Source organism: Staphylococcus sp. HMSC034C12, from assembly GCF_001835895.1.
Taxonomy (GTDB): Bacteria; Bacillota; Bacilli; order Staphylococcales; family Staphylococcaceae; genus Staphylococcus; species Staphylococcus hominis.
Genome location: NZ_KV826315.1, coordinates 1 through 56,866, shown reverse-complemented (window position 1 = coordinate 56,866; position 56,866 = coordinate 1). Strand labels below are relative to the sequence as shown.

Sequence of the window (56,866 nt, the reverse complement as noted above, 5' to 3'; positions counted from 1 at the left end):
TCAACAACTTAATCAGTCAAATAAAAGAGAACGTATTACTGGTCAATTGATTGGATATAGTTCGCTTGTATTTTGTATATTATTAATTATCCATAATTTTATTGCTTTAGATGCTCGCACTGCTAAAACACTGTTAACACTAGCACATCAAAAAGCGTCAAGCAGTGCAGTAGATAATATTTTAAATAGTTTTAGATATACAGGTATTATGTATATTCTTGCATATTTAGCTGGAGTGATTGCTTTATGGAATCGACATAAATATCTTTGGTGGTTTATGTTTGCCGTATATGTATCAAATGTATTATTTACACTTGTCAACTTAACAATGGTGTTAAATGCTATTATTGAAACAAAATCGGTTTTATTTATTTTACCTATTTTAATCGTCGTGATTGGTTCAGCAATATTAGCCATATATATGTTAATTATTTCAATTGTACGTAAAAGTACATTTAATCGATAGTATTTGATAACTATATTAAGAATATGTTATAATTCGGAACGTATATAATGAACGGAGGACAATTTTCATGCATACATTATTTATGGTCTTATTAATTATTGATTGTATTGCATTAATTACTGTTGTATTACTCCAAGAAAGTAAAAGTAATGGACTTTCGGGTGCGATTAGCGGGGGCGCTGAACAGTTATTTGGTAAGCAAAAACAACGTGGCGTCGATTTATTCTTGCATAGATTAACAATTGTGTTAGCCATCATTTTCTTTTTAATAATGATTGGAATAAGTTATTTTGGTTTATAAGGTCCGACGATATCAATGTCGGGCTTTTTTATTTATAATAGAGTTAACACATTTTATAAAGAAATCATTATTTTAATATAATCATCAATGCATATTTTTAAGCTATTCAGGGAATAAAATAGATTGATTATATAATGAATGCAGTCTATTAGTACAAAATAAAAAAAGTAATCATATTATAATTTTTGTTAGAGAGGGATAAAAAATGCAAATTAAGTTACCTCAACCTTTCTTTTTCCAAGAAGGTAAAAGAGCAGTCTTACTCCTACATGGATTCACAGGTAATTCCTCAGATGTAAGACAACTTGGTAGATTTTTACAAAAAAAAGGTTATACTTCTTATGCGCCACAGTATGAAGGTCATGCTGCACCGCCAGAAGAAATATTAAAGTCTAGTCCATATGTGTGGTTTAAAGATGTACTTGATGGCTATGATTATCTTGTAGAACAAGGTTATGAAGACATAGCGGTAGCTGGATTGTCATTAGGCGGCGTATTTGCATTGAAGTTAAGTTTAAACCGTCCTGTAAAAGGTATCATAACAATGTGTGCACCTGCCGAAGTAAAAACAGAAGGTACAATCTATGAAGGTTTTTTAGAATATGCACGTAATTTTAAAAAATACGAAGGTAAAGATCAAGCAACGATTGATAAAGAAATGGAAGATTTTCATCCTACTGAAACACTCAAAGAACTTAGTGATACTTTAAGTCGTGTGCGTAATGATGTAGATGAAGTCTTAGATCCCATTTTAGTAGTTCAAGCTGAAAAAGATGAAATGATTGATCCTCAGTCAGCAAATTATATATACGAAAATGTAGATTCAGATGAAAAACAAATTAAATGGTATGCAAATTCAGGACATGTCATTACAATTGATAAAGAAAAAGAGCAAGTGTTTGAAGATGTATATGCGTTTTTAGAAGGATTAGACTGGTCTGAATAAATCATAAAAATAATTGATTAAAGAAAGGAGGGGCATGATGAATTTAAAGCAATCCATTGAAGAAATTGTAAAACAACCTGATTATGAACCGATGTCTGTATCAGACTTTCAAGATGCTTTAGGTCTTAGTAGTGCCGACTCATTTAGAGAATTAATAAAGGTGCTCGTTGAACTTGAACAAGCAGGATTGGTAGAGCGAACAAAGACAGATCGCTATCAACGTAAAGTATCAAATAAGAATTTAAGTTCAAAATTAATAAGAGGTACTTTAAGTCAAAATAAAAAAGGCTTTGCTTTTTTACGCCCAGAAAACGAAGAACTTGAAGATATTTTTATTCCACCAACAAAGATTAATCGTGCTTTAGATGGAGATACAGTAATAGTTGAATTACAAAAATCCAGAGGAGAACATCGTGGAAAAGTTGAAGGTGAAGTAAAATCTATAGAAAAACACTCTGTCACACAAGTGGTAGGTACGTATAGTGAAGCAAAACATTTTGGTTTTGTCATTCCTGACGATAAACGTATTATGCAAGATATATTTATACCTAAAGGACAGAGTCTTGGAGCCGTAGATGGTCATAAAGTACTTGTCCAAATCACAAAATATGCTGATGGCACAGATAATCCAGAAGGACATGTGTCTGCTATTCTAGGTCATAAAAATGACCCAGGAGTAGATATTCTTTCAATTATTTATCAGCATGGAATTGAGATTGAATTTCCTGATGAGGTATTAAAAGAAGCGGAATCAGTCCCTGAAGAAATAAAACCTGAAGAAATTAAGGGACGAAGAGATTTAAGAAACGATCTTACAATTACAATAGATGGTGCAGATGCTAAAGATTTAGACGATGCAATTAGCGTTAAACGTCTAGATAATGGCCATACGGAATTGACAGTAAGTATTGCAGACGTAAGTTATTACGTAAAAGAAGGCTCTGCGCTAGATAAAGAAGCTTATGATAGAGCAACGAGTGTATATTTAGTAGACCGTGTTATTCCAATGATTCCACACCGTTTAAGTAATGGTATCTGTTCATTAAATCCTGAAGTAGATCGTTTAACGTTAAGTTGTCGTATGGAAATAAATGAGCGTGGCGAAGTGGTGAATCATGACATATTTGATAGTGTTATTCATTCAAACTATCGTATGACATATGATGCAGTAAATCAAATTATTACCGAAAAAAATACAGAAGTGCGTCAACAATACAGTGAAATTGTCCCAATGTTAGATTTAGCACAAGATTTATCTAATCGACTTATCCGTATGCGTAAACGTCGTGGTGAAATTGATTTTGATATTAATGAAGCAAAAGTGTTGGTCAATCAAGAAGGACTACCTACAGATGTAATAATGCGAGAACGTGGTGAAGGAGAGCGTTTAATTGAATCATTTATGTTAGCAGCCAATGAAACAGTTGCTGAACATTTTAACAAATTAGAAGTGCCATTTATTTATCGTGTTCATGAACAACCAAAATCAGATCGATTACGCCAGTTCTTCGACTTTATTACTAATTTTGGTATTATGGTTAAAGGCACAGGTGAAGATATTCATCCTTCAACATTACAATCTATCCAAGAAGAAGTTGAAGGTCGTTCTGAGCAAATGGTTATTTCAACAATGATGTTACGTTCGATGCAACAAGCACATTATGATGATACAAATTTAGGTCATTTCGGCTTGTCAGCAGAATATTATACACATTTTACTTCCCCGATTCGTCGTTATCCAGATTTAACTGTCCATCGCTTAATTCGTAAGTATCTTGTCGATCACTCTATGAATCATAAAGAGATGCATAAATGGGAAGAAACATTACCAGAATTAGCAGAACATACATCTCAACGTGAACGTCGCGCAATTGAAGCAGAGAGAGATACAGATGAGTTGAAGAAAGCAGAGTATATGATTCAACATATTGGTGATGAATTTGAAGGTATTGTAAGCTCTGTTGCCAATTTTGGTATGTTCGTTGAATTACCAAATACGATAGAAGGTATGGTTCATATTTCTAATATGACAGATGATTATTATCAATTTGATGAAAGACAAATGGCGTTGATAGGTGAACGACATGCTAAAGTGTTTAGAATTGGTGATGAGGTAAAAGTTAAAGTTACTCATGTAGACGTAGATGAACGCATGATAGATTTCCAAATTGTTGGCATGCCATTACCTAAAAATGATAAATCACAGCGTCCTGCTCGTGGAAAAACGATTCAAGCTAAAACGCGTGGTAAATCTTTAGATAAATCCAAAGATAATCATCATAAAAACAAAAAGAAAAAACGTAAACAACGTAAGGGTAAAAATCAACGTCAACGTGATAAACAAAGCTCAACTAAGCATAAACCTTTTTATAAAGATAAAAATATTAAGAAAAAAGCGCGTCGTAAGAAAAAATAATCAGCAAAGAGGTGACATACAGTAATGGCCAAGAAAAAAACAAAATCACCAGGTACGTTGGCTGAAAACCGTAAAGCAAGACATGATTATAATATTGAAGATACCATTGAAGCAGGTATTGCGCTTCAAGGTACAGAAATTAAATCGATTCGACGTGGTAGTGCGAACTTAAAAGATAGTTATGCACAAGTGAAGCGTGGAGAAATGTACATTAATAATATGCATATTGCTCCATACGAAGAAGGAAATCGTTTTAATCATGATCCATTACGATCAAGAAAGCTGTTATTGCATAAAAAAGAGATTATCAAACTCGGCGAACGTACAAGAGAAATTGGATATTCGATTATTCCTTTAAAATTGTATTTAAAACATGGACAATGTAAAGTTTTATTAGGCATAGCTCGTGGTAAAAAACTGCATGATAAACGTCAAGCATTGAAAGATAAAGCAATGAAACGAGATGTTGATCGTGCAATGAAAGCCCGTTATTAAGCATAATTGTTGCTTAATCGGGCTCTATTTGTTATGATAAGTAAAGTTGTTTAAATTAAACTGTATCTTATATTTTATTATATTGCGGGGGCGTTTTTGGATTCGACAGGGGTCCCCCGAGCTTATTAAGCGTGTCGGAGGGTTGTCTCCGTCATCAACACATTCGGTTAAATATAACTGACAAATCAAACAATAATTTAGCAGTAGCTGCGTAATAGCGCTCTGCATCGCCTAACAGCATTTCCTATGTGCTGTTAACGCGATTCAACCCTAATAGGATATGCTAAACACTGCCGTTTGAAGTCTGTTTAGATGAAATTTAATCAAACTAGCATATTGTTGGTTGTCTATTGCTTACCAATATGCGAAATGAATCAATAGACTACACACGTAGAAAGATTTGTATCAGGACCTCTGGACGCGGGTTCGAATCCCGCCGCCTCCATCTCATAGCTTGTAACCTTATTGGTTGCAGGCTTTTTATTTTTATTGCTCCAATACAGCTCCAAATATGCCCCAATAAAAATGCACCCTATAATTAAGATGCAATATTTTTGTATAAAACTATTTCATTTTTATCATTGTGAATTTCAAGGATAATATCATGAATTTTCTCATCTTCACTATAAGTATCTTTCATTTCATTATATTTAAAATATGCTAACTGTCTATTTGTCCTTTGTCCCAGTTATGTTGAGTTTTTATTGATTTTTTTGTTCTAAATCCGTAGAAGCGGTTTATCTTTTTAGGTGGGTTTTTAATAATTAAATTTCCTAGTAAAATCATAAAAATACTTGAAGGAAATAAAAGCATTTGATAACTTCCTTTTTCATGTTTTTGAAGAGCTTCTTTCTTAATATTATATAGAAATAATGTAACGAAAAAAATAATGTAAGTATGATGTTAATAAATTAAAGAATGATGAATACTTTTGACTAACACTAGATATAAGTCAGTTAGTCTAAGACAAAATAGAAATAACGAACTTTTATGATTGGTAAATCAACTGTGGTGATTAAATGTAATGCAATTTATATTTACATTTATGTGATAAATCATTTTGCCTCAAATATACAATGTTTTTAAATTTCAATTATTTATTGTAATAACATTAAAACGTTGATATATTAATGTTTGTAACGTTTTTTTTAATATATATTAGGGTAGTTTTAAAGAAAATAATTTATAATTTAATTGTTTGGAGAGAAGTAATGAACAATCAATCAAAATATTTTCATCATGTAGAACATAGGAAATTTCAAAGTAGTTCAAAAGCAACGCTTTGGTCTTCTTTGATTATTACGTTGATTTTTACAATTGTAGAGTTTGTAGGTGGGTTATATGCTAATTCACTTGCTTTATTATCAGATTCATTCCATATGTTAAGTGATGTTTTGGCACTAGGGTTGTCTATGCTTGCTATTTATTTTGCAAGTAAACCTCCAACGAAACATTATACGTATGGATTTTTAAGATTAGAAATTATTGTAGCTTTCTTAAATGGTTTAGCATTAATTGTTATTTCGTTAGGTATTATGTATGAAGGCATTTTGAGAATCATACATCCTGAATCGGTAGCAAGTGGTATCATGATATTTGTAGCTGTATTAGGTCTTATTATAAATATCATTTTAACACTTATTTTATATAGATCTTTAAGAAAAGAAGATAATGTTAATATTCAAAGCGCATTATGGCATTTTTTCGGAGATTTATTAAATTCAATTGGCGTTATCGTAGCAGTAGTACTTATTCATTTTACTGGATGGGAAATTATTGACCCAATCATTAGTATCATCATTTCTCTTATCATTTTAAATGGTGGATATAAAATAATTAAAAATGCTTGGAAAGTGTTAATGGAGAGTATTCCAGATGGATATGATTCAGATGAAATTATTAATGCAATGAAAAGCGTTGAAGGCGTTATAGATGTGCATGAATTTCATTTATGGAGTATCACTACAAACCATAGTTCATTGAGTGCTCATGTTGTTTTAAGTGATGAATATACTAAATGGCCATATTCAACGGTTAATAAAGTTTCTGAATTGTTGAAAGAAAAATATAATTTAGAACATGTTACACTACAAATTGAAAATATTCATCTTAACCATTTAGATGAAGATTACTTTAAACAATACGAAGAATGATAATTAAATAAGAGTAGAAGCGATGGATAGTAAGAGCGCTTCTACTCCTTATTTTTAGTTTTTATTTATTTTTTTACTATCTACGCGTTCAGAATTGCCTTTAGATTTGTGTGCTTTTGGATTATTTTTTTTATGTGCACTTTCGTTTACATCTTTGACTGTATCATTACTATGACTACATGCACCTAATACTAGAAAGCTTGAAAGTGTTAGTAAGGCTAATTTTTTCATTGTCTCATCCCTTTGTTTTAAGTCGTATCATATTTTAGTATGGCATATTAAATGTAATATTCAATAAATATTTATAAGTTTTAAAAAGAAGTCGAAAATAAAAGGTAGAGCCTCAAAACTCTACCTTTTTTATTATTAATTGTTTATTTGGTTTATATTATTATTCGTATTACCGCTTTGTGTATTTTGAGTTGTATTTGATGTGCTATTTTGATTTACATTATTAGTGTTGTTTTTTGTTGTATTAGATTCATTTGTATGATTATATTGAGTACTATTTTGACTATTCTGGGTTTGAGTAGAATTTGTTTGTTTTAAATCATTATTTGCTGAATTCGTCTGATATTGAGATGTGTCTTGTTGGTGTGTTGAAGGTTCTTGGTGTCGTTGTGTAGAATTTTGGTTATTTGTAGTCGCATTATTTTGTTCAGTAGTTGGGTTTTCTTGTTGTGTAGTTGGTGATTCTGATGACTGAATTGAATGTTCTTCTGTGGCGGGTGTGTTTTCTTGAGTGGCAGGAGTGTCCTGAATAGACTCATTTGATGTATCCTTATGATCTTTCTTAGAATTATTATCTTTTTTATTATTATTTTCTTTATTTGTTTTATTATCTTTAGGCTTTTCTTTTTTTACAGGAGTGATGTCACTTTTAGAGGGATTATTACTCTCAATGACTTTATGAATACCCAGTGCAAGCATACTTAATAAGATAATAATAATAGCCATAGCAAGCATTTTTAAGTAATTTTTATTCTTAAAAATAGCAATAATACCAAAAATAATGACTATACATGCGATTAAAAATAAAGTAATGCCTAGATAGAATATAATGTTATCCATAACTGACCTCCATAATTACAACATATCAATCAAATATTACTATAATTATTACATAATAAATATTAATATTTATTTAACATTTTATTATTTTTTTAAAACAATTTAGTTAATAAAATTATTAATATAATAGTGTTATTCATTCGATTTATTGTAAATGTTAATTTCTTCATTTTTAAAATTGATTGAAACATATAGCTGGTCATCATATGTATTAATAGGAAGACAGGGTGTATTCAGTTTAAACTCTGATAGAATTTTAAATGAACCATTATTTAAAGGTTCAACTATAGATACATCATTTTCGTTTTGTTGTATAAGTAGATTTCTATTCGTCATATTATTAATTTTCCAATGATTCATATAAACTCACCTCTATTAAAAATAAAAAGCCTGAAACATACTCAATACATATGTGCAGGCTTTAAAAGTTATATTCATAGTTAAATAAATATATTTATTTAAGACTTTTAAGCAAAGATCCTTGAATAGGAATAAATTGAAAAAATTAGATGTTTTTAATTAAAGCTTTGTTCAATTTCAGTAAAAGCTTTATTTGTAACTTTAATATTATCAATTCTATCAGACATAATATTTCCATCTAGATAGCCATGATCAATAAGAACTTTACAATTTTCTAAGAAATCGCTATATTTTCTATCGCAAAAATAATCATCTTGAGCTGTAATACTATCTTTAAAATTATTTGCTTCTTCCTCTGTTTGACCACTATTTGAACGTTCCATATATAGCTTATAAAATTTTGCTACTGTATATTTTTGTTCGTTAGTTAATTCGTCCATAGAAACGCCTCCTAAACTCATTACTTATATATACCCAATTTAATTTAATTAAAAAACTAAAAAAACGATATTACATTTATTGAGCTTTTTTAATACCTTGATCTACTGCTTCGGCAAATCTATAAAATGTTCTCGTATAATTTTTGGGGGATCGTCTATTATTTTTATCCAAGTTGTTATGTTTAAAAAACAAAGCTCGTTGGCGAGTCGTCAATTCTAGTTGCACTCCTGTATCTTTTTTATCTCTATTAATAATATTATTATTGGAAAGGGCCTCAATTCCTTTAGGCGTTTTTTGTACTGTAAATCCATGATCAGTTAATGAATGACGTAATGTTTGAACCAATTTTTTATCTTGACCACCTACGTAAACAATGGGTTCATCGCCTGCATATCCGTGAATAGATACTGTTTTTGACGAATGGTTGAGCATATCTAATAATTGAGGTTCATCAAAAACAGTAGAAGTAATATGTAGTTGAGCATTATTATCTGAACGTAGACCTTCAAATGAATAAAAATTATATTGACCAATATTTGAAATACGACGAGCGAGTTCAGTGGTTCCAGGTTCAATACTTCCACCATGAATCGCTGTAATTAAGGTATCGCTGTGCTTACGGTGTTTTGTGATTATTTTCCAATCTTTATTTTTTGTTGTATGTTGTTTTAAATCATTAAAGTTAGCATAGTAATCTAAAGATTGATTTTGTTTTAAATCAAAATGTTTATAAAAGTAAAGAAAGAAAAGAATAAATAATATAATAATAAGAGTTAAAAACATATAATAAAAAATTCGATAATGTAATTTTTTGTTTTTCATAAAAATAAGTTGTTCCTTTAAATATCATTTCTTAGTATAGAAAAGTATAGCGTAACGCCATAGTCTTTAACTATTAGTATTTTTTTACGAGCTTAAGGCGATAGTCATTATTAAAATTATCAACTAAAGCATATGGAGAGATAATCAGTAAACCATGATCATTTATCGTATCTTTACTTACACCGTATTTATATGCTTGATAAATAATTTTAGTACAATATGTAAAACGTTCACTTTTTAAATTAAGTGTAACTAAATAAGTTTTATCACTATTTTTATAATGAGCTTTTGCCCAATCAGCTGCTTTTTGACCTGCATTAGGATATTCACAACGATATACTTTAATCCAATCATTTTTTTTAACGCCAAATCGCTGTTTAAATGATTCGAAAGATTCAGTAATAGGCTTATCGCCGGGTCCTTCAATTTGTAAAACAGTATCATGATCTAAAGCAATACTTGAATGTCCAAAGAAACCAAATAATACCGGACCTTTTGTAAGAATAATGTCACCAGGTTGTAATTTGAAATCATTTCCTTTTCCTGAAGATGAAGAAGTGGAACTTATAGATGCATAAGTATGAGAAGGGAACGCGAAAAATAGTAATGAAATGAAAATAACAAATATAATACGCTTCAATTGAATAGTCTTCAATTTATATCTCCTTAATTGTTTTATAGAGAAATATATATAAAAGAACAAAATAAGATTGTATTTTGTTCTTTTAAACTCTATTTATAAAATACCAAATATTAGTACATATATCAGTAAAGCAAAACCAAAAATATAAAAGATGACTGTAAAGCCTAAATATGATTCTTTACGTTCTTCTTTTTTAGATTTTAGCAATAACCCTAATATAATTGAAGCAGCAACAACAAATATAATACCCAGCCAAAGTAAAATTGTTAAATGTGTACTCATTTGTAAACCTCCCACATTTTAATTAAAAAAAGTTATATATCAGTGGATATATATAATATAAAAAAATGATTAGATTAGTTAAAAAAATTATTTCGCTTATAAGGTTTTTATCCAAAATAGCGGCAATTAAACTGAATGAAATAGTAAGGCCACATATGATTAAACCAGGTATGAGCCAAAAATAATCATCTAACTTAGGAAAATAGGTGACAGTAATATTAAAACCTAGAAATAAAAGGGTAATCATAATATTAATCCAAAATAATTTATTAATATTCATAGGTAGTGTCACCTCTATAACAATGATGTCTTTTTTATCATCATATCACTTCTTTAAAAGAAAGGTAAAACTTTAATTCTTATTAAAAGAATTACTTCGTAAATTCACAGAAAAAAGCTGGCGATTAAACTAAAATATACTCATCGGCAGTCATAAATATGTATGATTACACTAATAAACATATCAATTAAAAGGGGAAATCAGAAAAGTAAATAGAAGAGTATAAAAGTTCAAAAAATCGTCACATTTACAGAAAGTTAATATCCGCATAGAATGTTTTTAGTGAATAATTAAAAATAAAGTGTTTTAATTATTTTAATAAAATCAATTAAAACATTACAACTTTTATAAAAATCTAACTTACTGATTTGCTTATATAAATAAACATCACTCATTTAGAAATAATAAGATGATAGGAGATACTGAAATGTTGTAATGTGAGGAGGAAAAAATGACATTTTATGATTTTGTTATTGGATTTATTAATGATGATACACCACTAGGAAGTTTAGCAAACTACATTGTAAATGATCATAAATTTCCCAAAAACGAACGCAATAATAAAGAAATTAGAGCATATGTTATGTCAAATTACGTTGATCACCAACTTATCGAAAGCGCTAATCGAGCAATTAGCCTCTATAAATTAATTTGAATTAGGATAGTACCAATTTTGTTGCTTTAGCGCATTCCATATATCTTTAGTTTTAAAGTTTAATTCATTATCTCTAATTGAAAAAGGTTCTATAATTTCTCTATCTAACCACGAATGAATAAGTTCACTAGGAACTCCATCAAGTAACATTTCTGATTTACTTATTACAAAACATTCCCAATCTAATGAGAGGTTATTAGGATTGACATAATTGTATTGATTATGATCATTCATAATGAACGCTCCTTTATTTATAAAACTTATAATTCATTATACCCCTTATAATGAGAATCAAACGAGTAGTAATTAATTTTTTACCTTTAGTTATTTTTAAGTATAAAAAAATTAAGGTATACTATGTATGGATTATAAAGTGGTGTAAAAGAAAGTTGCCTATATTATTTAAAAAATATATTGAGGTGAATGTAATGAGTAAAATACTCTATTTAATGAGACATGGACAAACTATGTTTAATTTAAGAGGGAAAGTACAAGGTGCAAGTGATTCTCCACTTACTAAATTAGGAATATCTCAAGCGAAGCAAGCAGGTCATTACTTTAAACATAATCATATTACTTTTGACGAAGCATATTCATCTAGTTCGGAACGAGCATGTGATACGTTAGAAAATGTTTTACCTGATCAAGCATATCAACGTAATAAAGGATTAAAAGAATGGAGTTTTGGGCTATTTGAAGGAGATAGTGTTCAATTATTGGATGCAGTTTGGGATAAACACGATATTTTTGGAACTAGACTACGTGCTTTCGGAGGAGAAACGAAAAGTGAAGTTGAACATCGTATCGTCACAACATTAAGTAATTTATTAGAGTCCTCTAATGGAAAAACATTCTTAGCGGTAAGCCATGGTACAGCCATTCAGGTTTTTTTAAGAAAATGGATAGGTGATGATATGGCAAATCAATATATCATTGGAAATTGTTGTATTTTAAAATTCATTTATACACATGGAAAATTTGAATTTCTCGATATTGTTGATCCTACAATCGATGATGTCAATAAATAAAATTATTATCCTGGCTATTTAATATCATAGAGTAGCCAATGAACATCGAAATAAGTATCATCTACTTTAAATGAGTTTTTTTCAATCCCTAAAGTTTCAAAACCAAGTGCAGTGAAAAAAATCTTTGCACTAATATGATTGGACGTAATACAAGTCATTAGTTTTTCAATATGACGAGACTTTGCATAATTAATCACTTCACAGATTAAATTTTGCAAAGTAATCTCGTCTTTTTTGTCTTTTAAAAAGAGATTTTCTAACATTGCTTTATGTTGTGTGCCTACTTGTTTGAGTTGTCGCAATGTAACACCAGCCACAAGTTTTTCATTTTTAAAATTGCCCAAAATATTACAATACTCTTCTTCTTTAGATAGAATGTGTTTTAAATAATTTGGAGACACATGTTGAAAATAAAGTTTATCCCATGAATAAGTATGTGAATCATTTGATATTAAAGTAATATATTGATTTAAATCATTGTTAGTAAGAATTCTAACTTCTGACATTATACTCACCTCAAATTATCATTAGCATTTAATAATCTATTTATACAAATTAATTGAATTATAAATATTTTATAAACTTTAATTAATAACTATATACATAGAATAGCTTATTTTAAAAAATTATACAAAAAGTGTGAGAATATATAGACATTAAAATAATATCTATCATACATCGATATTTTTAAACTTAATTTTTTAGATAGGAAATGGGCAGGATAGGATTCAATTTGAACTCGTCGTTCAACTCTAGCAATACAGCCCCAAGAACGTAGATGTTTTTATTGAAAGTCTTTACGTTAACTTCCGTACTACTATTGAAATAACTTGATATCAGCTCTTTTCAATTCAACCTTTATCTATCAACATAAAAAAATCCTGAGACATAATGAGACGTCCCAGGATTTTTTAAAATTATAAAATTTAGATTTTAAAGCGTAATACTAATTAGTCAACAACTTGAACATTTAAATCTACATCGATGTTGCCACGAGTTGCTTTTGAATATGGACAGAATTCGTGAGCGTCTTGTAGATATTTTTCAGCATCTTCTTGAGATAATACATTTTTAACTTTTGCATCAATAGATACGCTTAATTTTGGACTTTCAGCATTTGGATCATCTTCTAAGCGTACAGTTAAAGTTACCTCAGGTTCTGCCCCACGAACTTTGTTTTGTTTTAAAATAAGGTCATATGCACCATTGAAACATGAAGCATAGCCAGCTGCGAATAATTGTTCAGGGTTAGTTGCTTTTCCATCTGCTTGTTGTGGTGGTAATACATCTACATTTATTGCATTATCGTCTGTGTGTACGTGTCCTTTACGTCCACCAACGTTTGTTGCTTTAGTTTCATATTGAACTGCCATTATTATTACCTCCTAAATTCGAATATAATTATTGTATACCCAACTAAAACGTTTTAAATCATGATTTGTAAAAATTAACATGAATTTTAAACATTGGCGAGTGTGACATAAATAGTTTAAAATAATATAAAATTGTAAATGGTAAGAAAAGAAGGGATTATATGGCAGAAGTAAAGGTAGCTGCAACCATAGCACCTCAAGATATAATAGATAATGAAACGTTAAATAGTATAAATGATAATCATGCATATATAGATATCATTGAGTTGCGTATAGATCAATGGGAGAGTCATCATCACGAACATTTAATGAAAAACCTTTCACTTCTAAATGAAATAAAGGGTCATTTCAAAATATTGGTGACATATCGCACACTTTCTCAAGGTGGAAAAGGTCAGTTAACTAATAAAGAATATTTACAGTTAATTGAAACAATTTCCTCAATAGATGTATTTCAAATGATAGATATAGAATGGGAGTCAAATATAGATGTTGAGACGCATAAACGTATTATAGAAAATGCACATCGTCATCAGAAGCAAATAATTGTCTCATATCATAATTTTTTAGAAACGCCACCGTTAGAAGAATTAAAATTCACATATTATAAAATGCTAAAATTAAATCCTGAGTATGTAAAAATTGCAGTAATGCCTAAGGAAAATCAGGACGTAGCAACGCTATTAGAAGCAGTAGCTTACACATCTGAAGCGATTTCTCAACAAGTTATTGGGATATCTATGTCTCGTTTAGGATTAGTGAGCCGAACTGCTCAAGGTGTTTTTGGGGGGACAGTGTCATATGGTTGTTTAGGTGAACCTCAAGCGCCAGGACAGATTCATGTTAAAGAACTAAAAAAACAATTATTATTTTATGAAAACATGTAGTATACATTGAAATGTCATCGATATCCGCGTATAATTGATAATAGTTATCAATATAGAGGAGCGATAATTGTGGAATTACAAGAAGTAATTTCTTTAAGAAGAAGTATAAAGAAATTTAAACATGATATGGTTATTAATGATGAAGATGTATTTAAAGCCATAGAACAAGCTACTGACGCTCCTAATCATGGTATGAGAGAACCGTGGAGAGTTATTCATGTTTCTAAAGATAGATTAGGAGATATGAGTAGAGATATTACACGTTTTGCCTTTCCAAATAGTCCGGAAAAACAAGAAGATCATTATAACGCGGTGACAAATTTAGGAGGTATGTTAGTTTTAGTACTTAAAACTGACCCACGACAACGACAAAATCGCGAAAACTTTTTTGCGATGGGTGCATACACTCAGAATCTAATGTTATTACTCTATGAAAAAGGTATTGGTACATGTTGGAAAACGCCATTGTACATCTTTGAACCAAAAGTAAGAAAAGCATTTGGTATTGCTAAAGATGAAGCTATTGCAGGTTTATTGTATCTTACTGATTTAGAAGAGGTTCCACCTAAAGCAAAACGTAAAAATAAACATTTAATCTCAGAATATTAAAGAAACCACACTCAAAATAACGAGTGTGGTTTTTTAATTATTTATTAAATGTTTCTTTTAAGAATGATTCAACTTGTTCAGGTGATTTTGCATTAGCAGAATGTAAATGGGCATGTTTTTGACCATTTTCAAATATAAGTAAACTTGGGATACCCATGACTTCATTGTCTGATGCTACATCTTCTAATTCATCACGATTTACTGAATACCATTTATAGTCGTTATACTTGTCAACGATTGGATCAATCCACATATCCATTGCTTTACAATCAGGACACCAACCAGCTTCAAATTTTACAATAACAGGTTGTTCACTTTGAATAACTGAATTAAATTCTTCAGTAGTAGTAATATTTTTCATACTTTACACTCCTTTTAGCTTGTTTTATATATTATAACTAATTACTAATGTTTAGAAAAAAATAAAGCTTAAAAAGTAGAGCGTTTATTTAAATAATCTGATATATTTAGAATAAGTTTAAATAGGAGGATAATACTGAATGATTAAATTTTATCAATATCCAAAATGTACAACTTGTAAAAAAGCTGCTCGATTTTTAGATGAGCATGGAGTGAGTTATGAGTCTATAGATATTGTGCAACACACACCTACAAAGCAAGAATTCAAAGAGTTAGTAGTTAAATCAGAAGTGGAAATCAATAAATTCTTTAATACACATGGTGTGAAATATAGAGAACTTGGTTTGAAAGATAAATTAAATGAATTATCTAATGATGAAAAATTAGAACTCTTAGCCTCAGATGGAATGTTGGTAAAACGTCCGCTAGCGGTTTCGGGTGAAAAAGTTACATTAGGTTTTAATGAAGAACAATACAAAGATGTATGGTTATAGAAAGTATAATCACAACTTTTAATATTAATAGTTGAATGAAAACTTACGGTATGGCATCATTAAATTGTAATTATTTTTAGGAGGGGATTTTCGTGGCAGTACCGAGCGAATTCAAATATTCTAAGGAACATGAATGGGTTAAAGTTGAAGGAAATACGGCAACAATTGGTATTACTGAATACGCGCAAGGTGAATTAGGAGACATCGTATTTGTCGAATTACCAGATGTCGATGATGAAATTAATGAAGGGGATACATTTGGTAGTGTTGAATCAGTAAAAACAGTATCTGAATTGTATGCACCTGTTTCTGGGAAAATTGTTGAAACAAACGACGAATTAGAAGATAGTCCAGAATTTGTTAATGAATCACCTTATGAAAAAGCATGGATGGTAAAAGTTGAATTAAGTGACGAAAGTCAATTAGATGAATTACTATCAGCTGAACAATACTCTGAAATGATTGGCGAATAATTTTTTAAAACTCCTTGATATTAAATCTAGGAGTTTTTTATATAATTATATTAATTATCTGTAAATTGTGTTTATATTCATCAATAACGTGAAAAAGTAAATGATTGTTTAATATCGACTTAGAAGGTGGATGAACATGGCAATTTTAAATAAAGTTATCATTGTTGAAGGTAAATCTGATAAGAAGAAAGTGCAACAAGTCATTGCTGAACCTGTAAATATTATTTGTACACATGGTACAATGAGTATCGACAAACTAGACGATATGATAGAAACGTTATATGGAAAACAGGTCTATATTCTTGCCGATTCAGATGATGAGGGCGAAAAAATTAGAAAGTGGTTTAAACGTTATTTAAGTGAAAGTGAACATATCTATGTAGATAAAACATATTGTGAAGTCGCACGTTGTCCCAAAAATTATCTTGCTCATGTATTGAGTAAATACGGATTTAACGTAAAAAAAGAGAAAAAACTTATACCTAATTTAAGTTCTGAAAGGTTAGTACTTGTGAATGAATAATTCTATTAAAATCGAAGACATCAAAGAACACTTTGATAAAGATAAACATTTAATATTTGGATATACTCCTATGTGTGGAACATGTAAGATTTCAGAGCGCATGCTAGATATTGCAAATGATATCGAACAATTACCACTTAAAAAAATTGATTTAAATTTCCATAAGTATTTTAGTGAAGAATATAAAATTATGTCTGTACCTGTACTGTTAATTATGGATAAGGATAAAGAGGTAGATAGAATCTATGCATTTCAATCTGTGCCATATTTGTTAGAAAAGTTAAAAAATGATTGACGAATTATTAGTACAGTGATAGGATATAAATTAATTAAATAGTGCGAAAACTCTTATCGAGAGAGGTGGAGGGATGTGCCCTACGAAGCCCGGCAACCGTCTATAATAGAAATGGTGCCAATTCACATAAAGTTTAATACTTTAGAAGATGAGAGAAAGATAATTTTAAATGCTTTCTCATCTCTCTAGGTGGGGAAGCATTTTTTAATTACATAAGGAATTTAAGGGAGGCACTTAACGTGATTGAGTTAAATCAAGTTGTTAAACGCTATCACACAAAGAACAAAGATGTACTAGCAGTAGATCACGTTGACTTGAATATAGAATCAGGCTCAATTTTTGGAGTGATTGGGTTTTCTGGTGCTGGTAAAAGTACGTTAATTCGAATGTTTAATAATCTAGAAGAACCGACTTCAGGGGATATCATTATAGATGGAGACAATATTAACAAACTTTCTAAGTCAGATTTGAGAAAAAAACGACAAAAAGTAAGTATGATTTTCCAACATTTTAATTTGTTATGGTCACGTACTGTCATTAGTAATATTATGTTCCCACTAGAAATAGCTGGAGTATCTCGTGCAGAAGCAAAACAAAGAGCTTTGGAACTTGTAGAGTTGGTCGGTTTAAAAGGTCGTGAAAAAGCTTATCCTTCAGAATTATCAGGTGGTCAAAAACAAAGAGTTGGGATTGCTCGTGCATTAGCGAATGATCCGAATGTCTTATTATGTGACGAGGCTACAAGTGCGCTAGATCCACAAACAACGGATGAAATTTTAGATTTACTATTAAAAATAAAAGAAGAAAGAAATCTAACGATTGTGATTATTACACATGAAATGCAAGTGATTAGACGCATATGTGATGAAGTTGCAGTGATGGAAAATGGGCGTGTTATTGAGCAAGGTAAAGTTGATGAAGTATTTGAAAATCCTCAACATGAGGTGACAAAACGATTTGTGAAAGACGATTTAGACGACGATTTTGAAGATTCAATTAAACATCTAGAACCATTAAACAAAGACGCTTATATTGTAAGGTTGAATTTCAACGGTAATAATACCACACAACCTGTTGTATCTGATATTACGCGAACGCAGAATATTGAATTAAATATTTTGGAAGCAAATATTAAAAATACACGTACAGGTTCAGTTGGATTTTTAATTGTACACATTCCACATATTAGTGAAGATGGATTTAATACATTCGTAACTGAGTTACATAAAGAACACGTAAATGTGGAGGTGATTAAACATGGATAAATCATATGGTGATATCTTCCATGAAATGATTACTATGCCTAATGTGCAATGGCCTGAAGTTTGGCAAGCAATTTATGAAACACTTTATATGACTATAGTGTCAACCATTTTTGCTTTTATCTTTGGCTTAATCTTAGGCGTGTTGCTTTTCTTATCAGCTAAAAGTGACGCACCTGGAGCTAAGATTTTCTATACGGTAGTTTCATTTATAGTTAACTTGTTCCGTGCGATTCCATTTATTATTTTAATTTTGTTATTAATTCCGTTCACAAGTGTATTATTAGGTACAATTAGTGGACCGACGGGAGCACTTCCAGCATTAATCATTGGTGCTGCACCGTTCTACGCAAGACTAGTTGAAATCGCATTTAAAGAAATCGATAAAGGCGTTATTGAAGCAGCATGGTCTATGGGTGCAAATACTTGGACAGTCGTTCGAAAAGTATTGCTTCCAGAAGCAATGCCAGCACTTGTTTCAGGTATTACAGTAACTGCTATCGCTTTAGTTGGTTCAACTGCTATTGCCGGCGTTATTGGTGCAGGTGGTTTAGGTAACTTAGCTTACTTAACTGGTTTTACACGTAACCAAAACGACGTCATTCTAGTGTCAACCGTATTTATTTTAATTATTGTATTTATAATCCAATTCATCGGGGATTGGCTTACAAATAAAATTGATAAACGATAATAGAAAAGAGGACAGATTAAATGAAAAAACTTTTAAGTTTAGTATTAGTACTTACACTGACAGTTGTATTAGCTGCTTGTGGTAAAGGCGGAGACGAAAAAGATAAAAAAATCGTTGTAGGTGCTTCACCAGCACCACATGCTGAAATCTTAGAAAAAGCAAAACCACTTCTTGAGAAAAAAGGTTATGATTTAGAAATTAAAACAATCAATGATTACACTACACCTAATAAGTTGTTAGATAAAGGTGAACTTGATGCTAACTACTTCCAACACGTTCCTTATTTAAAAACTGAAAGTAAAGAAAAAGGATACAAAATTGAAGATGCAGGTAAAGTTCATTTAGAGCCAATGGCTGTTTATTCTAAAAAATACAAAAGTTTAAAAGACCTTCCTAAAGGTGCGACAGTTTATGTTTCAAATAACCCAGCTGAACAAGGTCGTTTCTTAAAATTCTTCGTTGATGAAGGCTTAATTAAAATTAAAAAAGGCGTAAAAATTGAAGACGCTAAATTTGAAGATATTACTGAAAACAAAAAAGATATTAAATTCAATAACAAACAATCAGCTGAATATCTTCCAAAAATCTATCAAAATCAAGATGTAGATGCAGCTATTATTAATTCAAACTATGCTATTGATCAAGGCTTAAGTCCACAAAAAGATTCAATTGTAGTTGAAAAACCTAATAATAACCCTTATGCAAACCTAATTGCAGTTCGTAAAGATCATAAAGATGATGAAAAAATTAAAGCTTTAGTTGAAGTATTACAATCTAAAGACATTCGTGATTTCATCAATGAAAAATACAAAGGTGCAGTTGTACCTGCAAAATAATGAATAATAATGCAGTAAAAAACGGTTCACAAAGAAATATGTGAACCGTTTTTTTATTTTATATCAATACATTTATTGCAGTCATTTATATTATAAACTTGAATCGTCTTGATATAGTATTCCAACGCCGATACCACCTTGACCCATCGCATATTCAAATTTAACAATTTCTATATATGGATGTTCTTCTAAGAATGCATTGACTTTTTTATTTAAACCTTTTTCTGTCATAGCAGTAAAATTAACAAATGTCATAGTTATCATCTCCAATTGGATAAGTAAATTGAACAATGTTATTATAACAATTATTTTAATTAGACAGAAAATATAAAAAAATAACAGAATTTATGTTTATACATGATATGTATTGGGTATGTTAATATTACAAAAATCATTTAAGAATGAAATGTTCAACAAGGAGGAATTTAAAATGGCAGAAGATAAATTTGAACAAGCTAAAGGTAATATTAAGGAAACAGTTGGTAATGCAACTGATAATAAAGATTTAGAAAAAGAAGGTCAAGGCGACAAAGCTTCAGGTAAAGCTAAAGAAGTGGTTGATAACGTTAAAGATAAAGCAAATGATGTTATTGATAAATTAAAAGGCGATAAATAAGTCGTTTTAACTAGAAGAGAACGCATGTGTTAAACACATGCGTTTTTTGTTTATTTTAGAATATTATGTCTGAGTATCATTGTTAGACGTAATTAGTCCTAATGAATAACTTACTATATATCCTATTACTAAAGAAATAATCGAAACAATCCATTCTACTGGTGATTTAGGAATTCCTGGGAATACAGCATAAATTGAACCAATAACAAAACCAGTAATTAAGGCAAATGTTCCAATAAAGTGGTGGGTTAAAAAGTATTTTATAATACGGCTTGAAAATAGAAATCCACATAAAATACCTAAACCAACTACTATTAATATAGGCAGACCGGTAAAGTTAAATTTAGCTAAATTAGCAATAGCTAACATTATTGTTCCATATGCACCGAATACAAGTAGCATAAATGAGCCAGAGATACCTGGAAGTAGCATTGCACTAGAAGCACAAACACCTGCTATAAAATATTTAATAATAAGACTAAAAGATAATTGAAGTGTTAAACTTGATTGCTGTGTGCTAGGATTTAATATTGTTAATGCTACTATAACTATGATTCCTAAAATTAATAATCCATAGTGTTTAGTTGTAAATGTTTTTTTAAAATCTGAAGTTTTTAATAGGTAAGGGACAATGCCTATAATTAAACCAGTAAAAAAGAACATCGTTATTACATGATGATGATCGAGTAGGTAATGAATTAAATTACTAAGTACACCAATCGCTAAAATCATTCCTATTAATATAGGAAGTAAAAATTTTAGACTTGGCCAAAACCGTTTAGAAAACAATCCACTAATGGATGAAATAAAATCATCATAAATCCCTAAAAGTAAAGCAATGGTACCTCCACTGATTCCTGGAACTAAATCTGAAGTCCCCATCGCAAATCCTTTTAAAATATTTTTCCATTTGAATGTCATAAAGGTCTCCTTTCTTTCTTTATTAAGTTAATACGAATATTACCAAATTTTCACCTTACATTGAAATATTAAATAGTTAATCATCGTTAGTATCTAGTTACCTATTGAGAACAGATGCCTTTTGATTATCAGTCGCACTTGAAAATTGAAGTGATTTCGAAACAATTTTGACGAAAATATAATCTTTTTTGTCATTTTAATAAGTTTATATTGGGGACTATTTACGTTATAATTAAGTGTATTAAAGTGTTAGAAGTCTTTTTGACTATAAATTAAAATTACTATAAACTAGTTAAGAAAACTTTATATTTTATGGAGGGAATATAAATGTCATCAACATTGGAAATTAAAGACTTACATGTGTCTATTGAAGATAAAGAAATTTTAAAAGGTGTTAATTTAACAATTAATACTGGTGAAGTTCACGCAATCATGGGACCTAATGGTACAGGTAAATCAACATTATCTTCTGCAATTATGGGTCACCCAAGTTATGAAGTTACTCAAGGTGAAGTATTACTCGATGGCGTAAATATTTTAGAATTAGAGGTTGACGAAAGAGCAAAAGCAGGTCTTTTCTTAGCAATGCAATATCCATCAGAAATTACTGGTGTAACAAATGCAGACTTTATGCGTTCAGCGATTAATGCAAAACGTGAAGAAGGTCAAGAAATTAACTTAATGCAATTTATTAAAAAATTAGATAAACAAATGGATTTCTTAGATATTGATAAAGATATGGCGCAACGTTATTTAAATGAAGGTTTCTCAGGTGGGGAGAAAAAACGTAATGAAATCTTACAATTAATGATGTTAGAACCCAAATTTGCGATTTTAGATGAAATTGACTCAGGTTTAGATATTGATGCATTAAAAGTCGTTTCTAAAGGAATCAATGAAATGCGTGGTGAAGATTTCGGTGCATTAATGATTACACACTATCAACGTTTATTAAACTATATTACTCCTGATAAAGTACATGTTATGTATGGCGGTAAAGTTGTAAAATCAGGCGGTCCAGAATTAGCTAAACGTCTTGAAGAAGAAGGTTATGAATGGGTTAAAGAAGAATTTGGTGCAACTGAATAGGTCATTAAATAATATAAAAACTATTCATAAAAAGAACTGATTGATTTTAAAATGTGGAAATAAACAGTTTATATATCAATTCAGTTACTAAAATTTTTCATCAAGTAGGAGGAAAAAGCATTATGACAACAGAAACTTTAAATATTTCTGAAGCACAACTTGTTGATTATTCTAAAGCACAAAATGAACCTTCTTGGATGACTGAACTACGTCAAAAAGCTTTGAAATTAACAGAAACTTTAGAAATGCCTAAACCAGATAAAACAAAACTAAAAAAATGGGATTTCGATGCATTTAAACAACATCATGTAGAAAGTAAATCATATAATGATGTATCAGAACTTCCTGAATCAGTTAAAAATATTATTGATATAGAAAATTCTAAAAATTTAATTATTCAACATAATAATGATTTAGCTTTCACACAAGTATCAGAACAAGCAAATCATAATAATGTTATTATTGAAGGTTTATCAAAAGCGCTACAAGATCATAGTGAATTAGTAGAAAAATATTTAATGAAAGATGCAGTTACAGTAGATGAACATCGATTAACTGCTTTGCATACAGCATTATTGAATGGTGGCGTATTTGTATATGTCCCTAAAAATGTAGTAGTTGAAGACCCTATTCAATATGTAGTATTACATGACAATGAGAATGCAAGTTTATTTAATCATGCCATTATTGTAACGGAAGAAAGTGCTGAAGTAACATATGTTGAGAATTACCTTTCAACTGCAAGTGGTGAAGGTAATCAAGTCAATATTATTTCTGAAGTGATTGCAGGAGCAAATTCAAACATTACTTATGGTTCAGTTGACTATCTAGATAAAGGATTTACAGGTCACATTATCCGTCGTGGTGTGACGGCAGCAGATGCATCAATTAATTGGGCTTTAGGTTTAATGAATGAGGGAAGCCAAATTATTGATAATACTACTAACTTAATTGGTGATCGTTCAACAAGTGAACTAAAATCAGTCATTGTTGGTACTGGTGATCAAAAAATTAACTTAACATCTAAAATCGTTCAATATGGTAAGGAAACAAATGGTTATATCTTAAAACATGGTGTAATGCGTGAAAATGCTTCATCTGTATTTAATGGTATTGGATATATTAAGCATGGCGGTACAAAATCTATCGCAAATCAAGAATCTCGTGTGTTAATGCTTTCAGAGCATGCTCGCGGAGATGCGAACCCTATTCTACTTATCGATGAAGATGATGTTGAAGCAGGTCATGCAGCTTCGGTTGGTCGTGTTGACCCAGAACAACTTTACTACTTAATGAGCCGTGGTATTTCTCAAAAAGAAGCAGAACGTCTTGTTATTCATGGTTTCTTAGATCCAGTTGTCCGTGAATTACCAATTGAAGATGTGAAACGTCAATTACGAGAAGTCATCGAACTTAAAGTAAATAAATAGATCATTGAGATTTTCAATAAAAGAAAGGTCGTGAAGGTAGTGGCCGAAACTTCATTAAACATACAAGAAATTATTGAAGACTTTCCTATACTAAATCAAAAAATTAATGGAAAACGATTAGCTTATCTTGATTCAACAGCAACAAGTCAAACACCAGTGCAAGTATTAAATGTATTAGATGATTATTATAAACGTTACAATTCTAATGTGCATCGTGGTGTGCATACTCTAGGTTCTTTAGCAACAGATGGATATGAAAGTGCTCGTGAGACAGTACGACGTTTCATTAATGCTAAATATTTTGAAGAAATTATTTTTACTAGAGGTACGACTGCTTCAATTAATATTGTTGCACATAGTTATGGAGACGCTAATATTAACGAAGGCGACGAAATCGTTGTGACAGAGATGGAACATCATGCTAATATTGTGCCTTGGCAACAGCTAGCTAAACGAAAAAAAGCTACTTTAAAATTTATTCCTATGACTGATGATGGTGAACTAAGAATTGAAGATGTCAAATCGACAATTAATGACAATACTAAGATTGTAGCTATTACTCATGTGTCTAATGTCTTAGGTACCATTAATGATATAAAAGCAATTGCTAAGATTGCGCATGAACACGGTGCTATTATTAGTGTTGATGGAGCACAATCTGCACCTCATATGGATATCGATGTTCAAGATTTAGATGTTGATTTCTTTAGCTTTAGCGGTCACAAAATGTTAGGACCGACTGGTATTGGTGTATTATATGGAAAACGTGAACTACTTCAAAACATGGAACCTGTTGAGTATGGTGGGGACATGATTGATTTTGTAAGTAAGTACGATGCAACATGGGCTGACTTACCTACTAAATTTGAAGCTGGTACACCGATTATTGCTCAAGCTATTGGATTGGCTGAAGCTATTCGTTATATCGAAAATATAGGCTTTGATGCCATTCATCAGCATGAAAAAGAATTAACAGAATATGCATATGAGCAATTATCTTCAATTGAAGGATTAGAAATATATGGTCCCCCTAAAGAAAGACGTGCAGGTGTGATCACTTTTAATTTAGCTGATATTCATCCACATGATGTTGCTACAGCAGTAGATACTGAAGGTGTCGCTGTTAGAGCTGGACATCACTGTGCGCAACCATTAATGAAATGGTTAAATGTATCATCTACTGCAAGAGCAAGTTTTTATATTTATAATACTAAAGAAGATGTTGACCAATTAGTAGAAGCATTGAAACAAACGAAGGAGTTTTTCTCATATGAGTTTTAATAATTTAGATCAACTTTATAGATCTGTAATTATGGATCATTATAAGAATCCTCGTAATAAAGGCGTTTTAGATAATGGATCAATGACAGTAGATATGAATAATCCTACTTGTGGTGATCGCATTAGACTAACATTTGATATCGAAGATGGTATCATTCAAGAGGCGAAATTCGAAGGTGAAGGTTGCTCAATTTCAATGTCAAGTGCATCGATGATGACTGAAGCAGTTAAAGGTCATTCATTAGGTGAAGCAATGCAAATGAGTCAAGAATTTACTAAAATGATGTTAGGTGAAGATTATAACATCACTGAAGATATGGGAGATGTAGAAGCATTACAAGGGGTTTCTCAATTCCCAGCGCGTATTAAATGTGCAACGTTAGCGTGGAAAGCTTTAGAAAAAGGTACAGTGCAAAAAGAAGGTAAAGCAGAAGGTACAACTGAAGAATAAAATACGAATAGGTAATAAATGTTATTCTAAGCACTATGGTGCTGTGACATTTTACACATATTTCTTTTTATATAGTTTTCATGTTGTTACAATGACTATAGATAGTAGTGAAAGATAAATGATGCGTATATCGTTTTAAATATATTTAAGGAGTGATTGAAATGGCTAAAAAAGCACCTGATGTTGGAGATTATAAATATGGTTTCCATGATGAGGATGTTTCCATTTTCAGATCAGAACGTGGTCTAACAGAAAATATTGTTAGAGAAATTTCTAAGATGAAAGAAGAACCAGAATGGATGCTTAATTTCCGATTAAAAGCTTTAAAACTATTCTATAAAATCCCAATGCCTCAATGGGGTGGCGATTTATCAGAATTGAATTTTGATGACATTACTTATTATGTTAAGCCTTCAGAGCATACTGAACGTTCTTGGGATGAAGTACCTGAAGAAATTAAACGTACATTTGATAAATTAGGTATACCAGAAGCAGAACAAAAATATTTAGCTGGTGTTTCTGCACAATATGAATCAGAAGTTGTATATCATAATATGGAAAAAGAATTAGAAGAAAAAGGGATAATCTTTAAAGATACAGACAGTGCTTTACGTGAAAATGAAGACTTATTTAAAGAATACTTTGCTTCTGTTGTTCCAGCAGCTGATAATAAATTCGCAGCATTAAATTCAGCAGTATGGTCAGGTGGTTCATTCATCTATGTACCTAAAAACGTTAAATTAGATACACCATTACAAGCGTACTTCCGAATTAACTCAGAAAATATGGGTCAATTCGAACGTACATTAATTATTGCTGATGAAGGGGCTTCAGTAAACTATGTTGAGGGTTGTACTGCACCAGTATATACTACAAGTTCATTACACTCAGCAGTAGTTGAAATTATTGTTCATAAAGATGCACATGTTCGTTATACTACTATCCAAAACTGGGCTAACAATGTGTATAACTTAGTTACTAAACGTACGTTTGTTCATGAAAATGGTAATATGGAATGGGTTGACGGTAACTTAGGTTCTAAGTTAACAATGAAATACCCTAACTGTGTATTATTAGGTGAAGGTGCGAAAGGTAGTACATTATCCATCGCATTTGCGGGTAAAGGTCAAGTTCAAGATGCAGGTGCTAAAATGATTCATAAAGCCCCAAATACATCTTCAACTATCGTATCTAAATCAATTTCTAAAAACGGTGGTAAAGTAATCTATCGCGGTATCGTTCACTTTGGACGCAAAGCTAAAGGTGCGCGTTCAAATATCGAATGCGATACATTAATTCTAGATAACGAATCAACTTCAGACACAATTCCATATAATGAAGTATTTAATGATAATATTTCATTAGAACATGAAGCGAAAGTTTCTAAAGTATCTGAAGAACAATTATTCTATCTAATGAGTAGAGGGATTTCTGAAGAAGAAGCAACAGAGATGATTGTTATGGGATTCATCGAACCATTTACTAAAGAATTACCAATGGAGTATGCTGTAGAAATGAACCGTCTTATTAAATTTGAAATGGAAGGTTCAATCGGATAATTTAAGATATAGCTTAAGCTAATAGTTAAAAGAACTAGAATGTTTAACATTCTAGTTCTTTTGTTTTTAAAGCTATGATTAATTATGATGGCGATATTCTACCTTATCTAGTTTAAAACCAGTTAACACAATATATTAGAAGACAAGTAGTTACAAATTAGCTACTAATCAAAAGTGAACGATTTAATAGATTAATTATTTTTACAAATGAATCAGTTATTAACGCAAACTTAGGGTGTTATAGTAGCGATTTTAAAATAATAAGAAAATGTAAAGTTAGTATACAACAAGTGATATATTAATTTTGAATGTGGTATCATATATCTGGTGATAAAAATGATTAATATCGGTTTAACTGGATGGGGAGATCATTATTCTTTATATGAAGATCTTGAAAGACAAACAGATAAATTACGTACGTATGCGAGTCATTTTCCTGTTGTTGAACTTGATGCCTCATATTATGCTATCCAACCTGAACGTAATATATTGAAATGGATCAATGAAACACCAGATAAGTTTCAGTTTATCGTTAAGATTCATCAAGCATTGACGCTTCACTCAGATTATAAAACTTATGCTGATTCACGATCTGAACTATTTAAACAATTTAGACACATGCTTGAACCACTGATTGCACATCATAAATTAGCAATGGTACTTGTGCAATTTCCACCTTGGTTTGATTGTACAGCTCAAAATATAAATTATATTTTGTATGTTCGACAACAGCTAGAAGATATCCCCATGTGTGTAGAATTTAGACATCAATCTTGGTTTAATTCCCAATTTAAAGAACAAACTTTAATGTTTTTAACCGAACATCAAATTATTCATGCGGTCGTAGATGAACCACAAATTAAAGATGGGTCTATACCTTTAGTCAATCGTATAACTTCTAGTACCGCTTTTGTGCGTTATCATGGTAGAAATCAGCATGGTTGGACTAAAAAAGATATGACTGATCAAGAGTGGCGAGATGTTAGATATTTATATAATTATAATGAAAATGAATTAAAAGATTTAGCAAATAAAGTTCAAATATTAGAACAAAAAGCTGAAAAGGTCTATGTTGTTTTTAATAATAATTCTGGTGGTCATGCAGCTCAAAATGCTAAAACCTATCAAAATATTTTAGATATAGAGTATACAGGCTTAGCACCTCAGCAATTAAAATTTTTCTAAGAGGCGAATTATAATGTTTTTAACAATGATTTTATTAGTTTTAATTGGATTATTATCTGCAGTATTAGGTTCTTTAGTAGGTATTGGTGGTGGTATAATTATCGTACCTACTTTAGTGTATTTAGGAGTGAACCATCATCTATTACACGGCATCACTACTCAGATTGCAATTGGTACGTCATCGGTTATTCTTATTGTAACTGGACTTTCTTCATCTATTGGTTATTTGAAAACAAAGCAAGTAGATATTAAAAATGGATCCATATTTTTATTTGGATTATTACCTGGTTCACTTATTGGTTCATTTTTAAGTAGATATTTAACATTAAATTCGTTTAATTTATACTTTGGTATTTTTATGATCTGTGTATCTATTTTATTGATGATTAGATATAAAATTAAACCATTTAAAATATTCGATAAGGAAAAGTATCGTAAAACATACATCGATGCTAAAGGGATGACTTATCATTATAGCGTTCCACCTATGTTTGCCTTCTTTGCTACATTATTTATAGGTGTACTTACAGGTTTATTTGGAATTGGTGGTGGAGCGTTGATGACTCCTTTAATGCTTATAGTATTTAGATTTCCACCTCATGTAGCAGTAGGGACAAGTATGATGATGATTTTCTTTTCAAGTGTTATGAGTTCAATTGGTCATATTATTCAAGGTCATGTTGCTTGGTCATATTCAATTATTCTAATCATTTCTAGTTATATTGGCGCTCAAATTGGAGTAAAAATAAATCACTCGATTAAATCAGAAACAGTAGTATTATTATTACGCACAGTAATGTTAATTATGGGTGTATATCTAATTATTAAATCGTTTCTATAATAAAACAGGAGGAATTTAAGTGAAGCTTACAATTTTTCATACAAATGACATTCATAGTCACCTTAATGAATATGCACGTATTATGACGTACATGGCTGAACACCGACCTGAACTTCAACACCCTTCACTTTATTTAGATATTGGTGATCATGTTGATTTATCTACACCAGTAACAGAAGCAACTATGGGCAAAAAAAATGTTGAACTTTTAAATGAGGCTCATTGTGATATTGCTACAATTGGGAATAATGAAGGAATGACTATTTCTCATGAAGCATTAAATAATCTTTACAATGATGCACAATTTAAAGTCATATGTGCTAATGTTTTAGACGAAGATGGCCACTTACCTCGTCATATTGCCACATCTTATATAAAAGAAATAGAAGATGTACGCTTTTTATTTGTAGCAGCGACGGCACCTTTCACGCCATTCTATCGAGCACTTGATTGGATTGTGACAGACCCATTAGAAGCCATCAAAGACGAAATTGAACAACGCAAAGGACAATACGATGTATTAATAGTTATGAGTCATGTAGGTGTCTTTTTTGATGAAAAATTATGTCAAGAAATCCCAGAGATAGATGTGATACTAGGAAGCCACACACATCATCATTTTAATCATGGTGAAGTCAATAATGGTGTACTTATGGCAGCAGCAGGGAAATATGGACATTATCTTGGAGAAGTGAATTTAACGATTGAAAATAAAAAAGTAGTTACTAAAGAGGCTACATTACATCCAGTAGACACATTACCAGTGGTTAAAACACATTTTGATGAAGAAGGAAAAGATTTGATGAATAAGGCGATTATTAATAAGCCAGTTTCTTTATCTAGTAAAACAAATGTGATTACAAAAACGACTTATTTACTTGCAGAAAGTGTGTATGAATTTACAAATGCAGATTGTACAATTATTAATGCTGGATTAATTGTTAATAATGTTGAGAGCGATCAACTTACTGAATACGATATCCATACTATGTTACCTCATCCAATCAACTTAGTTCGTGTACGTTTGAAAGGTTCTGAATTGAAAAAGATAATCTTAAAAAGTCAAAAGCAAGAATATATGTATGAACATGTCCAAGGATTAGGATTTAGAGGTGATATTTTTGGTGGTTATATATTATATAAATGTGGATTTATTCAATCAGAACATCGCTTCTTTGTAGATGGACAAGAAATAGAAGATAACCGTACCTATATATTAGGAACTGTAGATATGTATACATTTGGAAGATATTTCCCATTATTAAAAGGAACATCGATTGATTATTTAATGCCTGAATTTTTAAGAGATATCTTTAAAGAAAAATTAATTCATATGCATCATTCTTCTTAGTACACAAATGTTCATAGTTATGTCTTAATTTTATAAGTTATTACATTTTAATTTAATGTAAATTTCGTTATAATAGTTGAAGATAGATTAAACAGGAGGGTATGTGTTGTTATGGCTACTAAAAATGAAGAGATTTTACGTAAACCAGATTGGTTGAAAATAAAGCTAAACACTAATGAAAACTACATCGGCCTCAAGAAAATGATGCGTGAGAAAAATTTACATACAGTTTGTGAAGAAGCAAAATGTCCAAATATACATGAATGTTGGGGAGCTAGACGTACGGCTACATTTATGATTTTAGGTGCGGTATGTACAAGAGCTTGTCGTTTCTGTGCAGTAAAAACTGGCTTACCTAATGAACTAGATTTAAATGAACCAGAACGTGTTGCAGAGTCTGTAGAACTAATGAATCTTAAACATGTTGTTATCACAGCTGTTGCACGTGATGATTTAAGAGATGCAGGATCTAATGTATATGCAGAAACGGTTCGTAAAGTACGTGAACGTAATCCATATACGACAATTGAAATTTTACCGTCAGATATGGGTGGGGATTATGAAGCACTTGAAACACTAATGGCTTCAAGACCTGATATTTTAAACCATAACATTGAAACAGTACGTCGTTTAACTCCAAGAGTTCGTGCGCGTGCGACTTACGACAGAACATTAGAATTCTTACGTCGTTCTAAAGAGTTACAACCTGATATTCCAACTAAATCAAGTTTAATGGTAGGTTTAGGTGAAACATTGGAAGAAATTTATGAAACAATGGATGACTTACGTGCAAATGATGTTGATATTTTAACAATTGGTCAATATTTACAACCATCACGTAAACACTTAAAAGTTGAAAAGTATTATACTCCATTAGAATTTGGTAAATTAAGAAAAATTGCAATGGAAAAAGGATTTAAACATTGTGAAGCTGGTCCAATGGTACGAAGTTCTTATCATGCTGATGAACAAGTAAATGAAGCGGCAAAAGAAAAACACCGTCTTGGAGAAGAACAGTTACAACAAAAATAATATTAACCCAAAAATTTATAATAAACTTTCTGTTAAGTGATATTGCATAATGAAGTCATATTATCTTGTGAAACAATAATATGAGTACATAAAGTCAATTAACAATGTTTATTAATAGATGGATGCTAAAACTTAGATTGCTCTTTTTCTTTAAAATAGGCAATCTAAGTTTTTATTATAATTACAATTAAAGGTGACTTATTATGATTAAAGTTAATCAACAGTATTTTGAATTAATTGAAGATTATAGAGAATGCTTTGACGAAGAATTATTTGCTTCAAGATATTCAGATATACTTGATAAATATGATTTTGTAGTTGGGGATTTTGGTTATGATCAATTACGTTTAAAAGGATTTTATAAAGATTCAAATAAAAAAGCTGAAATTTCAAAACGTTTTTCAACCATTCAAGATTATATTTTGGAATATTGTAATTTTGGTTGTCCATATTTCATAGTGAGACATATTAATGATAATGAACGATTAGAACTAGATAGTGTAGATGAAGTAGAGGATAAATTACATGATGTTAAAATAAAACCAACAATACAAGCTACGCAATCTACTGAAAAAAAGAATAATAAATAATGAAAGGTCAAAACAATGTATATTTTGTAAATATCATTGTTTTGACCTTTCATTTATTGAATAACTTGATTTAGATATTCAATGATTTCTTCGCTTTCTTCTTGAGACACACCTAATATATGAGCAATATATCCTTCTTCTTCAATATCATCTGTGCCTATGATGCCAAATTTATTAGTTTGAAGATTTAATACCAGTGTTTTACCGTAATGACGATCGGTCTGAATAAGCATTAAATCATAGCGACTATGTTCACCTACAAATCCTACGAATTGTGCTTGCGATTGTTCCTCATCATCGTACAGAAACATATCTATCATATCAGTCATGCTCCTTTATTTTTAATATGTGAAATTAGTATAACGACAAATGATGCATGATGCAAAACTATGATATGATAATAATAATAAGAGGTGACAGATATGTATTTTGTAGATAAAGATAAATTAGCACTTAAAATAAAATATTTAAATCAGCTTATTAAGAATTATGAAACAAATAAATCAAATCATTATGCATTTGAACGTATTGCGCAAATGCTAATTGAATCATCGGTAGATATTGGAAATATGATTATTGACGCTTTTATTTTGAGAGATCCTGGTAACTATAAAGATGTTATTGATATTTTAGAACTTGAAGGGGTGATTTCCAAAGATACACAGAACCATATTAATGATACAGTTGAAATCAGAAAACAGTTTGCACATCATTATACAGAATTAGAAGTTGAAACACTTGTACCATTATTTGACACCTCAATACCGTATTATCGACAATTTGTTAAAGAAGTTACTCAATTTCTAGACAAAGAAAATGTGCCAATTACCGCTTTTGGAAAAGGAGATTATTCATAATGAAAAATTATAAAGGTTATTTAATCGATTTAGATGGAACAATGTATATGGGTACAGCAGAAATTGATGGTGCTGCTCAATTTATCGATTATTTGAACAAAAACGATATTCCTCATTTATATGTTACTAATAACTCTACTAAGACGCCTGAAGAAGTAACAGAAAAGTTAAAAGAAATGAAGATTGACGCTAAACCAGACGAAGTAGTTACTTCTGCTCTAGCTACGGCAAATTACATTGCAGAAGAAAATAGTCAAGCTAGCGTGTATATGCTAGGAGGTAATGGTTTAAGAACAGCGTTAACCGATGCAGGTTTAACCGTAAAAAAAGATGAGAATGTAGATTACGTAGTTATCGGTTTAGATGAAGCAGTCACATATGAAAAACTTGCAATAGCTACTTTAGCAGTACGTAAAGGCGCAAAATTTATCTCTACGAATCCAGATGTCTCAATTCCTAAAGAAAGAGGCTTCTTACCTGGAAATGGAGCTATTACAAGTGTGGTTAGTGTATCTACTGGACAACAGCCACAATTTATCGGTAAACCAGAAACCATCATCATGCAAATTGCTTTAGATATTTTGAAACTCGATAAGTCTGAAGTGGCTATGGTAGGAGATTTATATGATACAGATATAATGTCTGGTATTAATGTGGGGATGGATACGGTACATGTACAAACAGGTGTAACATCTTATGAAGAAATTCAAACTAAACAACCAAAGCCAACCTATTCATTTAAAGATTTAAATGAGGCTATAGCTGAATTAGAAAGTAATACTAATTAATAAAAATAATTTCTATGATAACTTCTTATTACTTAAATTGATAATATGAGTAATAAGAAGTTTTTATATCTAACAGTTTTGTTATGCTCTATGTAATTGTGATATGTAACCATTAGTACTAATATATAGAATATCAAAGATAAGAATAAGGACATATCGGATAAGATAGATACATATTTAACACTCACTAATTATTATATAAAATAAATTTGATATATAATTAATATTTTTATATAATAAAGTGTAAAAATAAAAGTGCGATATAATATTTCTTGATAGTAAGATAACTTTACTAAATATAAAATAAGTAGAATTGTTCTTCAAAATAAATAGCAATGTTTGTGAGGTGCAATATTCAATTGAAAGAAACTAAAAAAATAAGTGTTTTTTATGAAAAAGCAAAACCATATCTACTGACTATTCTATACTTAGCAATTTTTATAGCTTTGTATCTTATATATGGTTCAGGCGATACACATAATAACTTTATATATAACGAATTCTAGTAAGGAGTCAAAGGATGACAGATATTATAAATTTAATTAATGATATTGGACAAAAAAATCCAGATCGAGTAGCTATTAGACATAAATCAGATGAGTTAACGTATCGTCAACTTATAGAAGAATCTAGTAAGCTAGCACATTATTTGCAAGATACAAATAAACCATTAATCATCTATGGTCATATGTCACCATATATGGTAGTTGGAATGATAGGAGCAATCAAAGCAGGATGTGGCTATGTCCCAATTGATACGTCAGTTCCAATAGAACGTGTAGAAATGATTATGAATAAAGTAGATCCAACATTTATTTTAAATACAACTGATTCAAGTGTGAATCAACCAAGGAAAGAACTTACAATCGAAGATATTAAACATTCTGATTATCCTATTGTTTTTGATAGTCAAATGGCTAAAACAGATGTTGTTTATACTATATTCACTTCTGGTTCTACAGGTGAGCCTAAAGGTGTGCAAATTGAGTATGCGAGTTTAATAGAATTTGCAGAATGGATGGTCTCATTAAATGAAACAGATAATCATCAGGAGTGGTTGAACCAAGCGCCATTTTCATTTGATTTATCTGTAATGGCAATTTATCCATGTTTAACATCTGGTGGCACACTTAACTTAGTAGATAAAGATATGATAAAAAAACCGAAGTTATTAAATGAAATGCTTGTTCAAACACCAATTAATGCTTGGGTATCAACACCATCATTTATAGAAATGTGTTTATTACTTCCTAACCTTAATGAAAAAGATTATCCAAGTTTAAATCATTTCTTCTTTTGTGGAGAAATTTTACCACATAGAACAGCTAAAGCACTTGTTGATAGATATCCAAATGCAATTGTTTATAACACGTATGGACCAACGGAAGCGACAGTTGCAGTTACTGGTGTAAAAATCACACCCGAGATTTTAGAACGTTATAATCCACTTCCAGTAGGTGTAGCAAGACCGAATACTACACTATCAACAACTGATGAAGGTGAACTTGTTATTAAAGGAACAAGTGTGAGTTTAGGATATCTAAAAAACAAAGAAAAAACTGAAGCAGTATTTAAGTTTGATAATAGCGTTCGCATTTATCACACTGGTGATAAAGCTATTGAAAAAGATGGTTATTGGTTTATCCAAGGACGTATCGATTTTCAAATAAAATTAAACGGCTATCGCATGGAACTAGAAGAAATTGAAACACAACTAAGACACTCAAAATACGTTAGAGAAACCGTTGTTGTGCCAATTTATAAAAATGGAAAAGTTGTTTATCTTGTAGGTGCTATTGTACCTACTAAAAAAGTGGATAATGACTTAGAGATGACCAGAAACATTAAAAACGAATTGAAATCTCGCTTACCTGAATATATGATTCCGAGAAAATTCGTTTGGATGGAACAACTTCCATTAACATCAAATGGAAAACTTGATCGTAAACAAGTTGCAGAGGATATCGACGCATGATTCCTTATGGTACGTTTACCTTCTTCTTAGTCGCATTTATCGTTCTTTTACCAGTCATCATACTCGGATTTTTAGGTAAGCGAAGCTATGTATACAATGGGATAAGTACAGTGATTATGATTGTGATTATTTTCTCTTCAGATAAATACAATTTATTTGGACAGAAATATTTAAGTGTTCAATTAATCAGTTTTGTAATTTATTTAATATGGCAAGTGCTGTTAATCATGTGGTATTACAAATCACGACAAAAAAATAATACTTTTATTAAATTTTTAATTGTTATGATTTTATCTATTTTACCTTTAGCACTTGTTAAAATATTACAAAGTTCATGGTTAGGTGGACATCAAATACATTTCCATGAACATAAGTTAATTGAATTTGTCGGATTCTTAGGAATCTCATATGTTACTTTTAAAAGTGTACAACTTATAATGGAAATTAGAGATGGTTCTATTAAAGAGATTAAAGTGGGGAAATTGATTCAATTTATTTCATTCTTTCCAACAGTATCTTCAGGACCCATCGACCGTTATAAACGTTTTGTCAAAGACGATAAAAAAATACCAACTGGTGAACAATACAGAGGTATGGTAGTTAAAGCGATTCATATGATTATGATAGGCTTCTTATATAAATATATTATTGCTCATTTAATTAATGTATATGCAATTATGCCATTATTAATGCATTTACATGGTTTTACTCATAAATGGTTATATATGTATGCCTATAGCTTTTACTTATTTTTTGACTTTGCAGGTTATAGTTTATTTGCAATAGCAGTGAGTTATCTATATGGCATTAATACACCACCAAACTTTAAACAGCCGTTTAAAGCACGTAACATTAAAGATTTCTGGAATAGATGGCATATGTCATTATCATTCTGGTTTAGAGACTGTGTTTATATGAGAACATTGTTCTATATGTCTCGTAAAAAAATAATGAAGAATCAATTTGCAATGTCAAATTTTGCCTTCTTCTTAAATTTCTTTATTATGGGTGTATGGCACGGATTAGAAGTATTTTATATTGTTTATGGTATTTATCACGGTTTAATGTTTATCGGATATGGATATTATGAACGCTGGAGAAAGAAACATCCACCTCGCTTTCAAAATGGTTTTACTACAGCATTAAGTGTTATTATCACATTCCATTTTGTAGCATTTGGATTCTTGATATTCTCAGGAAAATTAATTTAAAGGGAGAAATAAATGATGGAATTTAGAGAACAAGTTTTAGATGTATTAGCTGATGTAGCAGAAAATGACGTAGTTAAAGAAAACCCAGATGTTGAGATTTTTGAAGAAGGAATTATTGATTCATTTCAAACCGTTGGATTATTATTAGAAATTCAAAATAGATTAGGAATTGAAGTATCAATTATGGACTTTGATCGCGATGAATGGGCAACTCCTAATAAAATTGTTGAAGCTTTAGAAGAATTAAGATGAAATTCAAACCATTTTTACCAATTTTTATTAGTGGAATCATATTTTTAGCTTTTGTATTAATGCCTGCGAGTTGGTTTACTGGTCTCGTTAACAATAAGACACTTGCTGATAATAGAACGTCACTAACCGATCAAGTACTTAAAGGGACGCTCATTCAAAATCAATTATTTAGTAATGATAAATATTATCCACTTTATGGTTCAAGTGAGTTAAATAAACGTGATCCGTTTAATCCTGCGATAGCAATGTATCATCGAAAAAATACAAAGCCCGTATTCTTAGTTGGTACGGGCGGTAATACAGATTTAATTAATGCTATTGAATTAGCGGGTCAATATGATCAACTTAAAGGTAAAAAGATGACATTTATCATTTCACCACAATGGTTTAGTACACATGGCGTTAATGATATGGATATAGCTGCGCGTACGACACCAAATCAAATCAATCAGATATTTCAACAAAAGGATATGCCTTCAGAGTTAAAACAACGCTATGCTAAACGATTATTAAAATTTAGAAGTGTTCCTAATAAGGAATATTTAAAAGAATTAGTAAAAGATCCAAGCAATCCAAAAGGTCGTTATATTTCTAATTTTAAAAAAAGTCAACTTCTTAAAATTGAGGCAATAAAAACATACTTTTCATTAGATAAATCACCATTAGCTCATGTACACTCACTTACATCACCCAATGATTCTTGGGAAAACATGAGTAATAAAGCAGTGCAACTTGGTGAAAAACGTTCTACTTCTAATGGTTATGGTATCCGTAACGAATATTGGAAAAAATTAATGCATAAAAAACCAATGAATCGTCGCCAATATGAATTTAAAATGAATTCACCAGAGTTTAAGGATTTATCTTTACTAGTAGATACAATGCATCAAGCAGGTGCTGATGTACAATATGTTATTCTTCCAGTAAATGGTAAATGGTACGATCATTTAGGTATTCACCGTTCAACACGTGAACCTGTCTATAAAAAAATACATAAAACTGTTGTTGGACATGGTGGGAAAGTGTATGATATGTCAAATAAAGACTATGAAAAATATGTATTAAGTGATGTGGTACATGTAGGTTGGAAAGGTTGGGTATACATGGATCGTCAAATTGAAAAACATATGAACGATCATCAAACTCAATTCTAAATAGCAAAAAAAAAAAACACCCTACTCTGATTAAATACTGAGGGTAGGGTGTCTTTAATTTATATCGTTAGAAAACTTGTTCTACTTCTATAACGCCGGGTACTTCTTCGTGTAAAGCACGTTCTATACCTGCTTTTAATGTAATAGTTGAGCTTGGGCATGTTCCACACGCACCATGTAATTGTAATTTTACGATGCCATCTTCTACATCGACTAATGTACAATCTCCTCCGTCACGTAATAAAAACGGACGTAAACGTTCAATAACTTCGGCTACTTGATCAAACATTGTTGCATTCTCAGTAGGCATGAGATATGTCTCCTTTCAAGTAAAATACTTCATAAACTTATTATTAATTTATTATAATAGATAAAGAAAGAAAAATCTATAAAACTAAACGGGGGATTAATATATGACAAAAGTAAGTGTTGTTGTTTACGGTGCGGATGTAGTGTGTGCTAGTTGTGTCAATGCACCAACTTCTAAAAATACGTATGAGTGGCTAAAACCATTATTAGAAAGAAAATATCCTAATATTCATTTCGAATATACATATATCGATTTTCAAAAAGAAACTGAAAATTTAAGTGATCATGATCAACAATATATTGAGCAAATTGAAAATGATGAGTTGTTTTACCCGCTTATTACAATGAACGATGAATATGTGGCTGACGGTTATATTCAGTCAAAAAAAGTGACTCATTTTATAGATCAATATATTATAAATAATTAATGCAAAGTGGAGTATTCGATTTTTTATAAAAATGAGGGGAAGCGTGAGATGATGAATTGAAATTAAATTCTGTCCCGCTTCCCAGTTGTGTTTATCCATTATGATATTTATATAGCCATAAAACACCTGATTTTAATATATGCGCTAAACGTCCTGTAACTGTACGATCCATAATATAGGCAAACCCTTTTTTCTCTCCTAGAGAACCTAAGAAACCTTGAACTTTTAATTCAGGCATTTTTTCAGGAAGTGGTTCATGATTCCATTGTTTTTTTAGTACATCGGCAATTTGATCCCCCTGTACTTCTGCTAATTGAGCACTTGGCGCATGTGGTAAAGCTGCGCAATCTCCAACTACATAAACATTTTTATAAGTCGGTACTTGATGATATTGATTAACGATAACGCGACCACTTTTATTAGTATCAATAGGCAGTTTCCTTACAATTTCAACTGGTTGAATACCTGCTGTCCATACTACAATATCAACAGGCTCTGGTGTACCATTATTATAAATTGTTCCTTGCTCAACTTTATCAATCAATGAATTAGGAACCACGTTTACATTATTTTCGCGGAACCACTTCGCAATATAATTACTTAATTTTTCTGGAAAATTTCTTAATATACGAGGTCCACGATCATATAAAATAATTTCTAAATCTGTGCGACTTTCACGTAGTTCACTTGCTAATTCAATGCCACTCAAGCCAGCTCCTACAATTCCAACACGCGCTCCTTTAGGTAGTTCGCTAATACTATGAAACGTTTCACGCGCTTTAGAAAGCGTTTGAATACTATGAGTGTATTCTTTAGCTCCTGGAACATTATGATATTTATCTTCACAACCTAGTCCGATAATCAACTCATTATAATCGACTTTAGTTTGTCCTACTGAAACAATTTGGTTATCTAAGTCAATATCACTTATTTCTCCATAAATTGTATTTACACGATGTGAATTAGGAAAATTCATTCGCACATCACTATCAGATTTTGTGCCTGCAGCGAGTGCATAGAATTCAGGTTTTAAACCATGAAACGGCATTCGATCTATAAGAGTTAATGTGTATTCTTGAGGAAGAACATCTGGAAGAATGCGCGACATAATACGCATATTACCATATCCTCCACCAAGCAGAACTAAATGTTTCATATTATGTTACCCCTTTACATTAAAATCAATTGGCTATGTATTATGAATGTCAGACCTTTATAATGTCAGATTGTATAAATAAAGTATAGGTTCAATATTAAGTGATTCAGCCTATTTTAACGCTTATTTCCCATTTATTGTCCCCTAACAAATAAATGAAAGATTAATATAATTTTATTATATATGTTTTTAATAATAACGACAAACGAATGTAAAATGTTATTGCAAAATACAATTAGTTAAAAACCATAGCAATGCAACATATTAAGAGATTTGTTATAATAATGTAATTAAATTAAAAAGAAGGTGAAGTATGTTTCCATTAGTCGAATTCTGTATATCGAATATGGCCAAAGGCGGAGACTACGTTTACGATAAACTCGAAAGTGATCCTGAAGTAGATGTGTTAGAATATGGATGTCTCAATAATTGTGGTTTATGTTCTTCTGGGTTATATGCATTGGTAGATGGAGAAGTCGTAGAAGGGGATACACCTGAAGATTTGTTAAACAATATTTATAAACACATAGAAGAAAATGATTTTACAAACTTATTATAGGAGTGATTAGAAATGCCAACAGTAATACTTACTGAAGCAGCAGCTTATGAAGTAAAAGACATGTTGAAAAGTAATCATATGGAAAACGGTTATTTAAAAATTAAAGTGAATGGTGGCGGATGTACAGGTTTAACATATGGTATGTCTGCAGAAGAAGCCCCAGGATCAAATGATGAAATATTAGAATATTATGGATTAAAAGTCTTAGTAGATAAAGATGATGCTCCCGTACTGAATGGCACTAAAATTGATTTTAAACAATCATTAATGGGTGGTGGATTCCAAATCGACAACCCAAATGCAATTGCATCATGTGGATGTGGCAGTTCTTTTAGAACAGCAAAAGTAGCTGGACATCCTGAAAATTGTTAAGTCTCATATTCTTAAGTTAATACAATATAGTAATAATAAATTTAAATAATCGTTCTGTTGTTGCTTGAAAATATGGTATAAAAACTATAAAATTGGAAGTGGATTAATTTTGTCTTTTTTGTGAATAAATGTTCGCAAAATGGAATATAAAAGTGTTGACTAAGACTATAAATGGGGATGAACAAATAGGTTAAGTTCAAAGTTTTACGAAACAATCAGTATTTTTACAATACTATTGTATTATAAAAATGCTACGTTTCAACATGTTCTGAAACTTGTAGCCTTTATCTACATTTAAGAAAAAATACGAAAGCTTAGGTGAATGAAATGGCACAAAATCGTAAAAAAGTACTTGTATTAGGTGCAGGATATGCAGGTTTACAAGCAGTTACTAAATTACAAAAAGAAATATCTGCAAATGAAGCAGAAATCACTTTAGTTAACAAAAACAAATATCATTATGAAGCAACTTGGTTACACGAAGCGTCAGCTGGTACGTTAAATTATGAAGATTTAATTTATCCAATTGAAAGTGTAATTGACAAAAATAAAGTCAACTTCATTAATGCAGAAGTAACTAAAATTGATAGAAATGCTAAAAAAGTAGAAACTACTCATGGTATTTTTGAATATGATATTTTAGTTGTTGCTTTAGGATTTGAAAGTGAAACATTCGGTATTAACGGAATGAAAGAACATGCGTTCCAAATTGAAAATATTCATACTGCTCGCGAATTATCTCGTCATATTGAAGATAAATTTGCGAACTACGCCGCATCAAAAGAGAAAGATGAAAATGATTTAGCAATTTTAGTAGGTGGCGCTGGATTTACAGGTATTGAATTCTTAGGTGAATTAACAGACAGAATTCCTGAATTATGTAATAAATATGGTGTAGATCAAAATAAAGTTAAAATTACATGTGTTGAAGCTATGCCTAAAATTTTACCAATGTTCTCAGAAAATCTTGTAAATTATGTAGTTAATTATTTAGAAGAACGTGGCGTTGAATTTAAAATTGGTACGCCAATCGTTGCTTGTAATGAAAAAGGTTTCAAAGTTAAAACAAATGATCAAGAACAACAACTTGAAGCCAATACTGCAGTGTGGGCTGCTGGAGTTCGCGGTAGTCAACTTATGGAAGAATCATTCGAAGGTGTAAAACGTGGTCGTATCGTAACTAAACAAGATTTAACAATCGATGGTCATGATGATATCTTCGTTATTGGTGATGTTTCTGCGTTTATCCCAGCAGGTGAGGAACGTCCATTACCAACAACTGCTCAAATTGCTATGCAACAAGGTGCGCATGTTGCTAAAAATATTGAAAATATCTTAAATGGCCAAGCTACAACTGACTTCGAATATATTGATCGTGGTACAGTTTGTTCTTTAGGTTCACATGATGGTGTAGGTCATGTGTTTGGTAGAGACATCACTGGTAAAAAAGCTGCGTTCATGAAGAAAGTGATTGATACACGTGCAGTATTCAAAATGGGTGGCGTTGGCTTAGCATTTAAAAAAGGTAAATTCTAAGTTAATAAATTAAATATTTAATCATTAAGGAGTGAGACAGAAATCTGTGAAACAAAATAGATTTCAATATCTCACTCCTTTATTTTAAAGGAGAGTTATATGATACATTTTAATTATGATTCGAATAAAATGACCGACATTATTATTCTAGGAGTACCCGATCATCTTAATCAAATTGGAAAGATCACGTACAAAAATAGTGACCTTACACAAACTATTGAAAATTACCGACATCGACATATTGTAAGTAGTCAATTAGGAAAAACATCTTCGACTATTTTATACATAAATAATGAACCTAAACGTTTAATTACGGTTGGACTAGGAAATTTGAAAACATTATCTTATGCTTCATTTTTAAAAGTATTTGGTACACTTTTTCAATATCTAAAAAAAGAGCGTGTGACAGAAGCAAATGTTCTTTTTGATACATTTAATTCAAAACAAATTGACAAAACAAGTATTGCAGAGATTTTCGGATTACAAAGTAGACAATCGATTTATGAATTTAACAACTATAAATCTAACAAATCCACACCATATCAACTGGAATTATTTATAGAATCATCTAATAGTGATGAGGATACAAAAAATATAAAAGCGGGGTATTTGATTGGTGAATCGGTGAATATAGCACGTGACTTTAGTAATATGCCTCCCAATATACTTACTCCAGAATACTTTGCAAGTGAAGTAGCACATCACTTTAAATCGTCTTCTGTTTCAGTAGATATTAAAAATAATGACACATTGTTATCAGAAGGTTTTGGTTTACTACATGCTGTAGGTAAAGGATCTACTCACCCTCCTGTTGTTATTACTTTAACGTATCATGGAACAGATAAAAATGAAGCACCTATTGCATTAGTTGGGAAAGGGATTACATATGATTCTGGTGGCTATAGCATCAAATCTAAAATGGGTATGCAAACAATGAAATTTGATATGTGTGGTGCTGCTAACGTTGTAGGAATGATTGATGCTGTATCTAAATTATCTTTACCAGTAAATATTGTAGGTGTCATTGTCTCTGCAGAAAATATGATTAGTCAACAGGCTATGAAACCAGATGATGTATATACTGCCTTAAGTGGTGAAACAGTAGAAGTTTTAAATAGCGATGCTGAAGGTCGTTTAGTTTTAGGAGATGGCGTATTTTATGCAAATCAATTTCAACCACGTTTAATATGTGATTTTGCTACTCTTACAGGTGCTGCTATAGCGGCATTAGGAGAAGATAAGGCTGCTTTATTTAGTTCGAATGCAGATGAAGATATGAAACACATTTTAGAAAGTGCTAGAGAAGTTGATGAATTCGCTTTTGAATTACCTATTACTCAAACTGAACAACAATTGATTCGTAATACAGAGGTCGCTGATTTAGTGAATCATACAAATGGACAAGGTAAAGCCTTATTTGCTGCAGCTTTCGTTACGCATTTTAGTGAGCAAACGCCACATATTCATTTTGATATTGCAGGTCCTGCAACGATTAATAAAAATAACTATAAAGGTCCTAAAGGTCCGACAGGAAGCATGATAATGACCATTGTGAATTGGTTAAGACAATCAATATAAAATGGATGTTAGAAATGAATATACATTCATTGTGAGGCAAAATAGATAAATGTCTGAGGTACATTGGTACCTTAGACGTTTATTTTTTTTAAAATACTATTATATTAAGCGTTGACAACCGCCTAACTACTTGATATTATTAATCACATAATTATACACTTTAGTTCGGTAGAGTGATAAAGGATGTGGGTATAATGTTTAATGCTGTAGTTATTGCCGTAATATTAATGATTATATTATGTCTCTTAAGACTGAATGTTATCATTAGTTTATTTATTAGTTCACTTGTAGGTGGTCTAATATCTGGCATGAGTTTAAACAAAGTAATTAGTGTATTCGGTAAAAATATTGTAGATGGTTCGGAAGTGGCATTAAGTTACGCTTTATTAGGGGGCTTTGCAGCACTGATATCATATAGTGGCATCACAGATTATTTAGTAAATAAAATTATTCGTGCGATTCATACTGAGAATAGCCGCTTATCAAGGATTAAAGTAAAAGTGATTATTATTTTAGTATTACTAGCAATGAGTATTATGAGTCAGAACTTAATTCCAGTACATATTGCATTTATACCAATTGTAATTCCACCATTACTTAGTCTATTTAACGATTTGAAAATTGATAGACGATTAATTGGTTTAGTTATAGGATTTGGTTTATGTTGGCCATATGTTTTACTACCTTATGGCTTTGGACAGATTTTCCACCAAATTATACAAAGTGGATTTCAAAAAGCTCATCATCCTATCGAATTTAATATGATTTGGAAAGCAATGTTAATTCCTTCACTTGGTTATATTGTCGGTTTAGTTATTGGGTTGTTTGTTTATCGTAAACCACGTGAATATAAGCAAGAGGTACTTAAAGATAATGGAGAAGAAATAGCAGAAATTCGGCCATATGTATTAGTTGTTACGATTGTTGCTATTTTCGCTACTTTCTTAGTTCAAACATTTACGGATTCAATGATTTTTGGAGCATTAGCTGGAGTGCTGATATTCTTTATTTCTGGTATTTATAAATGGAATGAATTAGATAGTCAATTTGTAGAAGGAATAAAAATAATGTCATTTATTGGTGTCGTTATTTTATCAGCTAACGGTTTTGCCGGTGTCATGAATGCTACTGGTGATATTGAAAAATTAGTTTCTAGTTTAACTGAGATTACAAATGGACATAAATTAATTACTATTATTGCAATGTATATTGTTGGCCTTATTGTTACGTTAGGCATTGGATCATCTTTTGCTACGATTCCAATTATTGCAGCTTTATTTATACCACTAGGTTCATCTCTTGGTTTAGATAATATGGCATTAATTGCTTTAGTAGGAACAGCTGCTGCACTTGGAGATTCTGGTTCACCAGCAAGTGATTCAACACTTGGACCCACAGCAGGTCTTAATGTAGATGGTCAACATGATCACATTAGAGATACATGTATACCTAACTTCCTTTTCTATAATGTTCCATTGATGATTTTTGGTACAATAGCTGCAATGGTATTATAGAAAAAAAGAGGTGACAACATGTCTAATTTACTTGAAACATTTGATATGAAAATCGAAACAGTAGATGAGGGAATAGTTGTAATTTCCATGCCAGTCACTGATAAGGTTAAACAACCCTTTGGCTATCTACATGGTGGTGCAAGTATTGCATTAGGTGAAACAGCTTGTTCATTAGGCGCTGCCCATTTAATTGATACGAAACACTTTATCCCATTAGGTTTAGAAATGAATGCCAATCATATTCACTCAGTAAAAGAGGGACGCGTGATTGCTACCGCTTCTATTATTCATAAAGGTCATACGACACAAGTATGGAATATAGAAATTAAAAGTGATCAAGATAAATTAATTAGTATCATGAGAGGTACAATAGGGATTAAACCATTAAAATAACAAATTATAAAATACTAGCCTGTAGAAAATATTCATCTACGGGCTAGTATTTTATATTTATGATACTTCTCTATGGTGATTTATTCTTTGAAATACGCTATAAATTCTTTGAGCTGCTTCTTTACCTCCCATGATATTTCTGGCAAATGGACTAAGTTCTAAATCAGCTAGTCCACCAGCAACAAATAAATGAGGTAACCATTCTAATTCATGTGTGATGTTTGGAAATCCACAAGATAGGAGGGGGCATTAGCATTTTGAATTAGAGATTGTATCATGGGTTGCTGCAAAGTTGAAGACTTAAATCCAGTTGCTAAAAGTATGTAATCATATGGGATATTTAAATTTTCAGTAATAATTTGATGCGATTTTAAGTCCTTAATCTCTTCTTTATGTATAATAAGTCTTTTATTTTGAACATATTTCTTTAAGCGTAAATATAACTCGTGAGGCATTGAACCTTTATGTCTTTCTTTTAATACTGTTTGAAGTTTTTCTTCATGTGAAGAATGATTTAAAAAGGCCTTCATTTTTTTTGGACCTAGCCAACCAGGATCAGCATCAAAATGTTGAATATCTATATTTTTATTCATCCATAAATGAACGATTTTATTCTTATCTAATTTTAAAAGCTTTAATGTTAAATGAGCAGCTGAAATACCACTTCCAATGACATGAGATGATTGTGAAAATAATTGAGAATTAAAATGATCACTAAATATATGACATACATCTTTAGCTTGAGTAAATGCGGCAGGGACAAAAGGTTCATTATGACATCCTTGTGCTAAAACAACACAATCAGTTTGAATGACAGAATGATGACTTGTTGTAATACTCCATCCTCTTTGATTTTTTTCAATGCGTTGAACATAACTTTGAATATAACTTTGATTTAGATGGTAGTTATGTATTTGAGCATGTGTGTGATCCATAAACATCTCTGTTTGAGATCTTTGATAACGACCAAAAGTTGGATTAATATACTAATTCATTTTTGCAAATTTTTTCAAATGAAATGGGTCAGGATGAATATGATGTACAATAGGTGAACGTAAGTAAGGCATAGCAATTCTATTTGTGCATTTATGAAATTGTTCGCATAAAGAATCATGAGGGTCGATAATTGTAAGATTTTGGATGGACATGCCTACTTCACGTAACTTAATTGCTATAGTGGTTCCTTGTATACCGCCACCAATAATAGTCCGATGCATAATAAAACCCCTTTAAAACGTAATTATTACGATTTATAATAACATAAAACTATCTTTTTCAAAACAAAAAATCGAAGCACTTTAAGAAAGTACCTCGATTTTTATCAAATTATATTTTCTTATTGTTAAATTCATCTTTAAGTTCATCAATTTTTGTATCTTTAGTATAAGGCGTTTTATTATTATATGATGCTTTCATCATTAAATGGCTAGAAAGAGGGCCAGTAATCAAAATGAAAATAATGCCGAATATCAGTTGCATATTGGCGTATCCTTCTGTTCCCATAAAATATAAAAACGTTCCAAATAATAAAAATATAGCACCTAATGTTGCAGATTTACCTGCAGCATGACCGCGTGAATAGACATCTTTTAAACGAATAATACCAATAGCAGTAATTGCACTTATCAATGCACCTAAGATAATGAAAATGATGGCTAAACTAATGATGATTTTTGCTATCACGTTCAATCACCTTACCTTTATCTATAAATTTAGAGAATACTGCTGTACCTAAGAAAGCTAAAATACCAATAAGTAAAATAACTACAAGTAAGTATTGTGAGCCGATAAATACACTATATAATGCAACACACGCCATCAATTGTAAGCCAATAGCGTCTAGTGCAAGGACGCGATCAGGTAAAGTGGGACCTTTAATAATACGAATAAACATTGCTAGCATCGATAATACTACGACAATTAAAGCAATAATAATAATTGTTTTTACCATTAAGCTTCGCCCACCTCTCTCACTACTTTTTCAAGTGATGATTTAATGCTTTCAATTTCTTCTTCTTTCGTACTAAAGTCAATTGAGTGAATGTATATTTTAGTTCTATCATCACTAATACCTAAAACGACAGTTCCTGGTGTTAAAGTGATTAAATTAGATAATAAAACAATTTGCCAATCATGTTTTAAATCTGTGTGATAAATAAAGAAACCAGGTTGATTTTTAAGTCTTGGCTGTAACACAATTTTGGATACATCAATATTGGCTTTCATTAATTCTATAAAAAAGACAACAATCAATTTAATGACTTTATAAACTCTTTTTAAATAAAAACTACCAGGCAATACTTTTTTAAATAAGTAAACAAGCCCAATTCCTATTAAAAATCCTAGTAAAAAGTTATTAAATGTATAACTGCCACTTAAAAACATCCATATAATAGCTAATATAATATTTAACACAAATTGAAGAGCCATTAGTATCTACCTCCTAATACACTTTTAATATAAACATTAGGATCATAGAAAGATTTAGCTGCTTCTGATATAAATGGATAAAGTGCATCAGCAGATAAACCAAATAGTACAGTAATGACAACGGCAATTACTGAAACGATTGTTGCTTGTTTTACATTTACTTTGTTATTCAGTTTATATCCCTTAGGTTCACCAAAGAAACCATGTAGGAAAATACGAATCACAGAATAGAGTACGATTAAACTTGAAAGTAATACGATAATTGCACTGATATAAAATCCTTTTTCAAAAGCGGCTTTTACAATAAAGTATTTTCCATAAAACCCACTAAATGGGGGAATACCAGCCAAGCTTAAAGCTGCAATAAAGAAAGACCAACCAAGTATAGGATATGTCTTAATTAAACCACCGAATGACTTAAGATTTGATGTTTTGGTAATTTGATACATGACACCAATAATTAAGAAAAGTGCAGTCTTAACTAACATATCGTGAATGGTATAATATATAGCACCCATAATTCCTAATTTACTCATCATAGCAACACCAACGAGTATGACACCTACTGCAATCATAATATTATATAAAATAATTTTTTTAATATCATAATAAGCAATGGCACCAATGGATCCAAATATAATCGTTAATAGTGCTAAGAATAAAATAGTATAGTGAGAAAAACTCATTGTGTTATGGAAGAAAAGACTAAGTGTTCTTAAAATAGCATAGACGCCAACTTTAGTTAATAAAGCACCGAAGAATGCAATGATAGCAAAAGGTGGCGCATAGTATGATCCAGGTAACCAAACATATAATGGAAAAACACCAGCTTTAGTTGCAAACACAAAGATGAACAAAATAAAGACAATACTTAATAATCCTTGATGTGAATGAGATAATTCATTCAGTTTTACGCTAATGTCAGCCATATTTAAAGTGCCGACGATTGAATATAAGATAGCAACAGCAATAACGAAAAATGTCGATGTTACAACATTAATAAGTAAATATTTCACCGTTTCTTGAAGTTGAATACGTGTACCACCTAATACAAGCAATGCATAAGATGACATTAAAAAGACTTCAAAGAATACGAAAAGGTTAAAAATATCTCCAGTAGTGAAAGCACCAATAATACCCACTAACATAAAGACGATTGAAAAATGAAAATAGTAACGCTCTCTATCGATTCCGGCAGTTGAAAAAGAATAGATCGTAATGAGCAGAGTAATGATAATACTCGTTACAATCAACATTGCCCCTAACGTATCTAATAAAAAAATAATACCATATGGGGCTGGCCAAGAACCTAATTCTACTTTAAGAGGACCAAATTTACTAACATTAATTAAATTAATCATCGCTACAATCAAAGTTAAAACTAAACCTATCAATGTGACCGCACGCTTTAATGGGTAGCGTTGACCCAAAAAGATAAGAATAATAGCGGTAATGATTGGTATAACTAATGTAAGAACAACCATATTAGTTGCTATCATCACTAGGCACTCCTTTCATTTGTTCTATGTTGTCTGTGCCTAATTCTTTATACGTTCTAAAAGCTAAGACTAAGAAAAAAGCAGTAGTTGCAAATGCAATAACAATTGCAGTAAGTATTAATGCATGAGGGATTGGATCTACATAGTGATGAATATCTTTTTCATATATTGGCATTTCACCATGTTTCAATCCTCCCATAGTAATTAAAAATAAATTTGATGCATGTGTAATCAGCGTTGTCCCCATAATAATACGTATTAAACTTTTAGATAAAACGAGATAGACACTGATTGATGTAAGTATGCCACATACAATAATCATAATAATTTCCACTATTCGTTCTCTCCAATCGTTATAATAATAGTCATTACTGTACCAATTACTGCACACATAACGCCAAAGTCGAAGAACATTGGTGTATTCATATGAACAGAGTGTAGAAGTGGTAATGGAATATTAAATTCTGTATGTGTAAAGAAACTTTTTCCATAAAACCAACTTGCTATAGGCGTACTTACACAGAATAATAAACCAATACCAATTAAGATTTTAAAATCCCAAGGAAAGATTTTACGCATCGTTTTTATATCAAATGCAATCATAATAATGGTCAAAGCAGTTGATAGAAGCAATCCACCAACAAATCCTCCACCTGGTGTGTAATGTCCTGCTAAAAATAAAGTAATACCAAAAAGAGCAATTAAGAAAGCAATAATTACAGCTGAATACTGAAACATTAAATTGTTATTTTGTCTATTCATTGCTTTCCACCTCACTTGTTTTGTTACGTTTACTTCGTAATTTAATCATCGTGTAAACTGCAAGACCTGCAATACCTAATACAGAAGATTCAAATAAGGTATCCATACCACGGAAGTCTACGAGAATAACGTTAACCATATTTTTACCATGTGCTAAGTCATAAACATGTGCCTTGTAATATTCTCCAATAGAAGAAAAATGTCTATTACCATAAGCGATAAGACCTAATATTGTCACTACCAAACCAACACCAATAGAGATGATAGCATTCGTTAATTTAAATGATGTTTTTTCATTATAGCGATTTAAGTTAGGCAAGTGATAGAAACATAATAGAAATAGACCCGTTGAGATAGACTCAACAACAAATTGTGTTAAAGCTAAATCAGGTGCCTTAAAGAAAACAAATAAAACTGATACTGCATAGCCAACAACACTAAGCATAATAATACTAAATAAACGAGATGTTGCTGTAACAACTAAGAACGCTGAGATAGTAAGTATTATGATAATAATCATTTCATAGATGTGAATTGTATTTATATTTTTAAAATTAAAGCTAAACGGTACCCTCACTAATGTGATGAGTGTTAACACAATTAATGTACCAAAAATAAAGACTAAACTATCACGTACATACCCATTAACATAATAATTAGTTAGAGAAGCGGAATGATTTGGTAACCATTTGCCAGTAGTATCATACCAATAATTTAATTTTAAGTTGTCTGGTTGTGCTTTTAATAAACGAATCCAGTAATTGAACGTAAATAATAAGATAATACCTACAATCCAAATCGTTAAAGTAGAGATGAACGCAGGAGTAATACCATGGAACATATGGAATTCTGCATGTACGGTTGATATTCCACTTATGGCTTTAGTAGCTGGTTCGATTATAGAATGTGTTAATAGTCCAGGGAATAATCCGAAAACAACAACTAGCGATGCTAGAATTGCTGGTGAAATTAACATTAATAATGATGCTTCATGTGCTTTCTTAGGTAATAAATCAGAATGATATTTACCAAAGAATACATGTAGTACGAATTTAATTGAATATACAAATGTAAATATACTACCTACAATCGCTAAAATTGGAAAAACAATACCTAGAGTATTTAAACTAAATAGAGGCGTGTGTGTAGCTTCTATCATAGCCTCTAAGAATTTTTCTTTTGATAAGAAACCATTAAATGGTGGCACACCTGCCATACTTAATGCTGTAATTACAGTAAGAGTAAAAGAAATTGGCATGATAGTAAGTAAACCGCCCAATTTTTTTACATCACGTGTGCCTGTCACATGATCAATGGCACCTGTAATCATAAATAATGCACCTTTAAAGGTAGCATGGTTAATTAAATGGAAAGCAGCTGCTGTAAAACCAGCGATATATAATTGACTGTCACTACCTTCAAAATGATAACTTATAGCTCCAATACCTAGCATAGACATAATCATTCCCAATTGTGAAACTGTAGAAAATGCTAGAATCCCTTTCAAATCTTGTTGTTTCGTTGCATTTAATGAAGCCCAAAATAGTGTGATTAAGCCTACTAAAGTAATAGTCCATATCCATCCTTCTGATATCGCGAATAATGGGGTTAAACGTGCAACAAGATATAACCCTGCTTTAACCATTGTAGCTGAATGTAAATATGCACTGACAGGAGTAGGTGCCTCCATTGCATCAGGTAACCAAATGTAAAATGGCACTTGTGCAGATTTTGTGAAAGCTGCTAACATAATTAAAACCATTGCAAGTGTAAAGAAAGAACTGTCTTGTATTTGAGATACATGATGGATTAAATAATGTAGACTTAATGATTGTCCTGCAAGTGAAATTAAGATTAATCCACCAAGTAAACTAAGTCCTCCAAATACAGTGATAATCAGTGACTTTTGTGCTCCATATATAGAAGCTTTCTTTTCTCTCCAAAAAGAAATGAGTAAAAAACTTGAGAATGAAGTTAATTCCCAGAATAGATATAAGATAATGATATTATCTGAGAGTACGACGCCTAACATTGCACCCATAAACAGTAATAAATAACAGTAAAAATTCCCTAATCGTTCAGATTTATCTAAATAACCGATTGAATAAAGAACTACTAAACTTCCAATGCCAGTTATAAGCAAACTAAAGAGTATGCTTAAGCCATCAAGATAAATATCAAAATTCATGCCGATATGTGGCATCCAATTGAAAGTTTTTATTACTGTATTACCTGATTGAGTAGTTGAAATATAAGATAAAAAATAAATAAATAAGACAACAGGAACAGGTAATACAAACCATCCTAAATGAATCTTTTTAAAGAAACGATAAAGGATTGGAATAATGAGTGCGAATATTAACGGTAAAAGTACCGCAATATGTATCAAACTCACTATATTTTCCTCCTTCAAAAATTGTTATAAATTTTATTATACATCAATCAATTTATTCTGAAAAACTGTGAAAAGATGTAAAGTCAGCAATTTTACTTATCTTGTTAAATAGGAAGAAAGACGTAAAATGGACTAGAAAAAATTTTGTTTATATTGGATAGAATAGTCTTTTTTTAGACTGTTTAAATTGTCTAATGCCAATTTTGCGTATTCTGTGTGTTGTTGTTTTAATTCGTTTTCCATTTTAGTAATCGCTTGTTGTAAAGAATCTTCATATTTCATCTCTTCTACATTAAAATCTCTCAATTGTGAACGTGTTGCATAACGTTTTTCATAATGGCTTAAAGCACGTCTTTCATGAAAAAAAACACCTTCAGTTTCACCAGGATGATGTAAATCTCCTTGTTTAGGATGTTTAATGACTTGTTCAATTTGTACTAAAACTTGATGATTGCTATCTTCTTTAATCGTTACACCATAAGTACCTGTTTTGTGAGAGAATCGATATAACATGCTATATTACTTCCTTTCAAATATGTTAATATGTATCTATATCATCATAACATGAATGGAGAATTTAAATGACTAACTATCCACAGTTAAATAAAGAAATACAAGATAATGAAATTAAAGTAATTATGCATACAAATAAAGGAGATATGACATTTAAGCTGTTTCCTGAGATTGCTCCAAAAACAGTTGAAAATTTTGTGACACATGCAAAAAATGGATATTATGACGGCATTACATTCCATCGTGTCATTAATGATTTTATGATTCAAGGTGGAGACCCTACTGCTACTGGTATGGGGGGAGAAAGTATTTATGGAGGTTCATTTGAGGATGAGTTTTCATTAGAAGCATTTAATTTATATGGTGCTCTTTCAATGGCAAATGCTGGTCCAAATACAAATGGTTCACAATTCTTTGTTGTTCAAATGAAAGAAGTACCAGATACAATGCTTAATCAGCTTGTTGATGGCGGTTGGCCTGAACCAATTGCTAAAGCTTATGCAGAAAAAGGTGGAACACCTTGGTTAGATCAAAAACATACTGTGTTTGGTCAATTAATTGACGGTGAAACTACATTAGAAGATATTGCAAATACTAAAGTAGGGGCACAAGATAAGCCTGTACATGATGTGGTTATTGAATCTATTGATGTAGAAGATAAAAAAGCTTAATTCATCAAAGAAATATCATTAAATAAAAAAAGGTGAGCGTAAACTGTTTTAAATAAGACATTTACGCTCATCTTTTTATATTAAAAACGAACTTTTTAATGTAAATTTATGAAGAAGAAATATAAATTTCTAAAGAAATTAATTTTTTATTAGTTTATCGTTAGTCCAAGTATGGGATTTATGCTATTATTAATATGTTAAGAAAAACGAAATAAGGGGTTATCAAGTTGAATACTCACTATAAAGAAGGTCAGCATATTAAAGTGCGTGTGACTGGAATTCAACCGTATGGCGCTTTTGTTGAGACCCCTGACCATACTGAAGGACTTATCCATATTTCAGAGATTATGGATGATTATGTCCATAATCTAAAAAAATTTCTATCAGAAGGTCAAATTGTAAAAGCTAAAATCCTTTCTATAGACGATGAAGGAAAGCTTAATTTGTCACTTAAAGATAATGATTACTTTAAGAATTATGAACGAAAAAAAGAAAAACAGTCTGTATTAGATGAAATTAAAGAGACAGAAAAGTATGGGTTTCAAACGCTTGAAGAACGCCTACCGGTCTGGATTAAGCAGTCTAAACGTGCAATTCGTAATAATAATTGAATGACTGTCAACACGCTAAAACGTTACTTTTTTAAGTAACGTTTTTTATTATGTCAATATATTGCTAAATTTAAAAAGATGGTTAATGCATATAAGCATAAAAGTAGAGACATAAAAATGTTCATGTTATAGTTTGAAAATAATAAAACTAAAAGATTTAGAAAGGAATTACTTATGAATAATAAATATAAAAAATTATTTGAAACTGTTACATTACCCAACGGTGTATCATTAAGAAATCGCTTTGTACTTGCCCCTTTAACACATACATCATCAAATGATGATGGTACTATTTCAGATGTCGAAATTTCTTACATTGAGAAACGTGCCAAAGATGTAGGTCTTGCAATTAATGCTGCAAGTAATGTAAATGATATTGGTAAAGCCTTCCCAGGCCAACCATCTGTCGCACACGATTCAGATATCGAAGGTTTAAAACGCTTAGCGACAGCAATGAAGAAAAATGGCGCAAAAGCATTAGTACAAATTCATCATGGTGGTGCACAAGCTTTACCTGAATTGACTCCTAATGGAGATGTTGTGGCACCAAGCCCCGTTTCAATGAAAAGTTTTGGTCAACAACAGGAACATCATGCAAGAGAAATCACTACTGAAGAAATCGAACAAACAATTAAAGATTTCGGTGAAGCTACACGTCGCGCCATTGAAGCTGGATTTGACGGCGTAGAAATACATGGAGCGAACCATTACTTAATTCATCAATTCTTCTCTCCATACTATAATCGTCGTGAAGATGAATGGGGAGACCATTTAAAATTCCCACTTGCAGTGATTGATGAAGTATTAAAAGTTAAAGAAACTTATGCAAATAAAGATTTTATTGTAGGTTATAGATTATCACCAGAAGAAGCAGAATCACCTGGTATTTCAATGGAACACACAGAAAAATTAATTAAAACAATTACAAAAAAAGCGATTGATTATGTTCATATTTCAATTATGGATATTCATTCACAAACACGCGAGGGTAAATATGAAGGAGAAGAACGTCTAAAACTTATCCATCAATGGGTAGATGGACGTATGCCAGTCATTGGTATAGGTTCTGTATTTACTGCTGATGATGCTTTAGATGCAGTAGAATCGACAGGCATTGAACTCGTAGCATTAGGTCGTGGAATTCTTCTAGATTATAACTTTATCCATAAAATTGAAGAGGGTAAAGAAGAGGAAATTATCTCATACTTTGATCCAAATCGTGAAGATAAACATGCGTTACCACCAAATTTATGGGAACAATTTAATAAAGGATTTTATCCGTTACCTCGTAAAGATAAATAATTAATAAAATATGAAATAGTATGGTAGTGAGACAGAACTCATAATGAATTTTGTCCACTGAGGCTGGGACATAATTCCTAACAAAATAGCCAG

At 31.0% G+C, this 56,866-nt stretch carries 70 protein-coding genes, 1 other RNA gene, 1 pseudogene and 1 riboswitch (1 of these 73 cut by a window edge); of the genes and pseudogenes, 46 read left to right on the top strand and 26 right to left on the bottom strand.

All coding sequences use genetic code 11. The features are described from left to right. The 7 genes from HMPREF2629_RS03885 to HMPREF2629_RS03855 form a co-directional block, all read left to right on the top strand. Positions 1-466, top strand: partial view of a hypothetical protein gene (locus HMPREF2629_RS03885; RefSeq protein ID WP_017175901.1) — the 3' portion only. The gene continues 5 nt to the left of window position 1, outside the view; only the last 466 of its 471 coding nucleotides appear in the window; the start codon falls outside the window, past its left edge; the stop codon is at positions 464-466. Between the two features lie 67 nt (positions 467-533). Continuing rightward, a complete protein-coding gene (gene secG / locus HMPREF2629_RS03880; protein WP_002448159.1) occupies positions 534-767 on the top strand; it encodes a preprotein translocase subunit SecG in 234 nt (77 codons plus the stop codon). Positions 768-972: 205 nt separating this feature from the next. After that, positions 973-1,713: an alpha/beta hydrolase gene (locus HMPREF2629_RS03875; RefSeq protein ID WP_017175900.1), complete on the top strand. Its 741-nt coding sequence runs from the start codon at positions 973-975 to the stop codon at positions 1,711-1,713. A 37-nt stretch (positions 1,714-1,750) separates the two neighbouring features. Beyond that, positions 1,751-4,129 (top strand): ribonuclease R, encoded by a 2,379-nt coding sequence (gene rnr, locus HMPREF2629_RS03870; protein WP_049415374.1) that lies wholly within the window; start codon positions 1,751-1,753, stop codon positions 4,127-4,129. Between the two features lie 24 nt (positions 4,130-4,153). Then, complete coding sequence (smpB, locus tag HMPREF2629_RS03865; RefSeq protein ID WP_017175898.1) at positions 4,154-4,624, top strand: SsrA-binding protein SmpB; 471 nt, start codon at positions 4,154-4,156, stop codon at positions 4,622-4,624. A gap of 86 nt (positions 4,625-4,710) precedes the next feature. Continuing rightward, positions 4,711-5,072: a transfer-messenger RNA gene (gene ssrA / locus HMPREF2629_RS03860) on the top strand. A gap of 763 nt (positions 5,073-5,835) precedes the next feature. Continuing rightward, positions 5,836-6,777, top strand: coding sequence for a cation diffusion facilitator family transporter (locus tag HMPREF2629_RS03855; protein ID WP_019835719.1), 942 nt, complete (start codon positions 5,836-5,838; stop codon positions 6,775-6,777). Between the two features lie 54 nt (positions 6,778-6,831). Here the strand turns inward: HMPREF2629_RS03855 and HMPREF2629_RS11145 are convergent, their stop codons facing one another. The 8 genes from HMPREF2629_RS11145 to tsaA all read right to left on the bottom strand — a co-directional run bounded on the left by HMPREF2629_RS11145 (position 6,832) and on the right by tsaA (position 10,676). After that, complete coding sequence (locus HMPREF2629_RS11145; RefSeq protein ID WP_019835718.1) at positions 6,832-7,008, bottom strand: hypothetical protein; 177 nt, start codon at positions 7,006-7,008, stop codon at positions 6,832-6,834. Positions 7,009-7,143: 135 nt separating this feature from the next. Further along, entirely contained in the window at positions 7,144-7,848 is a 705-nt protein-coding gene (locus HMPREF2629_RS03850) for a hypothetical protein (RefSeq protein ID WP_017175892.1), read from the bottom strand. A 132-nt stretch (positions 7,849-7,980) separates the two neighbouring features. Beyond that, positions 7,981-8,208, bottom strand: coding sequence for a hypothetical protein (locus tag HMPREF2629_RS03845; protein WP_017175891.1), 228 nt, complete (start codon positions 8,206-8,208; stop codon positions 7,981-7,983). 155 nt (positions 8,209-8,363) lie between these two features. After that, positions 8,364-8,648 carry a hypothetical protein gene (locus HMPREF2629_RS03840; RefSeq protein ID WP_017175890.1) on the bottom strand — a complete coding sequence of 95 codons (285 nt, stop codon included), beginning with the start codon at positions 8,646-8,648 and terminating at the stop codon, positions 8,364-8,366. Positions 8,649-8,724: 76 nt separating this feature from the next. Further along, positions 8,725-9,471 (bottom strand): poly-gamma-glutamate hydrolase family protein, encoded by a 747-nt coding sequence (locus HMPREF2629_RS03835; protein WP_070813150.1) that lies wholly within the window; start codon positions 9,469-9,471, stop codon positions 8,725-8,727. 73 nt (positions 9,472-9,544) lie between these two features. Then, positions 9,545-10,111: a lipoprotein N-acylation protein LnsA gene (lnsA, locus tag HMPREF2629_RS03830; protein WP_029376807.1), complete on the bottom strand. Its 567-nt coding sequence runs from the start codon at positions 10,109-10,111 to the stop codon at positions 9,545-9,547. Between the two features lie 96 nt (positions 10,112-10,207). Further along, positions 10,208-10,396 carry a type II toxin-antitoxin system toxin TsaT gene (gene tsaT / locus HMPREF2629_RS03825; protein ID WP_017175887.1) on the bottom strand — a complete coding sequence of 63 codons (189 nt, stop codon included), beginning with the start codon at positions 10,394-10,396 and terminating at the stop codon, positions 10,208-10,210. A 22-nt stretch (positions 10,397-10,418) separates the two neighbouring features. After that, positions 10,419-10,676 (bottom strand): type II toxin-antitoxin system antitoxin TsaA, encoded by a 258-nt coding sequence (tsaA, locus tag HMPREF2629_RS11275; RefSeq protein WP_017175886.1) that lies wholly within the window; start codon positions 10,674-10,676, stop codon positions 10,419-10,421. Between the two features lie 451 nt (positions 10,677-11,127). Between tsaA and HMPREF2629_RS03815 the strand changes: the two genes are divergently transcribed. Next, positions 11,128-11,331: a sterile alpha motif-like domain-containing protein gene (locus HMPREF2629_RS03815; RefSeq protein ID WP_017175885.1), complete on the top strand. Its 204-nt coding sequence runs from the start codon at positions 11,128-11,130 to the stop codon at positions 11,329-11,331. On the opposite strand, the gene HMPREF2629_RS03810 is transcribed toward HMPREF2629_RS03815, so the two are convergent. After that, positions 11,323-11,565, bottom strand: coding sequence for a hypothetical protein (locus HMPREF2629_RS03810; RefSeq protein ID WP_017175884.1), 243 nt, complete (start codon positions 11,563-11,565; stop codon positions 11,323-11,325). The genes HMPREF2629_RS03815 and HMPREF2629_RS03810 overlap by 9 nt on opposite strands. 194 nt (positions 11,566-11,759) lie before the next feature. Between HMPREF2629_RS03810 and HMPREF2629_RS03805 the strand changes: the two genes are divergently transcribed. Further along, positions 11,760-12,359: a histidine phosphatase family protein gene (locus HMPREF2629_RS03805; RefSeq protein ID WP_017175883.1), complete on the top strand. Its 600-nt coding sequence runs from the start codon at positions 11,760-11,762 to the stop codon at positions 12,357-12,359. 14 nt (positions 12,360-12,373) lie between these two features. On the opposite strand, the gene HMPREF2629_RS03800 is transcribed toward HMPREF2629_RS03805, so the two are convergent. Next, the gene (locus HMPREF2629_RS03800) at positions 12,374-12,865 is read right to left on the bottom strand and encodes a GNAT family N-acetyltransferase (protein ID WP_070813149.1); all 492 of its coding nucleotides are present in this window, start codon (positions 12,863-12,865) and stop codon (positions 12,374-12,376) included. Positions 12,866-13,309: 444 nt separating this feature from the next. Next, complete coding sequence (locus HMPREF2629_RS03795) at positions 13,310-13,732, bottom strand: organic hydroperoxide resistance protein (RefSeq protein WP_048680989.1); 423 nt, start codon at positions 13,730-13,732, stop codon at positions 13,310-13,312. A gap of 161 nt (positions 13,733-13,893) precedes the next feature. Here HMPREF2629_RS03795 and aroD point away from each other — a divergent pair, with 161 nt between their 5' ends. Both aroD and HMPREF2629_RS03785 read left to right on the top strand, forming a co-directional pair. After that, positions 13,894-14,619 (top strand): type I 3-dehydroquinate dehydratase, encoded by a 726-nt coding sequence (gene aroD, locus HMPREF2629_RS03790; RefSeq protein ID WP_049382067.1) that lies wholly within the window; start codon positions 13,894-13,896, stop codon positions 14,617-14,619. Between the two features lie 69 nt (positions 14,620-14,688). Continuing rightward, the gene (locus HMPREF2629_RS03785) at positions 14,689-15,228 is read left to right on the top strand and encodes a nitroreductase family protein (RefSeq protein ID WP_002448165.1); all 540 of its coding nucleotides are present in this window, start codon (positions 14,689-14,691) and stop codon (positions 15,226-15,228) included. Between the two features lie 37 nt (positions 15,229-15,265). Here HMPREF2629_RS03785 and HMPREF2629_RS03780 read toward each other — a convergent pair whose 3' ends face one another. After that, positions 15,266-15,589: a thioredoxin family protein gene (locus HMPREF2629_RS03780; protein ID WP_048682682.1), complete on the bottom strand. Its 324-nt coding sequence runs from the start codon at positions 15,587-15,589 to the stop codon at positions 15,266-15,268. A 139-nt stretch (positions 15,590-15,728) separates the two neighbouring features. Between HMPREF2629_RS03780 and HMPREF2629_RS03775 the strand changes: the two genes are divergently transcribed. The 7 genes from HMPREF2629_RS03775 to HMPREF2629_RS03745 all read left to right on the top strand — a co-directional run bounded on the left by HMPREF2629_RS03775 (position 15,729) and on the right by HMPREF2629_RS03745 (position 20,162). Next, entirely contained in the window at positions 15,729-16,082 is a 354-nt protein-coding gene (locus tag HMPREF2629_RS03775; protein WP_048761460.1) for an arsenate reductase family protein, read from the top strand. Between the two features lie 92 nt (positions 16,083-16,174). Beyond that, complete coding sequence (gene gcvH, locus HMPREF2629_RS03770) at positions 16,175-16,555, top strand: glycine cleavage system protein GcvH (RefSeq protein WP_017175879.1); 381 nt, start codon at positions 16,175-16,177, stop codon at positions 16,553-16,555. A gap of 136 nt (positions 16,556-16,691) precedes the next feature. After that, complete coding sequence (locus tag HMPREF2629_RS03765) at positions 16,692-17,078, top strand: toprim domain-containing protein (RefSeq protein WP_002448075.1); 387 nt, start codon at positions 16,692-16,694, stop codon at positions 17,076-17,078. Further along, on the top strand, positions 17,071-17,373 hold the full coding sequence (locus tag HMPREF2629_RS03760) for a thioredoxin family protein (protein ID WP_070813148.1): 303 nt from the start codon (positions 17,071-17,073) through the stop codon (positions 17,371-17,373). Before HMPREF2629_RS03765 ends, HMPREF2629_RS03760 begins: the two co-directional genes overlap by 8 nt. 50 nt (positions 17,374-17,423) lie before the next feature. Then, a riboswitch (SAM riboswitch) is annotated at positions 17,424-17,528 on the top strand. A gap of 84 nt (positions 17,529-17,612) precedes the next feature. After that, a complete protein-coding gene (locus tag HMPREF2629_RS03755) occupies positions 17,613-18,638 on the top strand; it encodes a methionine ABC transporter ATP-binding protein (protein WP_048680282.1) in 1,026 nt (341 codons plus the stop codon). Then, entirely contained in the window at positions 18,631-19,326 is a 696-nt protein-coding gene (locus tag HMPREF2629_RS03750) for a methionine ABC transporter permease (protein WP_002448101.1), read from the top strand. Before HMPREF2629_RS03755 ends, HMPREF2629_RS03750 begins: the two co-directional genes overlap by 8 nt. Before the next feature lie 20 nt (positions 19,327-19,346). Further along, positions 19,347-20,162, top strand: coding sequence for a MetQ/NlpA family ABC transporter substrate-binding protein (locus tag HMPREF2629_RS03745; RefSeq protein ID WP_049382066.1), 816 nt, complete (start codon positions 19,347-19,349; stop codon positions 20,160-20,162). Between the two features lie 90 nt (positions 20,163-20,252). Here the strand turns inward: HMPREF2629_RS03745 and HMPREF2629_RS11140 are convergent, their stop codons facing one another. Continuing rightward, positions 20,253-20,417 (bottom strand): hypothetical protein, encoded by a 165-nt coding sequence (locus HMPREF2629_RS11140; RefSeq protein WP_002448129.1) that lies wholly within the window; start codon positions 20,415-20,417, stop codon positions 20,253-20,255. 175 nt (positions 20,418-20,592) lie between these two features. Here HMPREF2629_RS11140 and HMPREF2629_RS03740 point away from each other — a divergent pair, with 175 nt between their 5' ends. Further along, a complete protein-coding gene (locus HMPREF2629_RS03740) occupies positions 20,593-20,778 on the top strand; it encodes a CsbD family protein (protein WP_002448111.1) in 186 nt (61 codons plus the stop codon). Positions 20,779-20,841: 63 nt separating this feature from the next. On the opposite strand, the gene HMPREF2629_RS03735 is transcribed toward HMPREF2629_RS03740, so the two are convergent. Then, complete coding sequence (locus HMPREF2629_RS03735; protein WP_019835074.1) at positions 20,842-21,699, bottom strand: polyprenyl-phosphate transporter PopT; 858 nt, start codon at positions 21,697-21,699, stop codon at positions 20,842-20,844. 327 nt (positions 21,700-22,026) lie between these two features. Between HMPREF2629_RS03735 and sufC the strand changes: the two genes are divergently transcribed. From sufC to HMPREF2629_RS03685, 10 genes are all read left to right on the top strand, one after another. Continuing rightward, positions 22,027-22,788: a Fe-S cluster assembly ATPase SufC gene (gene sufC, locus HMPREF2629_RS03730; protein ID WP_002448050.1), complete on the top strand. Its 762-nt coding sequence runs from the start codon at positions 22,027-22,029 to the stop codon at positions 22,786-22,788. A 122-nt stretch (positions 22,789-22,910) separates the two neighbouring features. Continuing rightward, complete coding sequence (sufD, locus tag HMPREF2629_RS03725) at positions 22,911-24,218, top strand: Fe-S cluster assembly protein SufD (RefSeq protein ID WP_017175874.1); 1,308 nt, start codon at positions 22,911-22,913, stop codon at positions 24,216-24,218. A gap of 30 nt (positions 24,219-24,248) precedes the next feature. Continuing rightward, entirely contained in the window at positions 24,249-25,499 is a 1,251-nt protein-coding gene (locus HMPREF2629_RS03720; protein ID WP_170999981.1) for a cysteine desulfurase, read from the top strand. Further along, the gene (gene sufU, locus HMPREF2629_RS03715) at positions 25,489-25,950 is read left to right on the top strand and encodes a Fe-S cluster assembly sulfur transfer protein SufU (RefSeq protein ID WP_002448166.1); all 462 of its coding nucleotides are present in this window, start codon (positions 25,489-25,491) and stop codon (positions 25,948-25,950) included. Before HMPREF2629_RS03720 ends, sufU begins: the two co-directional genes overlap by 11 nt. Before the next feature lie 161 nt (positions 25,951-26,111). Beyond that, a complete protein-coding gene (gene sufB, locus HMPREF2629_RS03710) occupies positions 26,112-27,509 on the top strand; it encodes a Fe-S cluster assembly protein SufB (RefSeq protein ID WP_002448087.1) in 1,398 nt (465 codons plus the stop codon). Positions 27,510-27,845: 336 nt separating this feature from the next. Then, a complete protein-coding gene (locus tag HMPREF2629_RS03705; protein WP_049379462.1) occupies positions 27,846-28,694 on the top strand; it encodes a DUF72 domain-containing protein in 849 nt (282 codons plus the stop codon). Between the two features lie 13 nt (positions 28,695-28,707). Next, a complete protein-coding gene (locus HMPREF2629_RS03700) occupies positions 28,708-29,535 on the top strand; it encodes a sulfite exporter TauE/SafE family protein (RefSeq protein ID WP_017175871.1) in 828 nt (275 codons plus the stop codon). A 19-nt stretch (positions 29,536-29,554) separates the two neighbouring features. Beyond that, on the top strand, positions 29,555-30,886 hold the full coding sequence (locus HMPREF2629_RS03695; RefSeq protein WP_017175870.1) for a bifunctional metallophosphatase/5'-nucleotidase: 1,332 nt from the start codon (positions 29,555-29,557) through the stop codon (positions 30,884-30,886). A gap of 111 nt (positions 30,887-30,997) precedes the next feature. Continuing rightward, complete coding sequence (gene lipA / locus HMPREF2629_RS03690; RefSeq protein ID WP_002448197.1) at positions 30,998-31,918, top strand: lipoyl synthase; 921 nt, start codon at positions 30,998-31,000, stop codon at positions 31,916-31,918. Between the two features lie 203 nt (positions 31,919-32,121). Next, positions 32,122-32,508, top strand: a complete 387-nt coding sequence (locus tag HMPREF2629_RS03685) for a YutD family protein (protein WP_017175869.1) — start codon at positions 32,122-32,124, stop codon at positions 32,506-32,508. Positions 32,509-32,561: 53 nt separating this feature from the next. Here HMPREF2629_RS03685 and HMPREF2629_RS03680 read toward each other — a convergent pair whose 3' ends face one another. Further along, positions 32,562-32,828 (bottom strand): DUF3055 domain-containing protein, encoded by a 267-nt coding sequence (locus HMPREF2629_RS03680; protein ID WP_002448201.1) that lies wholly within the window; start codon positions 32,826-32,828, stop codon positions 32,562-32,564. 102 nt (positions 32,829-32,930) lie between these two features. Between HMPREF2629_RS03680 and HMPREF2629_RS03675 the strand changes: the two genes are divergently transcribed. The 7 genes from HMPREF2629_RS03675 to dltD all read left to right on the top strand — a co-directional run bounded on the left by HMPREF2629_RS03675 (position 32,931) and on the right by dltD (position 38,745). Further along, positions 32,931-33,365, top strand: coding sequence for a DUF86 domain-containing protein (locus HMPREF2629_RS03675; protein ID WP_049379463.1), 435 nt, complete (start codon positions 32,931-32,933; stop codon positions 33,363-33,365). Further along, entirely contained in the window at positions 33,365-34,153 is a 789-nt protein-coding gene (locus HMPREF2629_RS03670; RefSeq protein ID WP_049379464.1) for a TIGR01457 family HAD-type hydrolase, read from the top strand. Before HMPREF2629_RS03675 ends, HMPREF2629_RS03670 begins: the two co-directional genes overlap by 1 nt. Positions 34,154-34,488: 335 nt before the next feature. Continuing rightward, a complete protein-coding gene (locus tag HMPREF2629_RS03665; RefSeq protein ID WP_227944882.1) occupies positions 34,489-34,659 on the top strand; it encodes a teichoic acid D-Ala incorporation-associated protein DltX in 171 nt (56 codons plus the stop codon). A 14-nt stretch (positions 34,660-34,673) separates the two neighbouring features. Then, entirely contained in the window at positions 34,674-36,128 is a 1,455-nt protein-coding gene (gene dltA, locus HMPREF2629_RS03660; protein WP_070813147.1) for a D-alanine--poly(phosphoribitol) ligase subunit DltA, read from the top strand. After that, the gene (dltB, locus tag HMPREF2629_RS03655; protein ID WP_070671730.1) at positions 36,125-37,339 is read left to right on the top strand and encodes a D-alanyl-lipoteichoic acid biosynthesis protein DltB; all 1,215 of its coding nucleotides are present in this window, start codon (positions 36,125-36,127) and stop codon (positions 37,337-37,339) included. Before dltA ends, dltB begins: the two co-directional genes overlap by 4 nt. 15 nt (positions 37,340-37,354) lie before the next feature. Then, positions 37,355-37,591 (top strand): D-alanine--poly(phosphoribitol) ligase subunit 2, encoded by a 237-nt coding sequence (gene dltC / locus HMPREF2629_RS03650; protein ID WP_002448193.1) that lies wholly within the window; start codon positions 37,355-37,357, stop codon positions 37,589-37,591. Further along, the gene (gene dltD, locus HMPREF2629_RS03645; RefSeq protein ID WP_070813146.1) at positions 37,588-38,745 is read left to right on the top strand and encodes a D-alanyl-lipoteichoic acid biosynthesis protein DltD; all 1,158 of its coding nucleotides are present in this window, start codon (positions 37,588-37,590) and stop codon (positions 38,743-38,745) included. The genes dltC and dltD overlap by 4 nt, the downstream gene beginning before the upstream one ends. 67 nt (positions 38,746-38,812) lie before the next feature. On the opposite strand, the gene HMPREF2629_RS03640 is transcribed toward dltD, so the two are convergent. Next, positions 38,813-39,055: a NifU family protein gene (locus tag HMPREF2629_RS03640; protein ID WP_002433501.1), complete on the bottom strand. Its 243-nt coding sequence runs from the start codon at positions 39,053-39,055 to the stop codon at positions 38,813-38,815. 103 nt (positions 39,056-39,158) lie between these two features. On the opposite strand from HMPREF2629_RS03640, the gene HMPREF2629_RS03635 reads away from it, so the two are divergent. Continuing rightward, on the top strand, positions 39,159-39,482 hold the full coding sequence (locus HMPREF2629_RS03635; RefSeq protein WP_002448149.1) for a YuzD family protein: 324 nt from the start codon (positions 39,159-39,161) through the stop codon (positions 39,480-39,482). A gap of 91 nt (positions 39,483-39,573) precedes the next feature. Here the strand turns inward: HMPREF2629_RS03635 and HMPREF2629_RS03630 are convergent, their stop codons facing one another. Then, on the bottom strand, positions 39,574-40,638 hold the full coding sequence (locus HMPREF2629_RS03630; protein ID WP_070443129.1) for an NAD(P)/FAD-dependent oxidoreductase: 1,065 nt from the start codon (positions 40,636-40,638) through the stop codon (positions 39,574-39,576). 313 nt (positions 40,639-40,951) lie between these two features. On the opposite strand from HMPREF2629_RS03630, the gene HMPREF2629_RS03625 reads away from it, so the two are divergent. The 6 genes from HMPREF2629_RS03625 (at position 40,952) to HMPREF2629_RS03600 (ending at position 46,590) form a co-directional block, all read left to right on the top strand. Next, complete coding sequence (locus tag HMPREF2629_RS03625; protein ID WP_002448156.1) at positions 40,952-41,197, top strand: YuzB family protein; 246 nt, start codon at positions 40,952-40,954, stop codon at positions 41,195-41,197. A gap of 12 nt (positions 41,198-41,209) precedes the next feature. Then, on the top strand, positions 41,210-41,569 hold the full coding sequence (locus tag HMPREF2629_RS03620; protein ID WP_049379468.1) for a HesB/IscA family protein: 360 nt from the start codon (positions 41,210-41,212) through the stop codon (positions 41,567-41,569). Between the two features lie 327 nt (positions 41,570-41,896). Continuing rightward, positions 41,897-43,105 (top strand): NAD(P)/FAD-dependent oxidoreductase, encoded by a 1,209-nt coding sequence (locus HMPREF2629_RS03615; protein WP_019835070.1) that lies wholly within the window; start codon positions 41,897-41,899, stop codon positions 43,103-43,105. A 99-nt stretch (positions 43,106-43,204) separates the two neighbouring features. Continuing rightward, positions 43,205-44,683, top strand: a complete 1,479-nt coding sequence (locus HMPREF2629_RS03610) for a M17 family metallopeptidase (RefSeq protein WP_048679026.1) — start codon at positions 43,205-43,207, stop codon at positions 44,681-44,683. A gap of 194 nt (positions 44,684-44,877) precedes the next feature. Next, entirely contained in the window at positions 44,878-46,197 is a 1,320-nt protein-coding gene (locus tag HMPREF2629_RS03605) for a Na+/H+ antiporter family protein (protein WP_017175859.1), read from the top strand. Positions 46,198-46,215: 18 nt separating this feature from the next. Then, complete coding sequence (locus HMPREF2629_RS03600; protein WP_017175858.1) at positions 46,216-46,590, top strand: PaaI family thioesterase; 375 nt, start codon at positions 46,216-46,218, stop codon at positions 46,588-46,590. Between the two features lie 57 nt (positions 46,591-46,647). Here the strand turns inward: HMPREF2629_RS03600 and HMPREF2629_RS03595 are convergent. The 9 genes and pseudogenes from HMPREF2629_RS03595 to kapB all read right to left on the bottom strand — a co-directional run bounded on the left by HMPREF2629_RS03595 (position 46,648) and on the right by kapB (position 54,189). Beyond that, positions 46,648-47,807, bottom strand: a pseudogene (locus tag HMPREF2629_RS03595) (NAD(P)-binding domain-containing protein). A gap of 109 nt (positions 47,808-47,916) precedes the next feature. Then, entirely contained in the window at positions 47,917-48,273 is a 357-nt protein-coding gene (locus HMPREF2629_RS03590; RefSeq protein ID WP_017175855.1) for a Na+/H+ antiporter subunit G1, read from the bottom strand. Then, a complete protein-coding gene (locus HMPREF2629_RS03585; protein ID WP_017175854.1) occupies positions 48,251-48,541 on the bottom strand; it encodes a Na(+)/H(+) antiporter subunit F1 in 291 nt (96 codons plus the stop codon). Before HMPREF2629_RS03585 ends, HMPREF2629_RS03590 begins: the two co-directional genes overlap by 23 nt. Beyond that, a complete protein-coding gene (locus tag HMPREF2629_RS03580; protein WP_017175853.1) occupies positions 48,541-49,020 on the bottom strand; it encodes a Na+/H+ antiporter subunit E in 480 nt (159 codons plus the stop codon). The genes HMPREF2629_RS03585 and HMPREF2629_RS03580 overlap by 1 nt, the downstream gene beginning before the upstream one ends. Beyond that, entirely contained in the window at positions 49,020-50,519 is a 1,500-nt protein-coding gene (locus HMPREF2629_RS03575) for a Na+/H+ antiporter subunit D (RefSeq protein ID WP_017175852.1), read from the bottom strand. Before HMPREF2629_RS03575 ends, HMPREF2629_RS03580 begins: the two co-directional genes overlap by 1 nt. Continuing rightward, the gene (gene mnhC1, locus HMPREF2629_RS03570) at positions 50,506-50,853 is read right to left on the bottom strand and encodes a Na+/H+ antiporter Mnh1 subunit C (protein ID WP_002448250.1); all 348 of its coding nucleotides are present in this window, start codon (positions 50,851-50,853) and stop codon (positions 50,506-50,508) included. Before mnhC1 ends, HMPREF2629_RS03575 begins: the two co-directional genes overlap by 14 nt. Further along, positions 50,853-51,281, bottom strand: a complete 429-nt coding sequence (locus HMPREF2629_RS03565) for a Na(+)/H(+) antiporter subunit B (protein ID WP_017175851.1) — start codon at positions 51,279-51,281, stop codon at positions 50,853-50,855. Before HMPREF2629_RS03565 ends, mnhC1 begins: the two co-directional genes overlap by 1 nt. Then, entirely contained in the window at positions 51,274-53,676 is a 2,403-nt protein-coding gene (locus HMPREF2629_RS03560) for a Na+/H+ antiporter subunit A (protein ID WP_070813145.1), read from the bottom strand. The genes HMPREF2629_RS03565 and HMPREF2629_RS03560 overlap by 8 nt, the downstream gene beginning before the upstream one ends. Before the next feature lie 132 nt (positions 53,677-53,808). Further along, positions 53,809-54,189, bottom strand: coding sequence for a sporulation phosphorelay system protein KapB (gene kapB, locus HMPREF2629_RS03555; RefSeq protein ID WP_069723671.1), 381 nt, complete (start codon positions 54,187-54,189; stop codon positions 53,809-53,811). Positions 54,190-54,257: 68 nt separating this feature from the next. On the opposite strand from kapB, the gene HMPREF2629_RS03550 reads away from it, so the two are divergent. From HMPREF2629_RS03550 to HMPREF2629_RS03540, 3 genes are all read left to right on the top strand, one after another. Further along, positions 54,258-54,860: a peptidylprolyl isomerase gene (locus HMPREF2629_RS03550; RefSeq protein ID WP_017175849.1), complete on the top strand. Its 603-nt coding sequence runs from the start codon at positions 54,258-54,260 to the stop codon at positions 54,858-54,860. Between the two features lie 227 nt (positions 54,861-55,087). Continuing rightward, positions 55,088-55,471, top strand: a complete 384-nt coding sequence (gene ygs / locus HMPREF2629_RS03545) for a S1 domain-containing post-transcriptional regulator Ygs (RefSeq protein ID WP_002455545.1) — start codon at positions 55,088-55,090, stop codon at positions 55,469-55,471. A gap of 174 nt (positions 55,472-55,645) precedes the next feature. Then, positions 55,646-56,773: an NADH-dependent flavin oxidoreductase gene (locus tag HMPREF2629_RS03540; RefSeq protein WP_017175848.1), complete on the top strand. Its 1,128-nt coding sequence runs from the start codon at positions 55,646-55,648 to the stop codon at positions 56,771-56,773. Positions 56,774-56,866 lie beyond the last annotated feature (93 nt).

Bases quoted from the DNA above. Each gene is read 5' to 3' on its own strand.
- secG (WP_002448159.1), top strand. From the start codon at position 534: ATGCATACATTATTTATGGTCTTATTAATTATTGATTGTATTGCATTA.
- HMPREF2629_RS03875 (WP_017175900.1), top strand. From the start codon at position 973: ATGCAAATTAAGTTACCTCAACCTTTCTTTTTCCAAGAAGGTAAAAGA.
- rnr (WP_049415374.1), top strand. From the start codon at position 1,751: ATGAATTTAAAGCAATCCATTGAAGAAATTGTAAAACAACCTGATTAT.
- smpB (WP_017175898.1), top strand. From the start codon at position 4,154: ATGGCCAAGAAAAAAACAAAATCACCAGGTACGTTGGCTGAAAACCGT.
- HMPREF2629_RS03855 (WP_019835719.1), top strand. From the start codon at position 5,836: ATGAACAATCAATCAAAATATTTTCATCATGTAGAACATAGGAAATTT.
- HMPREF2629_RS11145 (WP_019835718.1), bottom strand. From the start codon at position 7,008: ATGAAAAAATTAGCCTTACTAACACTTTCAAGCTTTCTAGTATTAGGT.
- HMPREF2629_RS03850 (WP_017175892.1), bottom strand. From the start codon at position 7,848: ATGGATAACATTATATTCTATCTAGGCATTACTTTATTTTTAATCGCA.
- HMPREF2629_RS03845 (WP_017175891.1), bottom strand. From the start codon at position 8,208: ATGAATCATTGGAAAATTAATAATATGACGAATAGAAATCTACTTATA.
- HMPREF2629_RS03840 (WP_017175890.1), bottom strand. From the start codon at position 8,648: ATGGACGAATTAACTAACGAACAAAAATATACAGTAGCAAAATTTTAT.
- HMPREF2629_RS03835 (WP_070813150.1), bottom strand. From the start codon at position 9,471: ATGAAAAACAAAAAATTACATTATCGAATTTTTTATTATATGTTTTTA.
- tsaT (WP_017175887.1), bottom strand. From the start codon at position 10,396: ATGAGTACACATTTAACAATTTTACTTTGGCTGGGTATTATATTTGTT.
- tsaA (WP_017175886.1), bottom strand. From the start codon at position 10,676: ATGAATATTAATAAATTATTTTGGATTAATATTATGATTACCCTTTTA.
- HMPREF2629_RS03815 (WP_017175885.1), top strand. From the start codon at position 11,128: ATGACATTTTATGATTTTGTTATTGGATTTATTAATGATGATACACCA.
- HMPREF2629_RS03810 (WP_017175884.1), bottom strand. From the start codon at position 11,565: ATGAATGATCATAATCAATACAATTATGTCAATCCTAATAACCTCTCA.
- HMPREF2629_RS03805 (WP_017175883.1), top strand. From the start codon at position 11,760: ATGAGTAAAATACTCTATTTAATGAGACATGGACAAACTATGTTTAAT.
- HMPREF2629_RS03800 (WP_070813149.1), bottom strand. From the start codon at position 12,865: ATGTCAGAAGTTAGAATTCTTACTAACAATGATTTAAATCAATATATT.
- HMPREF2629_RS03795 (WP_048680989.1), bottom strand. From the start codon at position 13,732: ATGGCAGTTCAATATGAAACTAAAGCAACAAACGTTGGTGGACGTAAA.
- aroD (WP_049382067.1), top strand. From the start codon at position 13,894: ATGGCAGAAGTAAAGGTAGCTGCAACCATAGCACCTCAAGATATAATA.
- HMPREF2629_RS03780 (WP_048682682.1), bottom strand. From the start codon at position 15,589: ATGAAAAATATTACTACTACTGAAGAATTTAATTCAGTTATTCAAAGT.
- HMPREF2629_RS03775 (WP_048761460.1), top strand. From the start codon at position 15,729: ATGATTAAATTTTATCAATATCCAAAATGTACAACTTGTAAAAAAGCT.
- HMPREF2629_RS03765 (WP_002448075.1), top strand. From the start codon at position 16,692: ATGGCAATTTTAAATAAAGTTATCATTGTTGAAGGTAAATCTGATAAG.
- HMPREF2629_RS03760 (WP_070813148.1), top strand. From the start codon at position 17,071: ATGAATAATTCTATTAAAATCGAAGACATCAAAGAACACTTTGATAAA.
- HMPREF2629_RS03750 (WP_002448101.1), top strand. From the start codon at position 18,631: ATGGATAAATCATATGGTGATATCTTCCATGAAATGATTACTATGCCT.
- HMPREF2629_RS03745 (WP_049382066.1), top strand. From the start codon at position 19,347: ATGAAAAAACTTTTAAGTTTAGTATTAGTACTTACACTGACAGTTGTA.
- HMPREF2629_RS11140 (WP_002448129.1), bottom strand. From the start codon at position 20,417: ATGACATTTGTTAATTTTACTGCTATGACAGAAAAAGGTTTAAATAAA.
- HMPREF2629_RS03740 (WP_002448111.1), top strand. From the start codon at position 20,593: ATGGCAGAAGATAAATTTGAACAAGCTAAAGGTAATATTAAGGAAACA.
- HMPREF2629_RS03735 (WP_019835074.1), bottom strand. From the start codon at position 21,699: ATGACATTCAAATGGAAAAATATTTTAAAAGGATTTGCGATGGGGACT.
- sufC (WP_002448050.1), top strand. From the start codon at position 22,027: ATGTCATCAACATTGGAAATTAAAGACTTACATGTGTCTATTGAAGAT.
- sufD (WP_017175874.1), top strand. From the start codon at position 22,911: ATGACAACAGAAACTTTAAATATTTCTGAAGCACAACTTGTTGATTAT.
- sufU (WP_002448166.1), top strand. From the start codon at position 25,489: ATGAGTTTTAATAATTTAGATCAACTTTATAGATCTGTAATTATGGAT.
- sufB (WP_002448087.1), top strand. From the start codon at position 26,112: ATGGCTAAAAAAGCACCTGATGTTGGAGATTATAAATATGGTTTCCAT.
- HMPREF2629_RS03705 (WP_049379462.1), top strand. From the start codon at position 27,846: ATGATTAATATCGGTTTAACTGGATGGGGAGATCATTATTCTTTATAT.
- HMPREF2629_RS03700 (WP_017175871.1), top strand. From the start codon at position 28,708: ATGTTTTTAACAATGATTTTATTAGTTTTAATTGGATTATTATCTGCA.
- lipA (WP_002448197.1), top strand. From the start codon at position 30,998: ATGGCTACTAAAAATGAAGAGATTTTACGTAAACCAGATTGGTTGAAA.
- HMPREF2629_RS03685 (WP_017175869.1), top strand. From the start codon at position 32,122: ATGATTAAAGTTAATCAACAGTATTTTGAATTAATTGAAGATTATAGA.
- HMPREF2629_RS03680 (WP_002448201.1), bottom strand. From the start codon at position 32,828: ATGATAGATATGTTTCTGTACGATGATGAGGAACAATCGCAAGCACAA.
- HMPREF2629_RS03675 (WP_049379463.1), top strand. From the start codon at position 32,931: ATGTATTTTGTAGATAAAGATAAATTAGCACTTAAAATAAAATATTTA.
- HMPREF2629_RS03670 (WP_049379464.1), top strand. From the start codon at position 33,365: ATGAAAAATTATAAAGGTTATTTAATCGATTTAGATGGAACAATGTAT.
- HMPREF2629_RS03665 (WP_227944882.1), top strand. From the start codon at position 34,489: ATGTTTGTGAGGTGCAATATTCAATTGAAAGAAACTAAAAAAATAAGT.
- dltA (WP_070813147.1), top strand. From the start codon at position 34,674: ATGACAGATATTATAAATTTAATTAATGATATTGGACAAAAAAATCCA.
- dltB (WP_070671730.1), top strand. From the start codon at position 36,125: ATGATTCCTTATGGTACGTTTACCTTCTTCTTAGTCGCATTTATCGTT.
- dltC (WP_002448193.1), top strand. From the start codon at position 37,355: ATGGAATTTAGAGAACAAGTTTTAGATGTATTAGCTGATGTAGCAGAA.
- dltD (WP_070813146.1), top strand. From the start codon at position 37,588: ATGAAATTCAAACCATTTTTACCAATTTTTATTAGTGGAATCATATTT.
- HMPREF2629_RS03640 (WP_002433501.1), bottom strand. From the start codon at position 39,055: ATGCCTACTGAGAATGCAACAATGTTTGATCAAGTAGCCGAAGTTATT.
- HMPREF2629_RS03635 (WP_002448149.1), top strand. From the start codon at position 39,159: ATGACAAAAGTAAGTGTTGTTGTTTACGGTGCGGATGTAGTGTGTGCT.
- HMPREF2629_RS03630 (WP_070443129.1), bottom strand. From the start codon at position 40,638: ATGAAACATTTAGTTCTGCTTGGTGGAGGATATGGTAATATGCGTATT.
- HMPREF2629_RS03625 (WP_002448156.1), top strand. From the start codon at position 40,952: ATGTTTCCATTAGTCGAATTCTGTATATCGAATATGGCCAAAGGCGGA.
- HMPREF2629_RS03620 (WP_049379468.1), top strand. From the start codon at position 41,210: ATGCCAACAGTAATACTTACTGAAGCAGCAGCTTATGAAGTAAAAGAC.
- HMPREF2629_RS03615 (WP_019835070.1), top strand. From the start codon at position 41,897: ATGGCACAAAATCGTAAAAAAGTACTTGTATTAGGTGCAGGATATGCA.
- HMPREF2629_RS03610 (WP_048679026.1), top strand. From the start codon at position 43,205: ATGATACATTTTAATTATGATTCGAATAAAATGACCGACATTATTATT.
- HMPREF2629_RS03605 (WP_017175859.1), top strand. From the start codon at position 44,878: ATGTTTAATGCTGTAGTTATTGCCGTAATATTAATGATTATATTATGT.
- HMPREF2629_RS03600 (WP_017175858.1), top strand. From the start codon at position 46,216: ATGTCTAATTTACTTGAAACATTTGATATGAAAATCGAAACAGTAGAT.
- HMPREF2629_RS03585 (WP_017175854.1), bottom strand. From the start codon at position 48,541: ATGGTAAAAACAATTATTATTATTGCTTTAATTGTCGTAGTATTATCG.
- HMPREF2629_RS03580 (WP_017175853.1), bottom strand. From the start codon at position 49,020: ATGGCTCTTCAATTTGTGTTAAATATTATATTAGCTATTATATGGATG.
- HMPREF2629_RS03575 (WP_017175852.1), bottom strand. From the start codon at position 50,519: ATGATAGCAACTAATATGGTTGTTCTTACATTAGTTATACCAATCATT.
- HMPREF2629_RS03565 (WP_017175851.1), bottom strand. From the start codon at position 51,281: ATGAATAGACAAAATAACAATTTAATGTTTCAGTATTCAGCTGTAATT.
- kapB (WP_069723671.1), bottom strand. From the start codon at position 54,189: ATGTTATATCGATTCTCTCACAAAACAGGTACTTATGGTGTAACGATT.
- HMPREF2629_RS03550 (WP_017175849.1), top strand. From the start codon at position 54,258: ATGACTAACTATCCACAGTTAAATAAAGAAATACAAGATAATGAAATT.
- HMPREF2629_RS03540 (WP_017175848.1), top strand. From the start codon at position 55,646: ATGAATAATAAATATAAAAAATTATTTGAAACTGTTACATTACCCAAC.